53 protein-coding genes (2 of these 53 only partly in view) are annotated in these 56092 nt (G+C 71.6%); 16 read left to right on the top strand and 37 right to left on the bottom strand.

The window, feature by feature from the left end:
* Positions 1–1168, bottom strand: the 5' end (the start) of a protein-coding gene (locus LRP67_RS21485; protein ID WP_269211521.1) for an AAA family ATPase. The gene continues 1853 nt to the left of window position 1, outside the view; only the first 1168 of its 3021 coding nucleotides appear in the window; its start codon is at positions 1166–1168; the stop codon falls past the left edge of the window.
* Positions 1169–1347: 179 nt separating this feature from the next.
* Here LRP67_RS21485 and LRP67_RS12700 point away from each other — a divergent pair, with 179 nt between their 5' ends.
* On the top strand, positions 1348–2109 hold the full coding sequence (locus tag LRP67_RS12700) for a hypothetical protein (protein ID WP_231270535.1): 762 nt from the start codon (positions 1348–1350) through the stop codon (positions 2107–2109).
* A 40-nt stretch (positions 2110–2149) separates the two neighbouring features.
* On the opposite strand, the gene LRP67_RS12695 is transcribed toward LRP67_RS12700, so the two are convergent.
* Together LRP67_RS12695 and LRP67_RS12690 are read right to left on the bottom strand one after the other, a co-directional pair.
* The gene (locus LRP67_RS12695; RefSeq protein WP_231270534.1) at positions 2150–3433 is read right to left on the bottom strand and encodes a nitrate/nitrite transporter; all 1284 of its coding nucleotides are present in this window, start codon (positions 3431–3433) and stop codon (positions 2150–2152) included.
* Between the two features lie 18 nt (positions 3434–3451).
* Positions 3452–3886 carry a VOC family protein gene (locus tag LRP67_RS12690; RefSeq protein WP_231270533.1) on the bottom strand — a complete coding sequence of 145 codons (435 nt, stop codon included), beginning with the start codon at positions 3884–3886 and terminating at the stop codon, positions 3452–3454.
* A gap of 61 nt (positions 3887–3947) precedes the next feature.
* On the opposite strand from LRP67_RS12690, the gene LRP67_RS12685 reads away from it, so the two are divergent.
* Entirely contained in the window at positions 3948–5027 is a 1080-nt protein-coding gene (locus LRP67_RS12685; RefSeq protein WP_231270532.1) for an AbrB family transcriptional regulator, read from the top strand.
* Here the strand turns inward: LRP67_RS12685 and uvrB are convergent.
* The 3 genes from uvrB to LRP67_RS12670 all read right to left on the bottom strand — a co-directional run bounded on the left by uvrB (position 4984) and on the right by LRP67_RS12670 (position 9415).
* The gene (gene uvrB / locus LRP67_RS12680; RefSeq protein WP_231270531.1) at positions 4984–7128 is read right to left on the bottom strand and encodes an excinuclease ABC subunit UvrB; all 2145 of its coding nucleotides are present in this window, start codon (positions 7126–7128) and stop codon (positions 4984–4986) included. The two genes, LRP67_RS12685 and uvrB, sit on opposite strands and share 44 nt — an antisense overlap.
* Before the next feature lie 71 nt (positions 7129–7199).
* Positions 7200–8459: a phospholipase D-like domain-containing protein gene (locus tag LRP67_RS12675; protein ID WP_308189745.1), complete on the bottom strand. Its 1260-nt coding sequence runs from the start codon at positions 8457–8459 to the stop codon at positions 7200–7202.
* Between the two features lie 17 nt (positions 8460–8476).
* Positions 8477–9415, bottom strand: a complete 939-nt coding sequence (locus LRP67_RS12670) for a DNA-3-methyladenine glycosylase (protein WP_231270530.1) — start codon at positions 9413–9415, stop codon at positions 8477–8479.
* A gap of 71 nt (positions 9416–9486) precedes the next feature.
* Here LRP67_RS12670 and LRP67_RS12665 point away from each other — a divergent pair, with 71 nt between their 5' ends.
* Together LRP67_RS12665 and LRP67_RS12660 are read left to right on the top strand one after the other, a co-directional pair.
* The gene (locus tag LRP67_RS12665) at positions 9487–10854 is read left to right on the top strand and encodes an FAD-binding oxidoreductase (protein WP_269211520.1); all 1368 of its coding nucleotides are present in this window, start codon (positions 9487–9489) and stop codon (positions 10852–10854) included.
* Positions 10855–10932: 78 nt separating this feature from the next.
* Positions 10933–11970 (top strand): MerR family transcriptional regulator, encoded by a 1038-nt coding sequence (locus tag LRP67_RS12660; protein ID WP_231270528.1) that lies wholly within the window; start codon positions 10933–10935, stop codon positions 11968–11970.
* A 6-nt stretch (positions 11971–11976) separates the two neighbouring features.
* On the opposite strand, the gene LRP67_RS12655 is transcribed toward LRP67_RS12660, so the two are convergent.
* From LRP67_RS12655 to LRP67_RS12605, 11 genes are read right to left on the bottom strand one after another with little or no spacing between them, the layout of a single operon-like run.
* Entirely contained in the window at positions 11977–13548 is a 1572-nt protein-coding gene (locus LRP67_RS12655; protein ID WP_231270527.1) for an alpha/beta hydrolase domain-containing protein, read from the bottom strand.
* Positions 13545–13928: a carboxymuconolactone decarboxylase family protein gene (locus LRP67_RS12650; RefSeq protein ID WP_231270526.1), complete on the bottom strand. Its 384-nt coding sequence runs from the start codon at positions 13926–13928 to the stop codon at positions 13545–13547. The genes LRP67_RS12655 and LRP67_RS12650 overlap by 4 nt, the downstream gene beginning before the upstream one ends.
* A complete protein-coding gene (locus LRP67_RS12645) occupies positions 13925–14773 on the bottom strand; it encodes an NAD(P)-dependent oxidoreductase (RefSeq protein ID WP_231270525.1) in 849 nt (282 codons plus the stop codon). Before LRP67_RS12645 ends, LRP67_RS12650 begins: the two co-directional genes overlap by 4 nt.
* Positions 14770–15522 carry an SDR family oxidoreductase gene (locus LRP67_RS12640; RefSeq protein WP_231270524.1) on the bottom strand — a complete coding sequence of 251 codons (753 nt, stop codon included), beginning with the start codon at positions 15520–15522 and terminating at the stop codon, positions 14770–14772. The genes LRP67_RS12645 and LRP67_RS12640 overlap by 4 nt, the downstream gene beginning before the upstream one ends.
* Positions 15519–17009 carry an aldehyde dehydrogenase gene (locus LRP67_RS12635; protein WP_231270523.1) on the bottom strand — a complete coding sequence of 497 codons (1491 nt, stop codon included), beginning with the start codon at positions 17007–17009 and terminating at the stop codon, positions 15519–15521. The genes LRP67_RS12640 and LRP67_RS12635 overlap by 4 nt, the downstream gene beginning before the upstream one ends.
* Positions 17006–17614, bottom strand: a complete 609-nt coding sequence (locus LRP67_RS12630; RefSeq protein ID WP_231270522.1) for a hypothetical protein — start codon at positions 17612–17614, stop codon at positions 17006–17008. The genes LRP67_RS12635 and LRP67_RS12630 overlap by 4 nt, the downstream gene beginning before the upstream one ends.
* An 8-nt stretch (positions 17615–17622) precedes the next feature.
* Entirely contained in the window at positions 17623–17820 is a 198-nt protein-coding gene (locus LRP67_RS12625) for a ferredoxin (RefSeq protein ID WP_231270521.1), read from the bottom strand.
* 10 nt (positions 17821–17830) lie between these two features.
* Complete coding sequence (locus LRP67_RS12620; RefSeq protein ID WP_231270520.1) at positions 17831–19195, bottom strand: cytochrome P450; 1365 nt, start codon at positions 19193–19195, stop codon at positions 17831–17833.
* Positions 19192–19971 (bottom strand): SDR family oxidoreductase, encoded by a 780-nt coding sequence (locus LRP67_RS12615; RefSeq protein ID WP_231270519.1) that lies wholly within the window; start codon positions 19969–19971, stop codon positions 19192–19194. Before LRP67_RS12615 ends, LRP67_RS12620 begins: the two co-directional genes overlap by 4 nt.
* Positions 19968–21197: a cytochrome P450 gene (locus tag LRP67_RS12610; protein WP_231270518.1), complete on the bottom strand. Its 1230-nt coding sequence runs from the start codon at positions 21195–21197 to the stop codon at positions 19968–19970. The genes LRP67_RS12615 and LRP67_RS12610 overlap by 4 nt, the downstream gene beginning before the upstream one ends.
* Entirely contained in the window at positions 21194–21772 is a 579-nt protein-coding gene (locus LRP67_RS12605) for a TetR/AcrR family transcriptional regulator (RefSeq protein ID WP_231270517.1), read from the bottom strand. Before LRP67_RS12605 ends, LRP67_RS12610 begins: the two co-directional genes overlap by 4 nt.
* Positions 21773–21847: 75 nt before the next feature.
* Between LRP67_RS12605 and LRP67_RS12600 the strand changes: the two genes are divergently transcribed.
* The 3 genes from LRP67_RS12600 (at position 21848) to LRP67_RS12590 (ending at position 25533) form a co-directional block, all read left to right on the top strand.
* Complete coding sequence (locus LRP67_RS12600; protein ID WP_231270516.1) at positions 21848–23362, top strand: ATP-dependent DNA ligase; 1515 nt, start codon at positions 21848–21850, stop codon at positions 23360–23362.
* A 100-nt stretch (positions 23363–23462) separates the two neighbouring features.
* A complete protein-coding gene (locus LRP67_RS12595) occupies positions 23463–24767 on the top strand; it encodes an HNH endonuclease signature motif containing protein (protein WP_231270515.1) in 1305 nt (434 codons plus the stop codon).
* Positions 24768–24843: 76 nt separating this feature from the next.
* The gene (locus tag LRP67_RS12590) at positions 24844–25533 is read left to right on the top strand and encodes a TetR/AcrR family transcriptional regulator (RefSeq protein ID WP_231270514.1); all 690 of its coding nucleotides are present in this window, start codon (positions 24844–24846) and stop codon (positions 25531–25533) included.
* A gap of 73 nt (positions 25534–25606) precedes the next feature.
* Here LRP67_RS12590 and LRP67_RS12585 read toward each other — a convergent pair whose 3' ends face one another.
* Entirely contained in the window at positions 25607–26890 is a 1284-nt protein-coding gene (locus LRP67_RS12585; RefSeq protein ID WP_231270513.1) for an acetyl-CoA C-acetyltransferase, read from the bottom strand.
* Positions 26891–27020: 130 nt separating this feature from the next.
* On the opposite strand from LRP67_RS12585, the gene LRP67_RS12580 reads away from it, so the two are divergent.
* Both LRP67_RS12580 and LRP67_RS12575 read left to right on the top strand, forming a co-directional pair.
* Complete coding sequence (locus LRP67_RS12580) at positions 27021–28355, top strand: 3-oxoacyl-ACP reductase (RefSeq protein ID WP_231270512.1); 1335 nt, start codon at positions 27021–27023, stop codon at positions 28353–28355.
* A gap of 1 nt (position 28356) precedes the next feature.
* On the top strand, positions 28357–29205 hold the full coding sequence (locus LRP67_RS12575; protein ID WP_231270511.1) for a MaoC family dehydratase: 849 nt from the start codon (positions 28357–28359) through the stop codon (positions 29203–29205).
* Between the two features lie 16 nt (positions 29206–29221).
* Here the strand turns inward: LRP67_RS12575 and LRP67_RS12570 are convergent, their stop codons facing one another.
* From LRP67_RS12570 to LRP67_RS12540, 7 genes are all read right to left on the bottom strand, one after another.
* Entirely contained in the window at positions 29222–30097 is an 876-nt protein-coding gene (locus tag LRP67_RS12570; RefSeq protein WP_231270510.1) for an acyl-CoA thioesterase II, read from the bottom strand.
* Positions 30094–30969 carry an acyl-CoA thioesterase II gene (locus LRP67_RS12565; protein ID WP_231270509.1) on the bottom strand — a complete coding sequence of 292 codons (876 nt, stop codon included), beginning with the start codon at positions 30967–30969 and terminating at the stop codon, positions 30094–30096. The genes LRP67_RS12570 and LRP67_RS12565 overlap by 4 nt, the downstream gene beginning before the upstream one ends.
* Positions 30969–31919, bottom strand: a complete 951-nt coding sequence (locus LRP67_RS12560; RefSeq protein ID WP_231270508.1) for a PAC2 family protein — start codon at positions 31917–31919, stop codon at positions 30969–30971. The genes LRP67_RS12565 and LRP67_RS12560 overlap by 1 nt, the downstream gene beginning before the upstream one ends.
* Before the next feature lie 78 nt (positions 31920–31997).
* Positions 31998–33392: a hypothetical protein gene (locus LRP67_RS12555; protein ID WP_231270507.1), complete on the bottom strand. Its 1395-nt coding sequence runs from the start codon at positions 33390–33392 to the stop codon at positions 31998–32000.
* Positions 33373–35277: a 1-deoxy-D-xylulose-5-phosphate synthase gene (gene dxs / locus LRP67_RS12550; protein ID WP_231270506.1), complete on the bottom strand. Its 1905-nt coding sequence runs from the start codon at positions 35275–35277 to the stop codon at positions 33373–33375. The genes LRP67_RS12555 and dxs overlap by 20 nt, the downstream gene beginning before the upstream one ends.
* Before the next feature lie 30 nt (positions 35278–35307).
* Positions 35308–36249 (bottom strand): SMP-30/gluconolactonase/LRE family protein, encoded by a 942-nt coding sequence (locus tag LRP67_RS12545; RefSeq protein WP_231270505.1) that lies wholly within the window; start codon positions 36247–36249, stop codon positions 35308–35310.
* Positions 36246–36668 carry an NUDIX domain-containing protein gene (locus LRP67_RS12540; protein WP_231243713.1) on the bottom strand — a complete coding sequence of 141 codons (423 nt, stop codon included), beginning with the start codon at positions 36666–36668 and terminating at the stop codon, positions 36246–36248. The genes LRP67_RS12545 and LRP67_RS12540 overlap by 4 nt, the downstream gene beginning before the upstream one ends.
* A 53-nt stretch (positions 36669–36721) precedes the next feature.
* Here LRP67_RS12540 and LRP67_RS12535 point away from each other — a divergent pair, with 53 nt between their 5' ends.
* The gene (locus LRP67_RS12535; RefSeq protein ID WP_231270504.1) at positions 36722–37717 is read left to right on the top strand and encodes a glycosyl hydrolase family 18 protein; all 996 of its coding nucleotides are present in this window, start codon (positions 36722–36724) and stop codon (positions 37715–37717) included.
* Positions 37718–37719: 2 nt separating this feature from the next.
* Here the strand turns inward: LRP67_RS12535 and LRP67_RS12530 are convergent, their stop codons facing one another.
* Positions 37720–38088, bottom strand: a complete 369-nt coding sequence (locus tag LRP67_RS12530) for a hypothetical protein (RefSeq protein WP_231270503.1) — start codon at positions 38086–38088, stop codon at positions 37720–37722.
* 104 nt (positions 38089–38192) lie between these two features.
* Here LRP67_RS12530 and LRP67_RS12525 point away from each other — a divergent pair, with 104 nt between their 5' ends.
* On the top strand, positions 38193–38846 hold the full coding sequence (locus LRP67_RS12525) for an HAD family hydrolase (protein ID WP_231270502.1): 654 nt from the start codon (positions 38193–38195) through the stop codon (positions 38844–38846).
* Between the two features lie 30 nt (positions 38847–38876).
* Here the strand turns inward: LRP67_RS12525 and LRP67_RS12520 are convergent, their stop codons facing one another.
* The 4 genes from LRP67_RS12520 to LRP67_RS21885 all read right to left on the bottom strand — a co-directional run bounded on the left by LRP67_RS12520 (position 38877) and on the right by LRP67_RS21885 (position 40504).
* Positions 38877–39278: a YjbQ family protein gene (locus LRP67_RS12520; RefSeq protein ID WP_231270649.1), complete on the bottom strand. Its 402-nt coding sequence runs from the start codon at positions 39276–39278 to the stop codon at positions 38877–38879.
* Positions 39278–39838, bottom strand: a complete 561-nt coding sequence (locus LRP67_RS12515; RefSeq protein ID WP_231270501.1) for a DUF3105 domain-containing protein — start codon at positions 39836–39838, stop codon at positions 39278–39280. Before LRP67_RS12515 ends, LRP67_RS12520 begins: the two co-directional genes overlap by 1 nt.
* A gap of 200 nt (positions 39839–40038) precedes the next feature.
* On the bottom strand, positions 40039–40338 hold the full coding sequence (locus LRP67_RS12510; protein WP_231243707.1) for a thiamine-binding protein: 300 nt from the start codon (positions 40336–40338) through the stop codon (positions 40039–40041).
* 4 nt (positions 40339–40342) lie between these two features.
* Positions 40343–40504, bottom strand: coding sequence for a hypothetical protein (locus LRP67_RS21885; protein ID WP_231270648.1), 162 nt, complete (start codon positions 40502–40504; stop codon positions 40343–40345).
* Here LRP67_RS21885 and LRP67_RS21880 point away from each other — a divergent pair.
* Positions 40427–40678: a hypothetical protein gene (locus LRP67_RS21880; RefSeq protein WP_231270656.1), complete on the top strand. Its 252-nt coding sequence runs from the start codon at positions 40427–40429 to the stop codon at positions 40676–40678. The genes LRP67_RS21885 and LRP67_RS21880 overlap by 78 nt on opposite strands.
* A 1-nt stretch (position 40679) precedes the next feature.
* Here the strand turns inward: LRP67_RS21880 and LRP67_RS12495 are convergent, their stop codons facing one another.
* From LRP67_RS12495 to LRP67_RS12485, 3 genes are all read right to left on the bottom strand, one after another.
* Positions 40680–41183, bottom strand: a complete 504-nt coding sequence (locus tag LRP67_RS12495) for a SigE family RNA polymerase sigma factor (RefSeq protein ID WP_231270500.1) — start codon at positions 41181–41183, stop codon at positions 40680–40682.
* Complete coding sequence (locus tag LRP67_RS12490) at positions 41170–42492, bottom strand: hypothetical protein (protein ID WP_231270499.1); 1323 nt, start codon at positions 42490–42492, stop codon at positions 41170–41172. The genes LRP67_RS12495 and LRP67_RS12490 overlap by 14 nt, the downstream gene beginning before the upstream one ends.
* Positions 42493–42728: 236 nt before the next feature.
* The gene (locus tag LRP67_RS12485) at positions 42729–45614 is read right to left on the bottom strand and encodes an aconitate hydratase (RefSeq protein ID WP_231270498.1); all 2886 of its coding nucleotides are present in this window, start codon (positions 45612–45614) and stop codon (positions 42729–42731) included.
* A gap of 227 nt (positions 45615–45841) precedes the next feature.
* Between LRP67_RS12485 and LRP67_RS12480 the strand changes: the two genes are divergently transcribed.
* Both LRP67_RS12480 and LRP67_RS12475 read left to right on the top strand, forming a co-directional pair.
* Entirely contained in the window at positions 45842–46165 is a 324-nt protein-coding gene (locus LRP67_RS12480; protein WP_231270497.1) for a PadR family transcriptional regulator, read from the top strand.
* A gap of 5 nt (positions 46166–46170) precedes the next feature.
* A complete protein-coding gene (locus LRP67_RS12475; RefSeq protein WP_231270496.1) occupies positions 46171–47184 on the top strand; it encodes a permease prefix domain 1-containing protein in 1014 nt (337 codons plus the stop codon).
* Positions 47185–47192: 8 nt separating this feature from the next.
* On the opposite strand, the gene LRP67_RS12470 is transcribed toward LRP67_RS12475, so the two are convergent.
* The 3 genes from LRP67_RS12470 to LRP67_RS12460 form a co-directional block, all read right to left on the bottom strand.
* The gene (locus tag LRP67_RS12470) at positions 47193–48422 is read right to left on the bottom strand and encodes an MFS transporter (RefSeq protein WP_231270495.1); all 1230 of its coding nucleotides are present in this window, start codon (positions 48420–48422) and stop codon (positions 47193–47195) included.
* Between the two features lie 142 nt (positions 48423–48564).
* Positions 48565–50040 carry an SRPBCC family protein gene (locus LRP67_RS12465; protein WP_231270494.1) on the bottom strand — a complete coding sequence of 492 codons (1476 nt, stop codon included), beginning with the start codon at positions 50038–50040 and terminating at the stop codon, positions 48565–48567.
* A 1539-nt stretch (positions 50041–51579) separates the two neighbouring features.
* Positions 51580–53208, bottom strand: a complete 1629-nt coding sequence (locus LRP67_RS12460; protein WP_231270493.1) for an ABC transporter substrate-binding protein — start codon at positions 53206–53208, stop codon at positions 51580–51582.
* A gap of 537 nt (positions 53209–53745) precedes the next feature.
* On the opposite strand from LRP67_RS12460, the gene LRP67_RS12455 reads away from it, so the two are divergent.
* Positions 53746–54513 (top strand): hypothetical protein, encoded by a 768-nt coding sequence (locus LRP67_RS12455; protein ID WP_231270492.1) that lies wholly within the window; start codon positions 53746–53748, stop codon positions 54511–54513.
* Positions 54514–54750: 237 nt separating this feature from the next.
* Positions 54751–55143 (top strand): hypothetical protein, encoded by a 393-nt coding sequence (locus LRP67_RS12450; protein WP_231270491.1) that lies wholly within the window; start codon positions 54751–54753, stop codon positions 55141–55143.
* A 637-nt stretch (positions 55144–55780) separates the two neighbouring features.
* Here the strand turns inward: LRP67_RS12450 and LRP67_RS12445 are convergent.
* Positions 55781–56092: the 3' portion of a class I SAM-dependent RNA methyltransferase gene (locus LRP67_RS12445; protein WP_231270490.1), read on the bottom strand. Its footprint extends 804 nt past the window's final position; 312 of the gene's 1116 nt are visible here — the last part of the coding sequence; the start codon falls outside the window, past its right edge — the gene reads right to left on this strand; the stop codon is at positions 55781–55783.

The raw sequence follows: 56092 nt of genomic DNA, 5'->3' as shown, positions 1-56092 counted from the left end.
TCCCGCTGGTCTCGAACGCGTCTGCCGGATCCTCCTCACGCGCCTCGAGGGCGCGGGCCGCCGCCTCGTGCAGGCTCCTGCGCGTCGCGGTCAGGAGCTCGGCCTCCAGGCAGTCTCGGAAGACGGGGTGGACGAAGGCGAACGACGTGGCTCCCACCGGCTCCAGCAGGTGCCGGTCCACCCCAGCACGGACCGCATGTTCTGCGTCCTTCTCGGAGGCCCCCGTCACCTCGGCCAGCAGCTGCAGGTCGAAGGTCCCGAGCACGGCTCCCACGTCGAGGAACCGCCTCGTCCTCGCCGGAAGCGTGGCGAGACGAGCGGCCACGAGGTCACGCAGGCTTCCCGGAAGCGGCCGGCCGGGCGCGTTCGTCCACTCCAGGAGCTCCTCGCTGAACAGGGGGTTCCCGGCTGAGCGCTCGAAGAGCGCGTCGATCCGCGCCTCGTCGACGGTGTGCTCCGCCGAGGAGGCGGCAGCGATGCTGCGCAGCTGGGCACCGGTGGCCGCGCGGTCCAGGCGCGGGAGGTCGAGCCGGGTGACCCCGGGAAGCCGGCCCGTCTCGTGGAGCCAGCCACGGAGGGGATGCTCGCGGTGCAGCTCGTCGGTCCGTACGGTCACCAGCAGCAGGAGCCGCTCGGCCGTGAGGTTGCGCGCCAGGAAGGCGAGCAGGTCGAGGGTCGAACGGTCGGCCCAGTGCACGTCCTCGACCAGCCACGCCACGTCCGTGTCCGCCGCGAGGTCGCCGAGAAGGCTGAGGAAGCACTCGAAGAGCCGCGACTGGGCCGACCGGCCGGTTGCCTTGGACGAGAACCGGCGGGATTCGGGGTCCACCACGCCGACCGGCAACAGGGAGTCCAGCTCGACCGGCCACCAGTGGAGCAACCGCCCGAGGTGCTCGTCGTCCAGAGAGCGGCAGATACCCCTGAGCGTCCCCACGACCGGGGCGAAGGGGATCGACTCGCCCTGAAGCGGCAGGCAGTGACCGATGACGCTGAGCCCGTCCCGCCGGGCGAGGAGGGTCTGGCACAGGGTGCTCTTGCCGACCCCGGCCTCCCCCGCCACCAGGACGACGCGCGGTGAACCGTCCCGGGCCGCGCCCGCCTCGTGCAGCAGCCGGTCCAGCTCGGCGTCCCGGCCGAACATCGGTGGCGCGGTCGACGTGCGGAGCATGCTCCCTCCCGAGGGGGTCAGGTCTCGATGATCCCCCGCCCGCGGCGCGGGGGCAACGAGATTGCCGCACGTTCGGGCCGGATCTGAGGTGACTTCCCTATGGGCACCACGCCTCCGCGGACCCACTGTGGTGGACAGACCGCCTCCAATCGGGACGCGGCACGACACAGGGGAAGCACATGAAGACAGCACGTGCACGGTTCATCGTCGCGACGGTCCTCGCCGGACTCGCCCTGTCCACCGTCGGTGCGACCGCCACCGTGGCCCCGGGCACGGCGGGCAAGGACGTGACACGGGGTCAAGACAGCGATGTCGCCACCAATCCGTTCATCCAGCCGCCGGGTGTGGCGGCGAAGCAGCACATGGAGGCGACCGACGTCCTCATCGGGCGCGGCAACGACGACCTCCTCCAGGGCAACCGCGGTTCCGACACCCTCGTGGGTGGAGGTGGTGACGACATCCTGATCGGCGGTCCCGAGCGGTTCACCTCCCCGAACAGCGACGTACTGCTGGGCGACGCGGGCGACGACATCAACATCTGGTCACCGGGCGACGGCAGCGACGCCTTCATCGGGGACCGCGGCCGCGACACGATGGTCTTCTCGCCGTTCCTCACCCGGCCCAACGGCAGCATCCGGCACGTCAGGGCGGGTGGTCGGCTGGTGCCGCGGGTCGACCTCGGTGGGCAGGCGGGGCTGACGTGCGCGCTGGTCAAGGTGCCGCCCTCGCAGAGGCTCGGCGAGCAGTTCCTGGTCCGCTTCCTCGTCGACGGCGTCATGGCTGTCACCGTGCGTCAGAAGGACGTCGAGCGGGTGCTCTGCCCCAGCCCGAGGGAGGGCCGCGTGAGGGTCGCCGATCTCACCGCGAGGCACCCGGCGTTCCGCACGGTTCGGCTCGCCTCGTTCCAGGGGACGCTGGGGACGATGGTCGCGCGGCCCTGAGGGAGCGGGCGCGCTCGTCCCAGGCCGGGGCTCGTACGGCTTACGCGAGAACTCCGGCCTCCAGCTGCGTACGGTCGATAACCGCACGCGCCTGCCGGCGGTAGCGCCAGATCTGCAGCGCTCCGAGACCCCAGAGGACGTACTGGGCGCTCATCGCCCAGCGGAACGCCTCCGGTGTGTAGGCCGTGCTGTCACCCGGCGTCTGCCAGTCGAGGATCACCCCGATGGCCACCACGAGCACCAGCGAGGCCGTGAACCCGGCCTGGTTGACGATCCCGCTGGCGCTCGCCAGACGCTCGACCGGGTTGGAGGTGCGAGCCAGGTCGAAGCCGATCATCGAGGCGGGGCCGCCGACTCCGGCGACGAGGACGAGCACGACCAGCACCGGGAGCGGCGCCTCGCCCGGCCAGAGCAGCACCACCGTCCAGGCGGCCACGATGGCCGCCACGATGCCGAGGACCATGCTCGAGCGGTGCCACGGGTGGCGGCCGATGAGGAGACCCAGCACCGGGCCGCTCACCATCACGACGACCACCATGAGCGAGAGCAGGAGCCCCGCCTCGTGCGGCGTCCGGCCCTCGCCCCGCACCAGGAACGGGTAGCCCCACAGCAGCGTCAGCGCGGTGGCGCTGAACTGCGTCGTGAAGTGCATCCAGAAGCCCAGCCGGGTGCCGGGGTGCGACCATGACGCGACCAGGCTGGCGCCCGCCGCCGACAGCGACATGCGGGGCCCGCGCAGGTTGCGGCCGTCGGGCGAGTCGTGGACCACGAGCAGGGCCGCGACCGCGAGCGCCAGGCCGAGCCCGGCGGCACCGAGGTAGGCCGGGGTCCAACCCCATCGGCTCAGCGCCCAGGTCATCGGGATCGCCGCCCCGAGGGCGCCGAGCTGGCCGAGCGTGCCGGTGAGCTGGGTGACCAGCGGGACCCGCCGCGAGGGGAACCATCGGCTCACCAGCCGCAGGACGCAGATGAAGGTGAGCGCGTCGCCGATGCCGACCAGGGTGCGCGCCAGCAGGGCCACGGGGTAGCTCTCCGCGAGCGCGAAGCCGGTCTGCGCGACGACCAGCAGCACAGTCCCGGCCAGCAGGACGCTGCGGGAGCCGAACCGGTCGACCAGCAGGCCGACGGGGATCTGCATGCCGGCGTACACGAGCAGCTGCAGCATCGTGAACGTCGCCAGCTGGGAGGCGGAGATGTCGAAGCGCTCGGAGGCGGCGAGCCCCGCCACGGCCAGGGACGAGCGATGGAAGACCGCCACCATGTAGGTGAGCAGCCCGACGCCCCACACCAGCCAGACGGCCCTCGCCGTGGGTGCCTCGCTCACCGGTCCAGCCTAAGGGCCTCAGTCCAGGCAGAGCTCGTTGCCCTCGGGATCCTGCAGCACGAGGAACCCGTGACTCATCGGCAGTGCCGGCTCGTAGCGCGCGAGTCGGGTGGCGCCGAGCGCCATCAGCCGCTCGCACTCGGCCTCCAGGGCCGCCATCCGCTCGTCCCCCTCGAGCCCGGGGGCGACCCGGACGTCGAGGTGCACGCGGTTCTTCACGGACTTGGGCTCGGGCACGCGCTGGAAGAACAGCCGCGGCCCCGCGCCGGTGGGGTCCACCGACGCCGAGGCGCTGTTGCGCTGCTCGGGCGGCAGCGACTCCGAGAACTCGTCCCATGAGCCGAAGCCGGGTGGGGGCGGCGGCAGCTCGTAGCCGAGGGCGGCGTTCCAGAAGAGGGAGAGCGCGCGGGGATCGGCACAGTCGAAGGTCACCTGAATCTGTCGTACGTCCATGTCGGCGACGATAGGCATCGCCACCGACAGCACCCGCCCAGGCGGCTCCTAAGGTGAGTAGATGAACGCAGCGGCGCGCACCCCGCTGGCGGGTGCGGCCCTGGTCCTGGTCGCCACCATCGTGCTGACGCTGACGTTCTCGCTGATGCGGGTCCCCTCAGCCGTGCTGTTCGGGTCCCTGCTCGGCGGCATGACCCATGCACTGACGTCGCCGACCGAGATCCGGGTCCCGCCGATCGCGTTCCGGATCGGGCAGGGCGTGATCGGTGCCACCATCGGCACCCTCGTCAGCGTCGAGGCGCTGCGCCGGATCGCAGGAGAGCTGGGGCCGGTCCTGCTGGTGACCCTGGGCACCATCGGCATCAGCCTGTTCGCCGGCTGGCTGCTGGCCCTGCGTCGCGACGTCTCCCTGGTCACGGGCACGTTCGCGCTGGTGGCCGGCGGCGCGTCCGGAGTGGTGGCCATCTCGCGGGAGCTCGGCGCCGACGAGCGGGTCGTGACGGTCGTGCAGTACCTCCGGGTGCTCGTCGTCCTGGTGACGCTCCCCCTGGTGATCGCGGTCGTCTTCCACCCCGAGACCGGTCAGGGCGTGCTGTCGACGGCGGACGGGCCGCTCGCGATCGACCTCGTGTACGTCGTGGCGGCGGTGGGCGGCGGACTGCTCCTCGCCCGCCTCGTGCGGGTCTCCACCGCCACCCTGCTCGCGCCGCTCGCGATCGCGGCGGTGATCGCCTCCTCGGGCTGGCTGGGCGACGTCGCGGTGCCCGATCCGGTCCAGTGGGCCGGCTACGCACTGATCGGCGTGGAGGTGGGCCTGCGTTTCACCCGGGCGAGCCTGGCCTCCATCGCCCGGATGCTCCCGGTCGTGACCCTGCTGATCGTGGCCATGCTGGCGCTCACCGCCCTGCTAGGGGCGGCGCTGACCCGGTTCACCTCGGTGGACTCCTTGACGGCGTACCTGGCCACCACGCCAGGCGGGCTGTTCGCGGTGCTGGCGATCGCGGCCGACAGCGGCTCCGACGTCACCTACGTGATGGCGGCGCAGCTCTTCCGGCTGGTGATGATCCTGCTGCTGATGCCGCTGCTGGCGCCATGGCTCAGCGCGCGCCGGCCTCCATCATCTGACGCAGCTCCTTCTTGAGGTCCCCGATCTCGTCGCGCAGGCGCGCGGCCAGCTCGAACTGCAGCTCGGCGGCGGCGTTCTTCATCTGGTCGGTCAGCTCCTGGATCAGCGACGCGAGCTCGGAGCTCGGCAGTCCCGCGATGTCCTTGGCGTGCTGGCCGGCCGCCGCCTTGGACAGGCCCGGCACCGGCTGCTTGGCCTTGACTCCCCCGGCCCGGCCGGAGGCGGCCGTGCCGGCCCAGGTCTGGAGCAGCTCCTGGGTGTTCTCGTCCTCGCGGGCGAGCATCTCGGTGATGTCGGCGATCTTCTTGCGCAGCGGCGTGGGGTCGATGCCGTGCTCGGTGTTGTAGGCGACCTGGATGGCGCGACGACGGTTGGTCTCGTCGATCGCCTTCTCCATCGACGGGGTGATCTTGTCGGCGTACATGTGCACCTGGCCCGACACGTTGCGGGCAGCGCGGCCGATGGTCTGGATCAGCGACTTGTCCGAGCGCAGGAAGCCCTCCTTGTCGGCGTCGAGGATCGAGACCAGGGACACCTCGGGCAGGTCGAGGCCCTCGCGGAGCAGGTTGATGCCCACGAGCACGTCGTACTCCCCCAGCCGCAGGTCGCGCAGCAGCTCGATGCGCTTGAGGGTGTCGACCTCGGAGTGCAGGTAGCGGGTGCGGATGCCGGCGTCGAGGAGGTAGTCGGTGAGGTCCTCGGACATCTTCTTGGTCAGCGTGGTGACCAGGACCCGCTCGTGCTTGTCGGCGCGGGTGCGGATCTCGTGGATCAGGTCGTCGATCTGGCCCTTGGTCGGCTTGATGACGACCTCCGGGTCGATCAGCCCGGTCGGGCGGATGATCTGCTGGACGGTGTCCGGCTCGCCGTCGGGGCCGGTGACCTTGTCCAGCTCGTAGTTGCCTGGGGTCGCCGAGAGGTAGATGGTCTGGCCGATCCGCTCCAGGAACTCCTCCCAGCGCAGCGGCCGGTTGTCCATGGCGCTCGGCAACCGGAAGCCGTGGTCGACCAGGTTGCGCTTGCGGGACATGTCGCCCTCGTACATGCCGCCGATCTGCGGCACGGCGACGTGGGACTCGTCGATCACGACGACGTAGTCCTCGGGGAAGTAGTCGAGCAGGCAGTTGGGCGCCGAGCCCCGGGTGCGCCCGTCCATGTGCATCGAGTAGTTCTCGATGCCCGAGCACGAGCCGACCTGGCGCATCATCTCGATGTCGTAGGTCGTGCGCATGCGCAGGCGCTGGGCCTCGAGCAGCTTGCCCTGCTTCTCGAACGCCGCGAGCTGGTCCTCCAGCTCGAGCTCGATGCCGCGGATGGCGCGCTCCATGCGCTCCGGGCCGGCGACGTAGTGGGTGGCCGGGAAGACGTAGAGCTCGTTGTCCTCGGTGAGGACCTCGCCGGTGACCGCGTGCAGGGTCATCAGCCGCTCGATCTCGTCGCCGAAGAACTCGATCCGGACGGCGTGCTCCTCGTAGACCGGGAAGATCTCCAGGGTGTCCCCGCGCACCCGGAACGTGCCGCGGGTGAACGACATGTCGTTGCGGGTGTACTGGATCTCGACGAGCTGGCGCAGGATCGAGTCGCGGTCGCGCTCCTCGCCCACCTTGAGCCGCAGCATTCTGTCGACGTACTCCTGCGGGGTGCCGAGGCCGTAGATGCAGGACACCGTGGACACCACGATCACGTCGCGGCGGGTCAGCAGCGAGTTGGTCGCCGAGTGGCGCAGCCGCTCGACCTCCTCGTTGATCGAGGAGTCCTTCTCGATGTAGGTGTCGGTCTGCGGGACGTAGGCCTCGGGCTGGTAGTAGTCGTAGTAGGAGACGAAGTACTCCACCGCGTTCTTCGGGAAGAGCTGGCGCAGCTCGTTGGCGAACTGGGCGGCGAGCGTCTTGTTGGGCTGCAGCACCAGCATCGGGCGCTGGATCTGCTCGGCCACCCAGGCTACGGTCGCGGTCTTGCCGGTGCCGGTGGCGCCCAGCAGGACGACGTCCTGGACGCCGCCGTTGATCCGCTTGGTGATCTCCGCGATCGCGGTCGGCTGGTCGCCGCTCGGCTCGTAGTCGGCCTCCACCTTGAAGGGGGCCAGACGACGCTCGAGATCGGTGACGGGACGCATGGGTCCAGCGTACGGGCGGCCACCGACAGCGCTCCCGACCGTGCGTGTGGAGCGGGGATCGGAGCAGGGGGTCAGAGCAGGGGGCGCAGGGGCGCGAGGAAGTACTCGGTGAACTTGCGGTGCAGGTCGCGGGCCTCCCACTCGGGGCTCGTGAGCTCCAGCGCGTGGGACTCGTCGGTCGCGAAGACCTTCTCGAGCTGCTGGGCGAGCGCCTCGTCGATGACCTCGACGTTGACCTCGTAGTTGCCGGTGAGGCTGAGCCGGTCGATGTTGGCCGTGCCGACCGTGGTCCAGGTGCCGTCGACGGTGGCCGTCTTGGCGTGCACCATCGCGTCGCGGTAGCGGAAGATGCGGACCCCGTCGGAGAGCATCTGGCTGAAGTAGCCGCGCGAGATCCAGTCGGCCACGATGTGGTTGGACTTCAGGGGCAGCAGCAGCCGCACGTCGACACCGCGCCTGGCCGCGGCCCGGATCGCGTCGACGAAGTCCTGGTCGGGGGTGAAGTACGCGGTGGTCAGCCACACGTTGCGGCTGGCGCGGTTGATGGCCTCGATGTAGACCGAGCGGATCGGGAACATCCACAGGCGGGGGATGTTGCGGTGCACCCGGATCCGCGGCTCCCACGTCGAGGCGGTCTCGAGCAGCAGCGGCCGCTCGGAGGCACGCAGGCGGCGGCGCCGGTTGAGGTTCCAGAAGTCGGCGAAGGCGCGCTTGAGGTCCCAGACGGCCGGCCCGGTGATGCGCAGGTGCGTGTCGCGCCACTCGGTCTCGTACGCCGACCCGATGTTGTAGCCGCCCACGAACCCGACGTGGTCGTCCACGACCAGGATCTTGCGGTGGTCGCGCCCGTAGCGGGCGAGGTCGAAGAAGCGCCATCCGGCGGCGTACACCGGGTAGCGCAGCACCTTGAGGTTGTCGGGGAAGCTCTTGAACACCGGTGACACCACGAGGTTGGCGAAGCCGTCGTAGATGCAGTAGACCTCCACGCCGCGATCGGCCGCGGCGGCCAGCGCGGCCTTGAACCGCTCCCCCGTCTCGTCGCCCTTCCAGATGTAGGTCTCGAAGAGGATCTGCCGCTGTGCGCCGTCGATGGCGGCGAGCATGTCGGCGTACAGGTCCCTGCCGTAGGTGTAGGTCGTGACGGTGCCGTCGCCGACCTCGACCGTGCTCGGCGCGGTGACGGGGAAGGGCCGGGGCTTCTTGCCGCGGCGCCGGTAGGAGTCGACGAGCGACATGCTGACGGCGACTGCGAGCTGGCCTGCCAGGAGCCACATCAGGGTCTTGCGGGCGATCCTCAGCGCCTGGGCGAGAGCGTTGCTGCGCGTGACCACGGGCCCAATCTAGTGGGTCACGTGCGAGTCACCTTGGCCGGGAGATGCGTGCGCGGCGCCATCCGCGGCCCGTGGCGGGGCCGGCGCAGCCCGGCCAGGTAGACGAGGGTGACGACCCGTCCGCGGTGGGGTCGCCACGGCTCCAGGAACTCCTCGAGCGCGGCATCGTCGAACGGCGTGCCGGTGAGGGCCCAGCCGACGTCCTTGGCGACGTGGTAGTCGCCGAACGAGACCGCGTCGGAGTCGCCGAACGCCCGTTGCCGCACCTCGGCGCAGGTCCACACCCCGATGCCGGGCAGCGAGCGCAGGCGGGCCTCCGCCTCTTCGGGGGCGATGCTCGCGGTGCGCTCGATCGCGTCGGCGACTCGCGCCACGGTGACGATCGCGCGGGAGCGGGCGGGGTCGACGTGCAGCCGCAGCCACTCCCACGAGGGGATCTGCCGCAACCGCTCGGGCGTCGGCTGCACCCACAGCCCCAGGTCGTGGCCGGGGCCGGGGGCGCGCTCGCCGAAGCGGCGCACCAGCATCCGGAACCCGGCGAAGGCCTCCTGCCCGGTCACCTTCTGCTCGATGATCGCCGGCACCAGCGCCTCCATGACCAGGCCCGTGCGGCCGACCCGGGAGTGCGGGTGGCGGCGCAGCGCCTCGGCCAGGACCGGCAGCCGCGGCTCGAAGCCGGACCAGTCGTCCTCGGCGCCGAGCATGGCCGGCACCGACTCCAGCGCCCACTCCGCCCCGGGGCCCCAGGCGCGCGCGAGCACGTCGCCGTGGCGGGCACGGGCCTCGACCGACAGGGACGCCGGGCCGTCCGGCGTCCGGATCCCGCGCCAGTGGCGCCCCGCCTCGTCGACGCGGTACGTCGGGTCGCCGGCGCCGCGACGGTGCGGTCGCAGCACCGCGGCGACCGAGCACGGCCACGCGGGCCGCCATGCCCGGGTGCGCCCGTCGTCCACCATGCTCACGAGCCTACGGGCGGCCTCGGACGTGTCGTGGCGTGGCCGGTGACCCGTGCGGTTACATGAGCGCCATGACGCTGTTGAGCGACCTCGAGGCCGTCCTCCCACCGGAGCGGGTCACCTCCGACCCCGACGTCACCGCGTCCTACGCCCACGACGGGGCCGAGTGGGCGGCATACGGCGCGCCGGTCGCGCTAGTGCGGCCACGCGAGACCGCCGAGGTCCGAGCGGTGGTGCTGGCCTGCCTCGAGCACGCGACGCCGTTGGTGACCCGCGGCGCCGGGACCGGCCTGTCCGGCGGTGCCAACGCCGTCGACGGGTGCGTCGTGCTGTCCACCGAGCGGATGACCGAGGTCCGCGAGATCGATCCGGTCGAGCGGCTCGCCGTCGTGCAGCCTGGGGTCGTCAACGACCACCTGCGGGCGGCCGCCGCAGAGCGCGGCCTGTGGTACCCGCCCGACCCCGCAAGCTCGCCCTGGTCGACGATCGGCGGCAACGTGGCGACCAACGCCGGCGGGCTGTGCTGCGTGAAGTACGGCGTCACCGGCGACTATGTGCTCGGGCTGGAGGTCGTCAACGGCCTGGGCGAGGTGGTGCGGCTGGGCCGGCGCACCGCGAAGGGGGTGGCCGGCTACGACCTCACGTCCCTGATGGTCGGCTCGGAGGGGACGCTGGGCGTCGTCACGGAGGTGACGGTCCGCCTGCGGCCCACGCGAGCGCAGGAGCGCACCGTCGCGGGCTACTTCGACTCGGTCGTCGACGCGGGCCGCGCCGTCGAGGCGGTCGGTGCCGCGGGGATCGTGCCGTCGGCCCTGGAGCTCGTCGACCGGCACTGCCTCGAGGCGGTCGACGCGTGGAAGGGCATGGGCCTGGCGGTGGATGCGAACGTCGTCCTGCTGGGCCGCTCCGATGCTCCCGGCGTCGCCGGCGAGGCCGAGGCGGAGGCGATGCTGGCGGCGTTCACCGGCGCCGGGGCGACCTGGGCGGCCGCGTCGACCGACCAGGAGGAGGCCGACGCGCTCTTCGCCGCACGCCGGCTCGCCTACCCGGCGCTGGAGCGGCTCGGACCGGTGCTCACCGAGGACGTGTGCGTGCCGACGGCCGCCGTGCCCGAGATGCTGGCGCGTATCGAGCGGGTCGCCGCCCACCACGACGTGCTCATCGCCAACGTCGCCCACGCCGGCGACGGCAATCTGCATCCCCTGATCGTCACGCCCGCGGGCGACGCCGCCGCGAGGACCCGCGCCGAGGCGGCGTTCGAGCAGATCATCGACGACGCGCTCGCGCTCGGCGGCACGGTCACCGGCGAGCACGGCGTCGGCCTGCTCAAGCGTCAGGGGCTCGCGCGCGAGCTGTCGCCGCAGGTGATGGCGATGCAGCGGGCCGTCAAGGCGGCGCTGGACCCGCACGGGATCCTCAATCCGGGCAAGGTGCTCTGAACGGGTCTGGACCTTGCCCCCGGGGCAGGGCCCAGGGTGGCGGCACCGGTGAACCGCACCGGGGACGAGGATGACGACGTGGACCTCCTGACCATCGGCGACTTCGGTCGCGCGGCAGGCCTGAGCGCCAAGGCACTGCGACTCTACGACGAGCTCGGCCTGCTCCGTCCGGCCGAGGTCGACCGATCGAGCGGCTACCGCCTCTACGCGCCCGCCCAGCTGGACCGGGCCCGCCTGGTGGCGCGGCTCCGGCTGGTCGGCATGCCGCTCGCGCGGATCCGTGAGGTGTGCGAGGCCGACCCGGCCGAGCGCGCCGGTCTGGTCGCGGCCTACTGGTCGCAGGTCGACGCGGATCACGCCTCTCGGCGCGGCGTCGTCGCCACCCTCGTCCTGGAGCTCGAGACGAAGGAGCACGCCATGACCCCCACCCACCATCTCCACGCCCACGCCGCCGTCCGTCACGGACGGGGAGCGCGCGACGCCCAGCTCGACGTGGTCCACGCGGGCAGCCGCGTGTTCGCGGTCGCCGACGGCTTCGGCGCCTCGCCCGCCGCCGCCGAGGCCGCGGTGGCGGCCATGACCGACCTGGACGCGGCGCCCGACGGGTCCCCCGGCACGGTCCTGCGCGAGCGGCTCGCGCGCGCCTTCGCCGCCGTCGCGGACGTTGCCGGCGACCAGGACGGGACGACGCTCACCGCGCTCTGGCTGGTCGGCGGTCAGGTGCACCTGGGGCACGTGGGCGACGCTCGGGGACATCGCGTCCGCGACGGCGCCGTCCGGGCGCTCACCCGCGACCACACATCGGTGCAGGCGCTGGTCGAAGAGGGCCGGCTCACCCCCGACGAGGCCCGGGTCCACGAGCACCGCGCTCTGCTCAACCGGGCGCTGGCCCCCGGCACCCCGGCCGACGCGGACGTGACGCGGACCGACGTACGGGCGGGCGACCGGCTGGTCCTGACCACCGACGGGGTCCACGCGGTGCTCGGCCCCGACCTGGACGCGCTGCTGTCGCGCGACGAGGACGCGGAGACGGTGGCGGCCGCGGTGGCCGCGGCGGTCGAGGACGCCGGTGCGCCCGACAACTACAGCGTCGTCGTGGTCGACCTGGCGAGCTGACCTGCCTCAGTCGTTGCCCGTGGCCTGCTCGGCGAAGCCGTCGGCCCGCGACTCCTCACCGCCGGGGGTCGAGGAGGGCGACGAGGGACCCTCGTGCTCCTCCGGGGTGTCCGCGACGCCGGTGTTCTCCTCGGCCGCGCCGCGCCCGCCGCTCTGCTCGGTCATGGGTGCTCCTCCTCGGTCGTGATCGGGGTGCCCGGGGGCATCGATGTCACCGCTGGTACCCCTCCCGGCCGGTCGCATGCGTGAGCAAGCGGCGCCCCCGAGCCGCCCCGGGCGTGCGTCGGCGAGCAGCTCTGCCCGGTCGTCGGCGAGGACGAACCCGGCGGCGACGGCGCGGTCGGCGGCCTCCGCGTACGCCGCCAGGTAGTGCTCGCGGTCGCGCCAGAGCTCCGCCAGCCGGTCGGCGGGGAGGTCGGCGGTGCTGCCGAACAGCTCGCAGATCACCGACGCACCGGGCAGGGTCAGCCCCGAGAGGACCTCGACCGGGGCGTCCACCGCCGGCGACCGGACGCCCCCGCGGACGTTGCCGACCTCGTCCAGCACGAACGCGTCGCCGTCGACGGCGAGCGGCTCGCCGTGAGGTGGCGCCTGGCCGCCGCGAGCCCAGCGCTCCAAGTGGTGCAGCGCGGCACGCAGGACGAAGGCCTGCTGGCCGCGGTTGACCGGCACCGGGCAGCCGAGGAGCTCCTCGAACTCGCCGATCATGTGCTTGTCGGCGTGCGCCGTGCCCGCGAGCTCCCACGTGCGCAGCCGCTCGTGGTCGGGCTGTCGGGCCGGCAGGAACGCGAGCCGGCCGAACAGGTCGGTCTCGGTCTGGACGACCACCACCGGGACGTCGAGGTCGGTGCGCAGGCGCGTCGGGGTGCCGCCGACGACCTCCGCCATGGGCAGGCCGGCACCGGGCCGACCCAGCGGCAGCGCCGCTCCCCCACGGCTGTGCACCAGGAGCCCGTCGAAGAGCCCCTCGCGCGGCTGGACGCCGTTGGCGTACGTCGTCAGCGCGTAGGCCGACTGCGACTCACCGGTCGCGAGCACCCTGGTCGCGCCCAGGTCGTGGGCCACGGCGCGGGCCACCTGGGTGAAGAGGTCGTAGGCGAACGCGTCGCCGGGGTGGCTGAGCGCGCCGTAGCGGACTGGGTCGCGGCCGCTGAGTCCCGGGCTGCCGATGCCGCCGACCGAGACCGAGGACAGGCCGCCCTCGACGCCCGCGTGCTGCGCGGACACCGCGGCGTAGGCGTGGCCGCGGCGCACGACCTCCTCGGCGTAGAACGTCCACCCCGGCGCGACGTCGCTGCCGCTGCTCACGTTGAGCCACTCGACGACCAGGGTCCCGCTCGCGGTGGCGGGATCCGGGCGGCGTACGACGACGCGGGTGACGTACGCCGCGGACGCGGCCTCGCGCAGCGTCCAGCGGCCGTCGGGCGCGAGCTCGTCGGCGGCGTAGGAGACCGCCGTGCCGGACGCGGCGTGCTCGGTCTCGGTGTAGCCCACCGCCGCGAGGTCGGGGCCCGGCCGGGCGCCGCCGAGGCCCGTGTCGCCGGGCGGCAGCGCGGCCAGGGTGGACCGGTCGCTCACGACCGCTCCCGACGGGCCTTGGCGATCGTCTCCTCGACGATCGAGTTGAGCCGGGCGCCCTGGGGCCAACCGGCGTAGTGGCACAGGAAGATCACGATCTCGCGCAGCTCCGCCTCCGAGAGCTCGCCGTTGGCGTGGGCGGCCGGCACCTGGATGCCGAGGACGTCGGCGCCGCCGGTGCCGGCCAGCAGCCCGATCAGCAGCAGCCGCCGGTCCCGGTCGGTGAGCCCCGGGCGCTCCCAGATGTCGGCGAAGAGGTGGTCGGCGGTGTAGCCGAAGAAGTCCCCCTCGCCGTCGGTCATCTCGAAGCCGTAGACCTCCTCCATCCGCTCCAGCCCGCGTCGGCGCTGCTCGGGGAGGTCGTCGAACTTGCCGCTCATGAGTGCTCCTGCGGTGGGAGGCCGAGTCCGGGGCCGAGCCGGTCGAGGGCGAGGCGGGCGAGCGGGACGTCGACCCCGAGCTGGTCGGCGAGGTCCGTGGCGAAGCGCAGGTCCTTCTCGCCGAGCGCGCGGACGTGGTCGAGGACGCCGAACCAGAAGTCGTCCTCGGGGATCGGCGCGGCCGTGTCGCGGTGCATGATCGCCCCCGGACCGCCGGTGACGGCGTCGGTGTGGCGCACGACCTTCCCGAGCGTTCTGAGGTCGAGCCCGGACGCCTCGGCCAGCCGCTGCGCCTCGGTGGCGGCGGTGAAGGCCACGAAGTGCATCAGGTTGCGGGCGAGCTTCATCCGGGTCCCGGCGCCGATCGGGCCGGCGTGCACGACGAGCGAGCCCATGCGCTCCAGGACCGGGCGCGCGGCGGCGTACGCGGGCCCGGAGCCGCCGACCAGGATGGCCAGGGTCCCATCTGCCGCGCCCATCGCTCCTCCGCTGACCGGGGCGTCGACCACCAGGACGTCGTGGCGGGCGGCGGCGGCCTCGAGCCGGTGCGGGGCGGATGGCGAGACGGTCGAGTGCACCGCCACCACCAGCCCCGGGTGGGCTGCGCCGAGCGCCTCGTCGAGCACCTCGCGGACCTGGTCGTCGTCGCGCACCATCACGCACAGCACGTCGGACTCGGCGGCGGCCTGCGCGACGCTGCCGGCGGCAGTGGCCCCCGCTGCGACCAGCTCCGCGACGGGCTCCGGCGCCACGTCGTGCACGTGCAGGTCGTCGGCACCCGACGCGAGCCGCAGCGCCATCGGCCTGCCGATGTTGCCGAGACCGACGAAGCCGACGCGCGTCATGGCCGGAACGTCTGTCCGCCGTCGACCGCCAGGATCTGGCCGGTCACCCAGGCCGACTCCTGCGAGAGCAGGAACAGACAGGCGCCCACCATGTCCTCGGGCTGACCCATGCGCTTGAGGGCCAGCCCCTTGACCAGGTCCTGGGCCGCGTCGCCCGCCTGGGTGCGGGTGGCCTCGGTGTCGGTGGGGCCGGGGGCGATCGCGTTGACCCGGATGCCCATGCCGCCCAGCTCGTGCGCGAGCTGCTGGGTCAGGCCGTTGACGCCGGTCTTGGCCAGCCCGTAGAAGCCGGAGTAGAGGTAGGCCGCCGTCGAGCTCTGGTTGACGATCGAGCCGCCGCCTCGAGCCTTCAGGTGCCGCCACACCGCACGGGTGACGACCAGGACGCCGTCCATGTTCACCGACATGAACCTGCGGTAGTAGTCCCAGTCGACGGTGAGGAGGAGGTCGAACTGCATGTCGCCGTAGATGGCGGCGTTGTTGACCAGCCCGTCGATCCCGCCGTACTCCGCGACCGTCTGCTCGGCCATCGCGTTCGCCGACTCCGCCGAGGACACGTCGGTCGGCACGAAGAGCGCCCGGCCCCCGGTCTCGTTGATGCCGGCCGCGACCTTCTCCCCCGCCTCGGCGTTGACGTCGGCGACCACCACTGCCGCGCCCTCCGCGGCGAGCGCCCTCGCGTACGCCTCTCCGATGCCCTGCGCCGCGCCGGTGACGATGACGACCTTGTCCTGGAAACGCCTGCTCATTGATGTCTCCTTGATGACGTTGGTCGAGGTGCGGGCTCAGCCATGGTCTTGATCTGCAAGTACTCCTCGAAGCCGGCGACGCCCATCTCACGGCCGAGGCCGGACTGCTTGTAGCCGCCGAACGGGGCGTCCGGGCTGAACCAGACGCCGCCGTTGACCGAGAGCGTGCCGGTGCGGATCCGGGCCGCCACGGCCTTGGCCCGCTCCAGCGAGCCGGAGTCGACCGAGCCGGAGAGCCCGTACGGCGAGTCGTTGGCCAGGCGGACGGCGTCGTCGTCGCCGTCGTGTGGAATCACGACGAGCACCGGGCCGAAGATCTCCTCCTGCGCCGGGGTGGAGTCGTTGCCGAGGCCGGCCACGACCGTGGGCTGCACCCAGAAGCCGTCCCGGTCGATGACGTGGCCCCCGGTGGCGAAGGTGCCGCCCTCCTCGACCGCCAGCCGCAGGTAGGCCTCGACCCGGTCGCGCTGGGCCTGCGAGATCACGGGACCGCAGATCGCGCCGGGATCGGCGGGATCCTTGGCGCCGATGGACTCCATGGTCGCCGCCGCGACCTGGACAGCCTCGTCGTACCTGTCGCGCGGGACGATCAGCCGGGTGGTGATCGCGCACCCCTGGCCGGCGTGGATGCAGGCGGTGAGCGCCGTGGCACCGGCGACCGCCGCGACGTCGGCGTCGTCGAGCGCGATCGCGGCCGACTTGCCGCCCAGCTCGAGGAACACCTTCTTCAGCGTGGGCGCGGCGGCCGCCATGATCGCGCGGCCCGTGGCCGTGGAGCCGGTGAACGACACCATGTCCACGCGCGGATCGGTCGAGAGCACCGCGGCCACCTGGTCGGAGCGCGGTGTGACGACGTTGAGGACACCGGGCGGGATCTCGGTGTGCTCGGCGACCAAGCGTCCCAGCTCGCACGCCAGCCACGGGGTGTCGGGCGCCGGCTTGAGGACGACCGTGCACCCCGCCGCCAGGGCCGGCCCGACCTTGGCCAGGTTGATCTGGGTCGGCACGTTCCACGGAGTGATGGCCGCGACGACGCCGATCGGCTCCCGGCGGACCGTGCGCCGCGAGGGGATGCCCATCGGCTCCGCGACCCCGAGGTCGGTCTCGAACTCGTAGGACTCGAGCAGGTCGGTCACCCACCGCAGCCCTTCGACCGGTACGTCGAAGCCGGCCGCGCCCATCATGAAGCCGGGCATGCCGACCTCGGCCGTGGTCAGCGCGCGGACGTCGTCGGCGTGGTCGAGCAGCGCCTGGTGAAGCTGGCGCAGGCAGCGCACCCGCAGCGCCACGTCGCTCGACCAGTCGGACTCGTCGAACGCCCTCCTCGCCGCGGCGATCGCGGCATCGACGTCGGCGGCGGTCGCGTCGGGCGCCTGGCCGATCTCCAGGCCGGTGGCCGGGTCGAGGACCGGGTACGTCGTGCCGTCGCCGGCGGGCGTGAGCTTGCCGTCGACGAGCAGCTGGGGCGGCGGCGTACGCAGGGTCATGAGGGCCGGTCCTGGACCACGAAGTCGCCGCGCTCGACCGGCGGCGGCCAGACCGGCGAAGGCAGGTCCTGGAGCCGGTAGTGGCCCGGCTGCGAGGGGCCGTGCACCCCCATGCGGTCGAGCAGCCCCGGCGGCGCCTTGCCGGAGGCGGCGATGGCCAGGAACGTCTGGGCGGTCGATCCAAGGTCGAACCAGTCACGCTGCCAGGCGAACTCCAGGCTGCCGTCGACGTTGCGGCCGACGCCGAACCAGGAGCCGCCGATGCCGAGGATCTCGTACTCCTCGCCGGTCTCGTCGTTCGTGATCCCCGAGCGCTGCTTCCAGAACCCGACGATCATGCCGGTCCGCTCGTCGACGACGGTGGCCTGGTAGTCGTAGTGCCAGCCGTCCAGGCCCGCCATCTCCTGGCCGATCGCGAGCTCGCGGATCTCCGCGCGTCCGACCGCCATGAAGTGCTCGTCGGGCGTGTACATCCACCCGTACGTCGCCTCCTCGGCGTAGTGGTCGGCCAGGACCCGCCAGTCGCGGCGGCGCTCGGCCTCGCGGTTGGCCTCCAGCCAGCCCTGCCAGAACTCGTCGATCTCGGCGCGGGTGAACTCGCTCATCTGGTTCCTCACGTGTCGGCCATGGCGAGCGCCATGGCAGGGCAGAACTGCACGGCCGCCCGCACCTGCGGGCGCAGGGACTCGTCGGGGTGCTCCTGGAGCACGACCACCACGTCACCGCCTGCGTCGAAGCCGAAGACGGCGGGCGCCTCGCCCTGGCACATCTGATGGCCCTGGCACAGGTCGAGGTCGGCGATCACCCTCATCTCGCGGCCCTCACGACGAGCGCCTTCGGTAGCGGACCCGGCACGGCTGCTGGAGCTGGATCACCATCTTGGACACGTCGTCGGCGTACGACTCAGGCGGCTGGGTCATCTCGAACTCGTAGTCGCGCAGGAGCACCGAGAAGATCGCCTTGAGCTGCATCATCGCGAACGCCGAGCCCACACAGCGGTGCTTGCCGGCACCGAACGGGATCCAGGTCCAGCGGTTGACCAGGTCCTCCTGGCGCGGGTCGAGGTAGCGGCCCGGGTCGAAGGAGTCCGGCTCCGGGAAGTCCTCGGGGATCCGGTTGGAGACCTTGGGCGAGGCCGCCACCATCGTGCCGGGGGCGATGGTGTGGCCGGCCAGCTCGATCTCCTCCTGCACGACGCGCAGCAGGATGATCAGCGGCGGGTGCAGCCGCAGGGTCTCCTTCAGCGCCGCCTCCAGCCGGGGGATCGACCGCAGCGCCTGGAAGGAGATCTCGACGGCGCCCGTGCCGTCGGGGTCGCCGTACAGCTCGTCGAGCTCGGCGACGACGTCCCTCATCGCCTCGGGGTGGCGCATCAGCTCGATCAGCGCCCAGGCGGCGGTGCCGGAGCTGGTGTGGTGCCCGGCGAACATCATCGAGATGAAGATGCCGGTGATGTAGTCGGCTGTCATCTCCACCGAGATGAGCACGTCCAGCAGGTCGCGCTCCTCCCTCGGCACCTTTCCGCGCGCCACCCGCTTGTCGAGGATGGCCTGCACCAGCGCGACCAGCTCGAGCCGGGCGGCGTCGCGGGTGCGGAAGGACTCGATGTCGAGGTACGGGTCGACGTACGCCAGCGCGTCGGTGCCCTTCTCGAGGTCGTGGTAGAGGCGGGCGAAGGTGGCGTCGAGCTCGTCGCGGAACGGCTTGCCGATCAGGCAGCTGCTGGTCGTGTAGATCGTCAGCTCGGCGAAGAAGTCCAGCAGGTCGATCTCGCCCTCATCGCCCCACTGCCCGACCATCCTGGTGATCTCGGCCTCGATGGTCGCGGCGTGACCGCGCATCATGTCGCCGCGCAATGCCTGGTTCTTCAGCATCTGCTGGCGCTCCTCGGGCGAGGCGTCGAAGACCACGCCCTTGCCGAAGATCGGGGTCATGAACGGGTACGCCGCCGCCTGGTCCAGCGTGGAGTCGGGGGCACGGAAGAACTGCTCGTTGGCCTGTGCGCCGCTGACGAGCACGACGTCGCGATCGGCCAACCGGAACCGCCCGATGTCGCCGCACTCGTCGCGCACCCGCTGGAAGAGCCCAATCGGGTCGACCCGCATCTCGGCGAGGTGGCCGAACCCGTCGTCGTCGGGCACGGCGTAGGAGACCTCGGTGACGCCCTGTTCGCTCGCCGGGCTCATGGGTGGTCCTCCAGGGGGGCCTCGGGCGAGACCTCGATGAGGTTCAGGTGGACGCCGCGGGGCGCTCCGACGACCGTGGCGATCGCCTCCGCGACGGCGGCGGGCTTCAGGAAGTGGCCGTGGCGGGCGAGGCCGAAGCGGACCCACTGGTCGATCACGAACGCCGCCTCGTCGTCGGCCCAGTCGGTGCCCATGCCGCTCCAGGTGGGCCCGGGTCGCACGATGCTGGCGCGCACGCCGGTGCCCTCGAGCTCCATCTGCATCGCCTGCGCCATGCCCTCCAGGCCCCACTTGCCGGCGGCGTACGACGACATGAACGGGCGCGGCCGCACGGCCACGTCGGAGGAGACGAAGACGAGATCCCCGCGGCGGCGCTCGACCATGCCGGGGACGAGTGCGCGGACCAGCCGGTGCGCGCCCACGATGGTGAGGTCGAGCTCGCGGGCGAAGCGATCCGTGTCGACTTCGTGGGTGGTGCCGGGCGCGACGGCGCCGGCGTTGCTGACGACGACCTCGATGTCGCCGAGGTCGGCGGTGACGGCCTTCGCGAAGCCGGTGACCGAGTCGGCGTCGGTGAGGTCGAGGTCATGCACGCTGGCCTCTCCCCCGTCAGCGCGGATCCGGTCGGCCAGGTCCTCGCAGAGGGTGGTGCGCCGGGCCCCGAGGGCGACCGGGTGCCCTGCCGCCGCGAGCACCAGCGCCGTGGCCGCGCCGATGCCCGACGAGGCGCCGGTGACGACGGCGGGGCGGCGTGCGGGCTGGTCGTACCTGCTCATCGGACCTCCATGCGCACCGGGACGGAGGCGAACCCGCGCACGCTGACGGAGTGCACCCGCACGCAGTCGTCGTGGGAGACCTCGAGCCGTCTGACTCGCCGGACCAGGGACCGCAGCGCGACCTGGGCCTCCAGGCGAGCGAGGTTGGCGCCCAGACAGAAATGGCGGCCACCTCCGAAGCTGACGAGCTGGGCGAGCTCGTCCTGGGGCCGGTCGAGGTCGTAGTCGTCCGGGCGGTCGAAGACCCGCTCGTCGCGGTTGGCCGATCCGATCGCCAGCACCAGCTTGGCGCCCTTGGGGGCGACCTTGCCGTGCAGCGCGACGTCCTGGAGCAGGTGGCGCGCGAGCAGCTGGCTGGAGGTGTCGAAGCGCAGCGTCTCCTCGATCCACGCTCCGACGAGCCCGGGGTCGGGGTCGGCGAAGACCCGGTCCAGCTGGTCGGGGCGGCGCGCGAGGTGGAAGAGCGCGTGGCCGAGGAGCTTGGTGGTCGTCTCGTTGCCCGCCACGACCATGAGGAAGAGGAACGCGATGATCTCGTCGTCGCTGAGCCGGTCGCCGTCGCTCCGCTCATTCTCCTGGCGCACCGCCAGCAGCGCGCTGGTCAGGTCCTCGGTCGGCTGCCGCCTGCGCTGCGCGACCATGTCGGCGTAGTAGCCGACGAGCTCGAGGCTGGCCTCCATGCCGGCCTGCGGGACGTCATGGACGCCGTCCTCGCGGTGGACCACGAGGTCGGCGAGGCGGCGTACCTCGTCGCGGTCGACCTCCGGCACCCCCATCATCTCGGAGATGACGTCCATCGGGAGCCTGCCGGCGAAGTCCGTGATCCAGTCGAAGCCCTGCCCGTCCTGGGCGCGCTCCAGGCAGCGGTCGAGGTAGCGGTCGGTCAGCTCCTGGATGCGCGGCTCGAGGGCCATGACGCGGCGCGGGGTGAAGCCCTTGGAGACCAGCGAGCGCAGCCGCTGCTGGCGAGGCGGGTCCATGCCGAGGAAGGACATCACCTTGTGGGCGTGCGGGCCCCAGGCGCTGGGCTCGAGGGAGACGCCCATGGCGTTGGAGTAGACGCCCTCGGTGCGGAAGGCCTGCTGCACGTCGGCGTGGCGGGTGAGGACCCAGAAGTCGTGCTCCTCGTTGTGGTGGAGCGGGTCCTCGGTACGGCAGCGGGCGTAGACCGGGTACGGGTCTTCCTGGAAGCCGTAGTCGAAGGGGTCGAAGCCCAGGCCGCTCACGTGTGGCCCCGCAGGATGGTGGCGACGACGAGGTCGAGCCGCTCGCCCATCTCGGTGTAGGTCATCAGGCCCATGCCGGCCTGCAGGAGCGCGCCGGAGAACGCCAGCGCGAGTGTCTCCACGACCGCCGGGGCGGCGCCCTCGCCGAGCGCCTCGCGGAACCGCTCGACGTACTCGGCACCGATGCGCAGGCGGAGCCTGGCGACGTCGGGGTCGCTGCCGAGCAGGGCCGCGGTGACGCCGGCCGCGAGCTCGGGGGATGCGGCCAGCGAGCGCGCGAGGTGGCGGGTGCACGCCTGGACGCGGGCGACCGGGTCCGGTCCCGCGGGCGCCGGAGGGCGGTCGCTGTGCAGGTGCCGAAGGAAGAGCTCGGCGAAGAGGTGGTTGCGCGAGGCGAGGTAGGTGTAGGCCGTAGCCGACGAGACCCCGGCGCGCAGCGCGACCGAGCGGACGGTGAGCGCGTCGGCCCCGACCTCGCCCAGCTCCTGGTCGGCGGCGGCCAGCAACCGCGAGACCGTCTGGGCCTGCCGCGCGTTGAGACCAGCTCGCGGCGGGCTCGACACCTGACTGGACACCTGTCCAATCTAGAACGTGTTCTCATTCAGGCGCAAGGGTCGTGGGGTGTCGGCGCGATCGGCCAGACTGGCCTGGTGCTGCTCCATGACCTTGTGACGACCTCGGGTGCGGTCGCGGCGACCCGCTCGCGCAAGGCCAAGGTCGCCGCCATCGCCGAGCTGCTGGCGCGCGCGGACGTCGACGAGCTGGAGATCGTGACCGCCTACCTGGGCGGGACGCTGCTCCAGCGCCGCACCGGCCTGGGCTGGCGCGGGCTGACCTCGCTGCCGCCCCCCGCCGACTCGCCCTCGCTGGACGTGCGCGAGGTGGACGCGGCGTTCGCCGCCCTGGCCGGACTGGCGGGCGCGGGGTCCCAGGCGGCGCGCTCCACCGCCGTGGCCGACCTGTTCGGGCGGGCGACAGCCGAGGAGCAGGCGTGGCTGCGGGGCGTCGTGACCGGGGAGGTCCGCCAGGGGGCGCTGGACGCGCTGGTGCAGGAGGCGGTCGCAGCCGCCACGGGCGTGCACCTGAGCGCCGTACGGCGGGCTGCGATGCTGTCCGGCTCGACAGTGGCAGTGGCGCGACTCGCCTTCACCGGCGGCGAAGCGGCACTGGCCCGGGTGGGTCTGAACGTGCTGCGACCGGTGCTGCCGATGCTCGCGTCGTCGGCGCCGACGGTGGCGGCGGCCATGACGAAGGCCGGCCGAGGCGGCCCGGTGTCGATCGACACCAAGCTCGACGGGATCCGGATCCAGGTGCACCGCGCCGGCGATGCGGTGCGCATCGCGACCCGCAGCCTCGAGGACATCACGGCGCGCCTGCCCGAGGTCGTGGAGGTCGCCCGGTCGCTCCCGGCGGAGTCGTTCGTGCTGGACGGCGAGGCGCTGGCGCTGGACGAGGAGGGGCGGCCCCGACCGTTCCAGGAGACCGCGTCGCGCACAGCCCAGGCGAGCGGGGTGCACGTCACGCCGTACTTCTTCGACCTGCTGCACCTCGACGGCGTCGACCTGCTGGAGGCCCCCCTGACCGAGCGGGTGATCGCGCTGGAGCGCCTGGTCCCCCCGAGGCACCTCGCCGAGCGGATCGTGACAGCCGATCCCGAGGAGGCGTCCGCCTTCGTGGCCCGCGTGCTGGACGCCGGCCACGAGGGCGTCGTGGTCAAGGACCCGGCGGCGCCATACGACGCAGGCCGGCGCGGAGCATCGTGGATCAAAGTCAAGCCGGTGCACACGCTAGACCTCGTGGTGCTGGCCGTCGAGTGGGGCTCGGGGCGCCGTCGGGGATGGCTGTCCAACATCCACCTCGGCGCGCGCGACGACACCGCCGAGGGCGGGTTCGTGATGCTGGGCAAGACGTTCAAGGGCATGACCGACGAGGTCCTCGCCTGGCAGACCGAGCGGTTCCTCGCGCTGGAGACGCACCGCGAGGGCCACGTGGTCTTCGTCCGGCCCGAGCAGGTGGTCGAGATCGCGCTCGACGGGGTCCAGCAGTCGCCGCGCTACCCGGCGGGCATGGCGCTGAGGTTCGCGCGCGTGGTCCGCTACCGCGAAGACAAGACAGCCGGGGAAGCCGACACCGTCGCGACCGTACGGGACCTGTTCGGGCGCTGAGCGGCCAGAAAGCGTCCACAGGCGGATCGGAGGTGCTCGCTCTCCACAGGTCCGAGGGTGTGGCTCGCGAGCGGCGGTGCCGGGTGGTTCGCTGGCGGACATGGCGATCTCGGCGCTCCCCCTGCCCACCCCCGACGACCTGGTCTCGGAGGCGGCTGCAGGCCTCCACACGCTGAGCCGCCACGACTGGGCCGGCGAGCCCGACGTCGTTCTCGTGTCGATGATGGAGAGCCTCCAGGGGATACGCGCCACGCAGCGCGCTCTCGAGGCACAGCTCCTGGCCGAGATCGACGCCCGCGGCCTCGCCAAGGAGAGGCTGGGCTGGGGGTCGACGGCCGACTGGTACACCCACCTCGCCGGTGTACGCCGCGGACAGGGGAAGCAGACCGTCGACCACGCCACCGAGCTGGTCAGCAACCGGCCCGCGACCCTGGAATCACTCGTGTCGGGCACGGTGAGCCCGGAGCAGGCCGACGTCGTGCTCAACGCGGTCGACCGGCTGCCCGGCGACGACAGGCTGCGCGACACCGTCGAACGCGAGCTGTTGGACGAGGCGACCCGGATCACGGCCACCGAGCTCGCTCGGCAGGGACGCGACGTCATCGAGGCCGTCGACCCCGACCGGACCGCGCGGACTGTGGAGGCACAGCTGGCGCGCGAGGACCGGGTGGCGCATCAGCGCCGGTTCCTCACCGTCACCGACGACGGGGCCGGTGGCATCACCGTCAAGGGCCGCGGGTCGGTCGAGGACGGCACCATCCTGCGCGCGGCCCTGCTGCCGCTCACGGCACCCGTGCCGCAGGTCGATCCCGAGACCTGCCAGGAGCTCCCCGACCCCCGGGACTTCGGCGTCCGCATGTGGGACGCACTCGTCAGGCTCGCGCAGCACGCGCTCGACACCGACTTACCCCCGGAGTCGCACGGCGCGCGACCACGGGTCACGGTGACGATGAGCCTCGAAGCGCTGCGGGGGGAACTGTTCGAGCGCGGTCGCACCGACGACGGTTTCGACGTCTCCCCCGAGGTCGCCCGGAGGATGGCCTGCGATGCCGAGGTCGTCCCGATGGTGCTGGGCACCCACGGCGAGGTCCTCGACGTCGGGCGCACTCGCCGGCTTGTGACCGCCGCACTGGGGCGGGCACTCGTCGAGCGCGACCGACACTGCGCGTTCCCGGGGTGCACCCGGCCGCCGGTCATGGGCCACGCCCACCACATCCTGCCGTGGGCCGACGGCGGCACCACGTGCCTGTCCAACCTGGTACTGCTTTGCGGCCACCACCACCGCACGATCCACCAGACGCCGTGGGAGGTCCGGATCGCCGATGACGGACGGCCGGAGTTCCGACCACCGACGCGCCTCGGCCTTGAGCGCGGCTGGCTGCGACACCGACCCCGGCGCGAATGACCTTCGGTCCGGTGCCGCTCTCCTAGAACTTGTCACAGGTGTGCAACTCTCAGTTGCACCTGTCTACGCTGGTCCCATGAGCACCAGGGCCCCCGAGAGCGACGGTCGCCGCCGCGCAGGTGCGGCACGCCGGCGCGCCCGCGAGGCGGAGATCATCGCCGCCACCCGGGCGCTCTTCGACGAGCGAGGCATCGGGGACGCCCAGATCGAGGACATCGCGCGCGCCGTCGGCATCAATCGCGCGATCGTCTACCGGCACTTCACCGGCAAGGAGGAGCTCTTCGCCCTCACGCTGGTCGGCTACCTCGACGAGTTGCGCGAGGCGTTGGCCGACTCGGCCGAGCAAGGCGACGACGCGGCGGACTCCCTGCAACGGCTGGTGACGGCGTTCGTCGACTACGGGATCGCCCACCCGGCGTTCATCGACTGCGCCCAGGCGCTGATGCGCCGACCGGGCGACGAACTGCTCGAGGAGATCTCCGAGGGGGCGCTGTTCCGGCTCGGCCGTGGGATCTCGTCGTGCCTGGCCGTGCTCTCGACCGCGATCCAGGACGGCGTCGACTCAGGGGAGTTCTCGAGCAGCACCGAGGATCCCACCCTGCTCGCGAACATGCTCTACGCCAGCGGTCTCGGCGCCCTGCAGCTCGCGCGGGTCGGGATCCTCGTGGCCGAGGCCTCTCCCGGCGTGCCCACGGTGGGCGCGATCTCCCCCGAGCAGGTGCGCCACCATCTGGTGGCCACCGCGCTCGCGCTCGTCCGGCGCTGAGGAGGGCCTCCGGACGCACCGACGCCCCTGCCCCCGAAGAGGGCCAGGCGTCGTGGTGCTGGTCAGGTGAACGTCAGGGACGCTCGAGGATCGCGGTCACGCCCTGCCCGCCGGCCGCGCACACCGAGATCACCCCGCGGCCCGAGCCCTTCTCGGCAAGCAGCTTTGCGAGGACGTTGACGATCCGTCCGCCGGTCGCGGCGAACGGGTGTCCGGCGGCCAGCGAGGAGCCGTGCACGTTGAGCTTGGCGCGGTCGATGGCCCCGAGGGGTGCGTCCAGGCCGAGGCGCTCCTTGCAGAACACCGGGTCCTCCCACGCCTTGAGGGTCGAGAGCACCTGCGAGGCGAAGGCCTCGTGAATCTCGTAGTAGTCGAAGTCCTGCAGGGCGAGCCCTTCGCGCTGCAGCATCCGCGCCATCGCGTACGCCGGCGCCATGAGCAGGCCCTCGCCGCCATGCACGTAGTCGACCGCAGCCGTCTCATACGCCGTGAGATACGCCAGCACCGGCAGGCCGTGTTCCTCGGCCCACTCCTCGGAGGCCAGCAGCACCACGGAGGCGCCGTCGGTCAGCGGCGTGGAGTTGCCCGCCGTCATCGTGGCCGCCTCGCCCTTGCCGAACACGGGCCTCAGCTTGCCGAGCTTCTCGGCAGTGGAGTCGGGGCGCAGGTTGTTGTCGCGCTCCACGCCGCGAAAAGGCGTGACCTGGTCGGCGAGGAAGCCGGCCTCGTACGCCGCGGCGAGGTTCTGGTGCGAGGCCGCCGCGAGCTCGTCCTGCTCCTCGCGCCCGATCTGCCACTCCAGCGCGGTCAGCGCGGCGTGCTCGCCCATCGACAACCCGGTGCGCGGCTCGCCGTTCTGTGGGATCTCGAGACCGATGTCGCCAGGGCGGATCGCCGCCAGCGCGGCGAGACGCGACTTGGTGTCACGCGCCGCGTTGACCCTCATCAACTTCTTGCGCAGCCGGTCGCTGATCGCCACGGGCGCATCCGAGGTGGTGTCGGTGCCGCCGGCGATGCCGACCTCGATCTGGCCGAGAGCGATCTTGTTGGCGACCTGGATCGCCGCCTGCAGGCCGGTCCCGCACGCCTGCTGGATGTCGGTCGCAGGGGTCGCGGGAGACAGCTTGGAGCCCAGCACCGACTCGCGCGTCAGGTTAAAGTCGCGGGCGTGCTTGAGCACGGCACCGGCCACGACCTCACCCAGGCGCTCACCCTCGAGGCCGTAGCGCGCCACCAGCCCGTCGATCGCGGCGGTGAGCATGTCCTGGTTCGACACCCCCGCGTAGACGGTGTTGGAGCGGGCGAAGGGGATCCGGTTGCCGCCGAGCACGGCGACGCGACGGGTACGTTCGATCATGGACCCATCCTCGCGTGCGCGGCGCCCACGGAGAAGGCAATGAGGGGGAGGTCACGAAAGATGGACTCCGAGTTACACCTGGAGTTACATGATCCTGCACACCCACGACGCACGGAGGACCTCGCACACCATGAGCGACCGTTACCAGGGCTTCACCCAGTCCCCGCTCGGCAAGCTGCTGGTCAAGAACCTCGGCCTGCCCTCGCCCACCCCTCTGGAGCGCTACACCGAGGGCGCGCCCCTCGTGGACGGCACGGTGCTCCTCGGCGGTCGCGGTCGCCTCGCCGAGTCGCTGCCCGGACTGCTGGACTCGCTCGAGATCGCCTCCACCGAGACCGCCGAGGACGGCGCCCGGTTCAAGGGGCTGGTCTTCGACGCCACCGGACTGAGCTCCAGCGCCGACCTGCACGCGCTGCGTGAGTTCTTCTCCCCCGTTCTGCGCAGTCTCGACACCTGCCCGCGCGTCGTCGTGATCGGTACGCCGCCGGAGTCGGTCGCCGGCGCCGAGCGCGTCGCCCAGCGCGCGCTCGAGGGCTTCACCCGCAGCCTCGGCAAGGAGATCGGCCGCGGCGGCACGGTGCAGCTCGTCTACGTCGCCGACGGCGCCGAGAGTGCGATGACCAGCACCTTGGCCTTCCTGCTCTCCCCCAAGTCCGCCTACGTCTCCGGCCAGGTCGTCCGCATCGGCGCCCACGGGACGACCGTGGCGCCCACGGTGGAGGACTGGACCAAGCCCCTGGTCGGCAAGGTCGCGCTGGTCACAGGCGCCAGCCGGGGCATCGGCGAGCAGATCGCCCGGGTGCTGCACCGTGACGGCGCCACCGTGGTCGGCGTCGACGTCCCGCAGGCCGCCAGCGAGCTGCAGTCGCTCATGAAGGAGCTGGACGGCGACTGGCTGACCCTCGATATCACCGGCAAGGACGCCCCGCAGCGGATCGCCCACCACCTCAAGGAGAAGCACGGCGGAGTCGACGTCGTCGTGCACAACGCCGGCATCACCCGCGACAAGAAGCTGGCCAACATGGACGACGCCCGCTGGGACTCGGTGATCGCGGTCAACCTGACCGCACCGGAGCTGATCACCCGCGAGCTCCTCGACCAGGGGATCGTGAACGAGGGCGGCTCCATCATCGGCGTCGCGAGCATCGCCGGCATCGCCGGCAACGTCGGTCAGACCAACTATGCCGCCTCCAAGGCCGGCGTCATCGGGCTCGTCGACTCCCTGGCCGACGAGCTCACCGACGGGATCACGATCAACGCGGTCGCACCCGGCTTCATCATCACCCAGATGACCGCCGCAGTGCCGTTCGCGACCCGGGAGGTCGGCCAGCGACTTAACGCGATGTCGCAGGGCGGTCTGCCCGTCGACGTCGCCGAGACCGTCGCCTGGTACGCCAACCCGGCCTCCACCGCGGTCAGCGGCAACGTCGTTCGCGTGTGCGGCCAGATGATGCTGGGGGCCTGACGTGCCCGGCCTGCCCGTGCTGGTCAAGGCGGCGCTGCCCGCCCTGCCCGGGGTCAACCTGCTCCCCGGAATTCGCAAGAGCGGCGGGGACCTGCCCGACCTGACGCTGACCCGGCACGACGTCCCGGTCGACGCCGACCACGCCGCGGCCTACGCGGCGCTGTGCGGATTCCCCCGCAAGGACGTCGTCCCCCTGCCCTACCCGCACCTGCTGGCCTTCGGCCTGCACATGCAGATCATGACCGACGCCTCGTTCCCGTTCCCCGCGATCGGGACGGTGCACTTGGAGAACTCGATCACCCAGCACCGGCCGATCGGCGTCACCGAGGAGCTGCAGGTGACCGCCCACGCCGAGCACCTACGCGCCCACGCCAAGGGCCGCGTGTTCGACATGGTCACCAAGGTCCACTCCCGCGGGGAGCTGGTGTGGGAGGAGACGTCGACGTTTCTGCGCCGTGGGCGGGGCGACGCCGAGGCACCCGGCGGCACGACGTTCCCCGAGGTCGCACCGACGGGCACCGTCTGGCGGCTCGAGGGCGACCTCGGCCGCCGGTACGCCGGCGTCTCCGGCGACCACAACCCGATCCACCTCTACGCGTTGACCGCCAAGGCGCTCGGCTTCCCCCGGCAGATCGCACACGGCATGTGGAGCATGGCCCGATGCGTCGGCGCGCTGGAGAACCGGCTGCCCGATGCGGTCCGCGTCGACGTCGCCTTCAAGAAGCCGATCCTGCTGCCGGGCTCCGTCGCGTTCGGCTCCCGCCCGACCGACGCCGGCTACGCGTTCGCGCTCAGCGACCCCCGCTCCGGCGCCCCGCACCTCGCCGGGACGACGACCGCCGCCCTGTGATCCGCGGGGGTTGTGATCAGCGGGGGCGTCGCGGCCGGATCAGTCCCTCTTGCGCCGCGGTGGCCGCCAGGATGCCGTCCTGGGTGAACACCCGGCCGAACGACAGGCCGCGTCCACCGCTGGCCGAGGGCGACCACTGGTCGTAGAGCCACCACCCGTCGGCGCGAAACGGCCGGTGGAACCACAGCGTGTGGTCCAGCGAGGCCATCATCGTCTTGGCGGGATCGACCTCGTGTGCGGCCAGGGCGGCCCCCAGCAGGCTGACGTCGCTGGCGTAGGTGAACACGGCCAGGTGCTCCAGCGGGTCGTCCCCCAGAGTGCCCCTGACCCGGACCCACATGCGCGCCTGCGCCGGGTGGCGCGGGTCCTCCGGCAGCCCCATGCCGGTGTGGCCGAGGTAGCGCACCTCGAGCGCGGACCACTCCTTGCCCAGTGCGTCGGCATCCTTCCCACCGCGGTCGCGCATCAGCTCGACCAGGTCGAGCCCGTCTTCCGGGGCGGCCACCGACGGCATCGCGTCCTGGTGCTCGAAGCCGTCCTCGCTGCGCTGGAAGTTGAGCGTCTGGTAGTAGATCGGGCGCCCGTGCTGGCGCGCCACGACGCGCCGGGTGGCGAAGGCCCGGCCGTCGCGGATCCGCTCCACGTCGTAGATGATCGGCACCTGGTAGTCGCCCGGGAGCAGGAAGTACGAGTGCAGCGAGTGCGGCTGGTAAGCCGCGTCCACGGTCCGCGTGCCCGCGATCATCGCCTGCGCCGCGACCTGGCCGCCGTAGACGCGGGCGCGCTCGGAGTCCGGCTGGGCACCGCGAAACAGGTCCACGTCGAGCGGCTCCAGGTCGAGCAGGCCGACGAGCTCGTCGGAGGCGGCCTGGCCGGCGGCGTCCGTCGTCATGAGCCCGCTCCGGCGCGGGTACGGCGGCGCAGCAGCGCCTCCTGGGCCACGCTCGCCGCGAGGGTGCCGTCGTGCGCGTAGACCTTCGCGAGCACCAGCCCACGACCACCGGCCGCCGAGGGCGAGGCCTGGTCGTAGAGCCACCACTGGTCGGCGCGGAACGGGCGATGGAACCACACCGAGTGGTCCAACGAAGCGATGAGGACGTCCGGGTCCCCCATCCGCACGCCGTGCGGCGCCAGCGCAGCGCCCATCAGGGTCATGTCGGAGAGGTAGGTGAACGCAGCCACGTGCCAGAACGGGTCCTCGGGGAGCGCCGAGGAGACGCGCAGCCAGAGCTGCTGGCGTCCTGGGCGCTCGTCGTCCGACGGCAGCCCGTTGGCCGAGCTGCCGACGTAGCGGAAGTCCGCGACGTCCCACTCGCTGTCGTGAGTCGTGTCCCGGCCCGGGTCCCGCTCGCGTTGCGCGGCCCGCACGTCGATGGCCTCCTCGGGCGGCACGACTGCGGGCATCGGCTCGGCGTGGTCGTAGCCGTCCTCGGGGATCTGGAAGTTCGCCGTCAGCGCGTAGATGGGCCGCCCGTGCTGGCGGGCCAGCACCCGCCGCGTGGCGAAGGACCGGCCGTCGCGCAGGTTCTCGACATCGAAGATCGTGGGCGCCTGTGTGTCGCCCGGCTGCAGGAAGTAGGAGTGTAGCGAGTGCACGGCGTACGCCGGGTCGACCGTGCGGGTGGCCGCGACCACTGCCTGCGCGGCGGCCTGCCCCCCGAAGACCCGCGGCAGCGAGGAGGGCATCTGCCGGCCACGGAACAGGTTGTCGTCGAGGCGCTCGAGGTCGAGGAGCTGCACGAGCTCCTCGGCGTTGCGCGGCATTAGCTGCCCTGCTCTTCGTCCGGCCCCTCGAGGCCCGCCAGGAACTGCTCGAACTGCTGTCCGATCTCGTCACCCGTCGGCAGCGGCTGGTTCTCGGCCAGCAGGCTGCTCCCGGACTCCTCGGCCCGCTCGAACGCGTCGTACTGACGCTCCAGTGCCTCCACTACGTCCGCGACCTCCTCGTTCGCGGCAAGGTAATGGGCGATCTCCTCCTCGCGCGCCTCCGCCTCGGTGCGTACGTCGGTCAGGTCAAGCGTGAGCCGCCCGCCGAGCTCGAGGTGCTCGAGCAGGGCCAGGGACGCGCGCGGGTAGTCCAGCTGCGCCAGGTAGTGCGGGATGTGCGCGACGTAGCCGAGCGCGTCGTGGCCCCACTCGCCCAGGCGCACCTCGAGCAGCGACTGAGCACTGCTGGGGATCCGCAGCTCGCCGCGCCACGGGCTCTCCCCGGTCAGCAGGTCGGGGTTGTTGCCGTGGTGGGTGATCGCCACCGGCCGGGTGTGCGGCACCGCCATGGGCACCGAGCCGAGGCTCACGACCCGGGTCACGCCGAAGCGCTCCACGACCTCGCGCACGGCGCGCGAGAACGCCTCCCAGCGGTTGTCCGGCTCGGGACCCTGCAACAGGAGATAGGGGGTGTCCCCGGAGTCGTGCAGGAGCCGCACGACCAGCCGCGGCGCGTCGTAGGCCTCGTAGTGGTCGCGGATGAACGACATCGCCGGGCGCCGGGCGCGGTAGTCGTGGAACTGGTCCACGTCGAAGGTGGCGACCACGGGACCGGCGTCGCGCCCGTCGCGGCCCTCGGTGAGCTGCACGAGGAACCGGCTGGCGATCGCCGCCGAGCTGCCCGCGTCGAGGAAGCCGTCCAGCACCACGACCATGGTCAGCGCGGAGGCGTCCTCGAGCTCGGGGACGTCGTCGACGATGTGCACGAGCCGGGGTTCGGAGGTCACGGGGGAACGATATGCCCACCCGCCTCACGTCGTACGTCGGTCCGGCGTCGGGGTGATCCGCAGCACACCGTGGCCCGGTCAGCCGCCCGGGGCGCTCGGCTCGGTCGTGGGGACCGCGGAGGGTGTGCCGCTCGGCGACGCGGTCGCGCTCGGCTCCGGCTGCAGGAACCCGGGGTCGAACGTGCGGATCATCAGCAGCGCGCTGCGCCGGGCGAGCTGTCGGGGCCGCAGCCCGAGGACCATCTCGAGCCGCTCCTGCTGCTCGCCACCCGTCGGGATCTGGTCGAGCAGCGACCACAGCATCGGCTCCCCGTAGGTGCGGGCGACGTACTCGCACGCCCACCACGACAGCCCGTAGTGGGCCGCGGAGCCGTCGTCGTTGAAGGTGCCGTCCGCGGGCAGGGCGTCGACACCGGCCTCGGCCGCCTCTAGCGCCGCGCGCTCGAGGCGCCGGTCCTCGGGCGCGAGCGACTGCACCGAGACGTACTCGGCGATCCCCTCGCTGAGCCAGAGCGGCGCGTCGTCGTCGCGTTTCCCGAGCGCCACGTGGGTGAGCTCGTGGCGCACCAGCCGGTCGCGCTGCGGGCCCGCGCGCGCCACCATCTCCGGGCTGAGCACGAACCGGGTCGAGGCCACCGTCGCGTCGTCGCGACCCGCGGCGACCGGGAAGGTCAGCGCGTCCAGCACCTCCGGGTCCCCACCGGGCACGTCGTCGAGGGTCGCCAGGAAGGTCCGATCCGAGAGCGCGTAGACGACCACGGCCCCGTCCCAGGCCTCGGGCACCCGCGCGCCCACGTCGGCGACCCCGCGCTCCACCGAGCGGATCAGGGGGTCGGCTGCCTCCACGCTGCCCTCGTCGAACACGCCCAGCACCCCTCTCCCCTGCCGGACCACGACCGGGCCGAGGTCCCACGGCTGCGGCCGGACCTCCTGACGCTCCTCCCACGCGGCGTCGCTGACGGAGCTGAGGACGAAGCGGGAGGGATGCCGCGGCGACGGCGAGAAGCGGTAGCGGTCGACGGAGGCCACCGGCACGGCGTCGTACCCGGCCAGCTGGAGCGACACGTCCACCGCGACCCAGTAGTGGTCGCCGCGCCGCAGCAGGCTGCCGGGGTCGATCTCGTAGGACACAGTCGCCAGCGGGAGCTGCGCCAGGTTCGCGAAGTAGGTCTCCTGCTCGCCGCGGAAGGCCCCGCGCGCGGCCACCCCGGACCGGAACGCGTCGAGGTCGTGGGCCAGCAGCGCCGAGGCCCGTCGGTCCAGCACCCGGCGGAACGCCGCGAGCAGGTCCGGCGGCACGGGTGCCGTGGGGGGAAGCGCCGAGTCGGCGGCCTCGCTCGGCGACGGCCGCGGAGGCGGGTCGTCGGCCCTCGGCGACGTACAGCCGGCGAGTGCCAGGCAGCAGGCCGCCACGAGGACGGCCCGGCTCAGGGAGCGGGACTCCCCCGGTGGCTCAGCCGACGTGGTCGGCATCGACGACCACTCGACCCTCGGCGAGGGCCGTCATGTCCTCGACGACGCCGAGGGCGATCGCCTGCGGGGTGAGGCCGATCCGCTCCAGGATCGCGGCGCGCTTGGCGTGGCCCAGGAACTCCTGAGGGATCCCGTGCAGCCGGAACGGCGTGGTCACCCCGGCGTCGTTGAGCGTCTGCAGCAGCGCCGCCCCGCAGCCGCCGACGCGGCCGTTGTCCTCGACGCTGACCACGAGCCGGTGCTGGCGGGCGAGCTCGACGATCGCGGGGTCGACGGGCTTGACCCAGCGCGGGTCGACCACGGTCACGCCGATTCCCTGGGCGTCCAGGCGCTCGGCGACCTCGACGGCGACCGACGCCATCGAGCCCACGCCCACCACCAGGACGTCGAGCGGACCGGTGCGCACCAGCACGTCGGCGCCGCCCGCCTTGCTGTGCGTGGGGATGTCGAGCGGCGGCGGGCCCTTCGGGAAGCGCACCACGGTCGGGGCATCGTCGACCTCGACGGCCTCGTTGAGCAGCTCGCGCAGCCGGGTCGCGTCGCGCGGCGCGGCCAGGCGCAGGCCGGGCACGACCTGGAGGAACGACATGTCCCACATGCCGTTGTGGCTGGCTCCGTCGTCGCCGGTGACCCCCGCCCGGTCGAGCACGAAGGTCACCCCGCAGCGGTGCAGCGCGATGTCCATGAGCACCTGGTCGAAGGCGCGGTTGAGGAACGTGGCGTAGATCGCGACGACGGGGTGCAGCCCCCCGATGGCGAGCCCGGCGGCCGAGGTCGCGGCGTGCTGCTCGGCGATGCCGACGTCGATGGTGCGCTCGGGGAAGCGCCGCTGGAAGTCGTCGAGACCCACCGGGTGCATCATCGCGGCGGTCATGGCCACGACGTCGGGGCGACGCTCGCCGATCCGCACGATCTCGTCGGCGAAGACGTCGGTCCAGATCCGGCCGCGCACCTTCTCCTCGCCGGTCTCGATGTCGAAGGGCTGCGGCGAGTGGAACTGGTCGGCCTCGTGGCGCTCCGCGGCGTCGTAGCCGAAGCCCTTGCGGGTGATCGCGTGCACGATGACGGGGCCGTTGAACCGCTTGGCCTGCGCCAGCGCCTGCTCCATCGCGGCCAGGTCGTGTCCGTCGACGGGCCCGACGTACTTCAGGCCCAGGTCCTCGAACAGGCCCTGCGGGGCGAGCGCGTCCTTCAGGCCCTTCTTGACCGCGTGCAGCGCGTCGTACGTCGCCGGGCCGACGCCCTTGACGGCGTTGAGCCGGCGCTTGACCACATCGAGCACGTGCTCGTAGCGGGGGTTCGTGCGCAGCGCGGTGAGCGCTGTGGCGAGACCACCGATGGTGGGCGTGTAGGACCGGCCGTTGTCGTTGACCACGATCACCAGGCGCGAGTCCTTGGCGATCGCGATGTTGTTGAGCGCCTCCCAGGCCATGCCGCCGGTCAGTGCGCCGTCGCCGATCACGGCCACCGTGTGCCGGTCCTCGCCGCGGATCGCGTAGGCCTTGGCGATGCCGTCTGCATAGCTGAGCGCGGTCGAGGCGTGGGAGTTCTCGACAAGGTCGTGCTCGGACTCGGCCTGGCTGGGATAGCCGCTGAGCCCGCCCTCCGTGCGCAGCCCGGTGAACGCGTCGGCGCGCCCGGTGAGCATCTTGTGCACGTAGGACTGATGGCCGGTGTCGAAGACCACCCGGTCGCGCGGGGAGTCGAATACTCGGTGGATCGCCAGCGTCAGCTCGACGACACCGAGGTTGGGGCCGAGGTGCCCACCCACCCGCGAGCAGGCCTGGACGAGCCGGTCCCGGATCTCCGCGGCCAGCGCCGTCAGCTCGTCGTCGGAGAGACCCCGCAGGTCGCGCGGTCCGGCGATCGAATCCAGGACACCCATGGCCGCGAGTTTACGGGTCACGGTCCGCGATCAACGATCCAGCACGGCGATGGCCGGCTCGTGCAGACTGCCCATCCAGACCCGGCCGTCGTGCTCTCGCACGCCCGTGACCATGTGGTACGACGCCCCGTGCTCGCCCGGTGTCACGTCGAGGTCGTGCACCAGCTTGCCTGCGTCGTCGTAGGCCTGCACGCGCACGGTCTGCTTCGGCTTGGGCTGCAGCCGCTCCGGGATCCTGGTCACCACCTTGCGCAAGGCCATGGGTCCGGTCTGGAGCCGCTCGACGAGCGGGTCGACCGGGCTGCCGATCGTGACCCAGATCAGCCCGTCGCTGCCCCGGGCGATGTTGTCGGGGTAGCCCGGCAGCCCCGAGCAGAGCAGGTCGCGCATGCCGGCGCGGTTGCCGGTGAGCCAGCGGCGTACGACGGTGCGCGCCCCGGACTCGGCGACGCAGACGAAGTCCTCCGCGGCCGACAGCGCCACGCCGTTGGCGAAGGCCAGCCCGTCGAGCACCACCTCGACGGTGCCGTCGGTGTTCAGCCTCAGCAGCCGCCCCGTGCGGGTGTTCTGGAGGAAGTCGTCCTTCCAGCGCTCGATGCCGTAGCGCGTCGAGGAGTCGCTGAACCACACCGTGCCGTCCGAGGCCACCGCGGCGTTGTTGCAGAACCTCATCGGGGTGCCACCCACGCTGTCGGTGACCGTCTCGACCGCCCCGCTGGCCGGATCGACCCGCAGCAGGCCACGGCGGGCGTCGCAGACCACGAGCCGGCCGTCGAGGTCGAGCTCAATGCCGAGCGGGCGGCCGCCGGTGTGGGCGACGCGTTCGACCTTCTGCCCGTCGGGGCTGACCCGGAGGATCGCGCCGTCCTCGGTGCCGGTGAACACCGCCCCCTCGTCGGGTCCGCTCGTGGCGACCACGACGTCCTCCGCTCCGTGGCCGGGGACGGGGATGACGGTGAAGGTCGAGGTCATGGCGCCACCCTCTCGTACATGGCGGAGGCGAGGAAGTCACTCAGCGTGTGGCGCGCCGACGCCGTCAGGTCCAGGTCGAGCGCGACCGCCGGGTCGACGAAGACCATCTGCCGGCCCTCGTGGCACGCCACCTCGGTGAGGTCGGTCCCGGCGGCGTAGAGGCAGAACTCGTCGGTCTCCCCGCAGGGCTCGCTCCAGAAATGGAACTCCCCCACCAGCTCCAGCGTGCCCGGTGCCAGGCGCACGCCGGTCTCCTCCTCCAGCTCGCGGTACGCCGCCTGCTCGTAGTCCTCCCCCGGCTCCACCGCGCCGCCGGGATAGCCCCAGCGGTCGGGGTCGTATCGGGGACGGGAGTCGCGCTCCTGCAGCAGGACTCGACCGCGACGATCTACCAGGACGATGCTCGAGAAGCGGTGCACGGCGCCCACCGTAGTGCCGGATCACCCTGCCACCGGGATGACAAGGTGGACCCATGACTCGGCATCGCTCGCTTCCGTTGGCCGCAGCGCTCACAGCCGCACTGCTCACCACCGCGCTGCCCACGGCCTCCGCAGCCGACGAGCCCGCCGTCACCGGCTTCGCGCTGGGCAGCGCCAGCGACCGGCTCGTCGGCCGCGAGGCGCACGCGCTCACCACCCTGACGGTGGCCGGGGTCAGCATCACCGCCGACGGACGGCGCGTGCTGCGCCCGGACGCCGGCACCCGCCGTCTCGCGGGCACCGCCGAGCGCCGCGGGCTGCGCGGCGAGCTGATCATCAGCAACTACAGCAACCGGCTCGGCGACTTCGACCGCCGCGCGGTGAGCCGGCTGCTCGGCAGCCGCGCCAACATCGAGCGGGTGGCGCGGCGCCTCGCCGGCTTCGTGGCCGCGCAGGGCTGGGACGGCGTCAACGTCGACCTGGAGCTGGTGCCGCGCCACCGCGGCGGCGGGCTGGTCCGGCTGGTGCAGCGACTCCAGGCGCTGATGCCCGAGGAGAAGAGCGTCTCGATCGACGTGAGCGCCTCGACCAGCCTGGCGGCGTACCGGGCGCACGGTTACCGGCTCTCCGCCCTCGCCGACGCGGCCGACGTGATCGTGCTGATGGCCTACGACTTCCACGGCCCCACCTGGTCCGGCCCCGGACCGGTCGGCCCGCTGCGCTGGCAGCGCCAGGCGGTCCGCGCCGCGCGTCAGGCCGTGCCCGCGGCTCAGCTCGACCTCGGCGTCGCCGGCTACGGCTACACCTGGCCGCGCCGCGGCACCGGCCGCACGGTCACCGTCGCCGGCGCCCGCACCCTGGTTCGCCGCGACGGCACCCGCGCCGTGTGGCACCCGGCGTACGGCGAGTGGTCGGCGCGGCTGTCCAACGGCACCGTCCTGTGGTGGTCCGACCGCCGCTCCTGGCGCGTGCGCGCCCGGCTGGCCGACGACCTCGGCCTGCACGGCCTCGCCCTGTGGCGCCTCGGCTCGGCCGACCCGCTGCCGTAGGGCTACAGCCGCGCGACGTAGCGCCGCCCGCGCAGGGCCTCCTCGACCAGCCCGATCTCCCGGCGCAGCCGGAGCAGCCGGGCCTCCTCGAGCTGGAAGGTCTGGACCGCGGCCTCGACGACCGCATCGGTGGCCACCTCGCGCAGATCGGCCCGTGCCTCGCTCATCCCGCGCCGGCAGGCGGCCTGGCTGGCCTCGACGTGCAGCACCGCGAAGCGCGCCAGCACCACGACGTGTCGGCGCAGCCCGGCGTAGCGGCGGTAGTCGGGCGGGCACTGGTCGAGCAGCCAGTCGGCGGCCGTGCGCTCCCAGTCAGGGGCGTCCGGCGGGCGGACCCCGCGCGGCCATCCGGGTGGTGCGACGAGTGCCATGCCCTCAGGATAGTCGAACACATGTTCGACCCTGCTGGCGGTCCGACGCCAGATCGAGCGGACAAGTGCGGACAAGGGCGTCGCGCCTGGTCCAGGATCTCCTCATGCCAACCAGCGCTCCCTCGGTCCGCGTCCAGGCGGTCCGGCACGTGCTCTTCGACGCCGACGGCGTCATCCAGGTGCTGCCCGGCGGCTGGTACGCCGCCATGGAGCCGTTCCTCGGCGACCGGGCCCGGGAGTTCCTGCACGCGGCGTGGCGCGACGAGCGGCCCACGCTGTCCGGCCACGGCGACTTCCTGCCCCTGCTGGCGGCCGCCCTGGCCGACCACGGAGTCTCCGAGCCGGTCGAGGTCGTCCACCGCGCCGTCTGGCAGCGCATCGACCGGATCGAGGAGACCTTCGCGATCATCCGGGCGCTGCGTCGCCACGGCTACGGCGTCCACCTCGGGACCAACCAGGAGCGACGCCGCGCAGAGCACATGCGCACCGTGCTGGGCTACGACGACCTCTTCGACGTCAGCTGCTACTCCTACGACCTGGGGCTCACCAAGCCCGACCCGGCCTTCTTCATCGAGGCCGCCCGCCGGATCGGAGCACACCCCTCCGCCATCCTCGTCGTCGACGACGGCCTCGCCAACGTCGAGGGCGCCCGAGCCGCCGGTCTCGAGGCGGTGCACTGGGAGCACACGCAGGGACCCGGGGTCCTCGTGGACCTGCTCGCCGAGCACGGCGTCGAGGCGCGCCCGACAGCCCCCTGACGACGGCGAGCGGACCGGGGCGGCACGGTCTCAGCCGAGGAAGCTGAACCGCACCTCGCGGTCGGGGTTGTCGACGTTGAGGTCGACCAGGCACACGCTCTGCCAGGTGCCCAGGGCCAGGCGGCCGCCGAGGACCGGCACCGTCGCCGACGGCGGCACGATCGCAGGCATCACGTGCGAGCGGCCGTGCCCCCGCGTCCCGTGGCGGTGTCGCCAGCGGTCATCGGCCGGCAGCAGGTCGCCGAGGGCCGCGAGCAGGTCGTCGTCGCTGCCGGCGCCGGTCTCGATGATGGCGATCCCCGCGGTCGCGTGCGGCACGAAGACGAACAGCTGCCCGTCGCCACGTCCGCTCACGAACTCCGCGCAGTCGTCGGTGAGGTCCAGGACGACCTCCTCGCTCCCCGTGCGGTAGCTCCTGGTCTCGCTGTCCATCACACCGGCGATCCGCTCGGGTCCATGACCCCGCCGGCGCACGAGGCGAACGGCTCGGGAGCGGTCTCCCCCGCCCCGAACTCGTCGATGAACAGCTCCAGCCGGGGGTCGTCGGCGCCGGTCAGCTCGAGCTGGCGCTCCCACACCGTCACCACCACCGGCGCCTGGAGACCCTCGTACGGCGAGAGGATGCCGTTGTCCGGCAGGACGTCGGCCAGCGCCGCGACCGACTCCTCGTCGAGGCCGGGCTCGTAGGTGATCCACACCGTGCCGTGCTCGAGGTCGTGCACGACGTACTCCTCGCTCACCGGCTCGTCGTAGACCCCGCAGTCCAGCCACACCGGGGCATGCGGGCCGCCGACCGGCGGCGACTGCTCGTAGTCGACCGGGTCCTCGGTGTGCGAGGTCTCCAGGTCCGGATACTCCTTCACCGCGTCCAGTGTGGTGTCGCCGCCGCCGTCCGTACCCCGCGGGGGCGTGCTGTCGTCGTCCTCCGAGAGCAGGACCGGCACGAGCACCGCGAGGCCGATGACCAGCACCGCCCCGATGCCTGCCAGCACGAGCGGCAGCGTCCGGGACCGGCCCCCCGACGGCGGCGGGGGCGCGGCCGCGTAGGGCGACCACGGCGGCGGAGGGGGCGTCCCGACCGGGGCGCCCGCGGTCGGGACGTACGGCGGCGGCCCGGCCGGCGGCGGCGCATACGGCGGTGGCGCGGACGGCGGCTCGTGCGGAGGCGGGCCCGGAGGCGTCGCGGACGACATCAGCCCTCGAGCGCCTTCTCGATGCGCTCCACCTTCGCGGTGAGCTGCCCGGTCCAGCCGGGCCGGATGTCGGCCTTGAGCACCAGCCCCACGCGCGGCGAGACCTCGGCGACGACGTCGACGGCGCGCTTGACCACCGCCATCACCTCGTCCCACTCGCCCTCGATGTTGGTGAACATCGCGTTGGTCTCGTGCGGAAGGCCGGACTCGCGGACGACGCGGACGGCGGCCGCCACCGCCTCGGAGACGCCGCCGGTCTCGTCACCGGCGGAGGGACTGATGCTGAACGCCACGATCATGTGCTCACCGTACCGGCGGACCCCCGCCCCGCCCGCGCATGCGGGTCACCAGGGGACCTCCCCCCGCGTTGTTGACCAGCGCCTCCAGGTGCCCGAGCCGCTCCCCGAGCTCGGCGATGGCCTCCGCGACGCTGTCGTCCGAGCTCACGTCGAGGCGGACACCCACCACGTCGGCCGCGCCGCGCACAGCCCGTACGACGTGATCGGCGGGTTCGAGACCCGCGACCTCGTCACCAAGGGGGGTCGCGATCGTGCCCCAGGCCTCGACGGCCTGCTCGCCGCGGCCGGCGAGGTCGCCGACCGGCTGACCGGCCCCCCGACCGCGGCCCGGACGGCCTAGCTCAGCTCCCGGCGCCGACCTCGGTCTCGTCGAGCGGGACGACCGCGCGCAGCCGCGCGAGCGCATCTCGGGCCTGCGACTTCACGGTGCCGACCGTGACCCCCAGCGCCTCGGCGGTCTGGGCCTCGGTCAGGTCCTCGTAGTACCGCAGCACCACGACCGCACGCTGCCGCGGTGCCAGCTCCAGCAGCGCGCGCCGCAGGTCCTCGCGCTGCTCGGCGTCGCCGTCCGCGCGACCGGTCTCGGGCGGCGAATCGGTCGCCACCTCGCGCCACCGGCGCCGGCGCCACCGCGACACGCTCTCGCGCGCGAGGACCCGCCGCACGTACGGGTCCGGCCGGTCGCGGATCCGGCGCCAGTGCGGCACCGCCTTGACCAGCGCGACCTGCACCAGGTCCTCAGCGTCCTCGTGGCTCCCGGTCATCAGGTAGGCCGTGCGCAGCAGGGCCGGGCGCCGCGCGAGGACGAACTCCTCGAAGCCGGCCCGGTCCTCAGACTCGCTCACGGCGCCACCAGATCACGAGTCGGCCCCCGCCCAGCAGCACGACGAGGACGATCAGGCCAAGACGCAGCCGCGGGTCCATCGGGTGCGGCGGCTCCGGCGCGTCGAACCTCGGTGCCGCGAGCGCGTCCTCGGCCAGAACGGTCCCGGGAGATTCCGTTGCGTCGGGCAGGGTGAGCATCGGCTCGCGCGCCCCCGTGTTGACGTCGACGGAGAACAGCGCATGGGCGCCGAGGTCGCGCACGAGCACGTGCCAGTCGTCGCGCCAGCCCCAGAGCTCGTCGGCCGTCCGGTCGCCCACGCGAGCGGTGGCCACCCGCACGTTCTCACCCTCCGGCACCACCCCGGCACGCAGCAGGTAGGGCCGACCGTCGCTGAGGGTGGGGTCGCCGTCGGGGTCCTCCAGCACGGCGACGCGGGTGCCCGACGGGTTCAGCGCCGGCGGGGCGTCCGAGGCAAGGTCGAGCCGCAGGTCCCTCAGGACGCTGGCGCCCTCGCGGTCGAACACCCACAGGCGCCTGCCTTGCCAGGTCACCAGCCCGGAGGACGCGCTGACGTCCGGCATGCGGTTCGCGAGCCGCCCGGAGGCCCTGCGGATCCCGTCGTCCAGGTCCCAGCTGTAGACGTGATACTCCGACCCCCATGAGGAGGACGGCTCCTCGTCCGCCGCCTGCTCCAGCTGCCCGTACTGCATCCACAGCCTGGCCCCCGCCCAAGCGAAGCCGCCGAAGCTGATCCCGTGCTCGGTGGGTATCCGCTGGCTCGTGACCTCACCCGTGACCGTGTCGTAGACGGCGACGCCGACGAACGTGGGCTCTCCCTCGGGTCGGCCGGTCAACGGGTAGGCCACCAGGCGACCATCGTCGGAGAGTGCGATCGAGGCGCCCTGGTCCCGCCCCAGAGCACCCCCCAGGCCGGGCAGGTCCAGGAACGCGTAGTCGCCCTCGGCCGAGACCCCTGCCACCCCGGCCCCGGAGCCGGACCAGGTCTTGCGCTCCGCACCCACGAGCGCCACCAGCGGTCCGATCTCCCCCACGTCGTCGGTGCCTGGCAGCCACGGGCTCGGGGTGTACAGCCGGTCCGGGAGCCGCAGCGCGGCCTCCGCGTCGGCCGGCCCGACGTCGTACGACAACGCGGGCAGCAGGGCACCGAGAAGCGACCCGACGGCGGTGAGCAGCACGAGGCTCAGCGCGGCCGCCTGGAGGCGACGCCGCCGTCCGTAGCGGCGACCCCGCTCCCACGCGTCGCGAGGCTGCGGGCGGTCGGGCCCGTCCTCGGCCAGGTCGGCCAGTCGGTCGTGCAGCGAGCTCATGCGGCCCTCCGGATCCGTGGCGCTCGGTCACAAGACCACACGCCGCCGGGCATCCCAAAGGAGGGGCGCGCAGGCCGACCGATTCAGGCCGACCGATTCACGCCGACGAACCGCACGCCGGTCTCATGACCCGCGGCCCAGCCGAGGCCGGCACCCCCGGCGCCGGCTCCGAGCCCGCGAACGGGCGCCGACCGTCGTGCTGGTCGGCGCCCGTTGCGGTCATGGCCGCCGCACGCTCAGGCGGTCTGAGCTCGCAAGTTGCGCAGGACGTACTGCATGATCCCGCCGTTGCGGTAGTAGTTGGCCTCGCCGGGGGTGTCGATGCGGACCACCGCGTCGAACTCCACGTCGCCTGCCTTCACCTTGACCGTCTTGGGCGTGCGGCCCTCGTTGAGCTCGGTGATCCCGGAGATGGAGAACTCCTCCTCGCCGGTGAGGCCGAGCGACTCGGCGCTCTGACCCTCGGGGTACTGCAGCGGGATGACGCCCATGCCGATCAGGTTGGAGCGGTGGATCCGCTCGTAGGACTCGGCGATGACGGCCTTGACGCCCAGCAGCGAGGTGCCCTTGGCCGCCCAGTCGCGCGAGGAGCCGGAGCCGTACTCCTTGCCCGACAGCACGACGAGCGGGACGCCGGCCTCGAGGTAGTTCTCCGAGGCCTCGAAGACCGAGGTGACCTCACCGCCGTTGGTGAAGTCGCGCGTGACGCCGCCCTCGGTGCCCGGCGCGAGCTGGTTGCGCAGGCGGATGTTGGCGAAGGTGCCGCGGATCATGACCTCGTGGTTGCCACGGCGCGAGCCGTAGGAGTTGAAGTCACGCTGCTCGACGCCGTGCTCGGCGAGGTAGCGGCCCGCGGGCGAGTCCTTCTTGATCGCGCCGGCCGGGCTGATGTGGTCGGTCGTGACCGAGTCACCCAGCTTGAGCAGCACCCGCGCACCCTCGATGTCCTCGACGGGGGCCGGCTTCTCCGGCATCCCGTCGAAGTACGGAGGCCGCCGGACGTAGGTCGACTCGGGGTCCCACTCGAAGGTCTTGCCCTCGGGGGTGGGCAGCGACTGCCAGGTCTCGTCGCCGGCGAAGACGTCGGAGTAGCCGTCGTCGAACATCTCGGAGGTGATCGCCTGGGCGATGACGTCCTCGACCTCCTTCGAGGTCGGCCAGATGTCCTTCATGAAGACGTCGTTGCCGTCCTGGTCCTGCCCCAGCGGGTCGTTGAACAGGTCCACGTCCATGGAGCCGGCGAGCGCGTAGGCGACGACCAGCGGCGGGGACGCCAGGTAGTTCATCTTGATGTCCGGGTTGATCCGGCCCTCGAAGTTGCGGTTGCCCGACAGCACCGAGACGACCGCGAGGTCGTTGTCGTTGACCGCCTGGCTGACCTCGGGGATGAGCGGGCCGGAGTTGCCGATGCAGGTCGTGCAGCCGTAGCCCACGAGGTTGAAGCCGAGCTTGTCGAGGTACGGCGTCAGGCCGGACTTCTCGTAGTAGTCGGAGACCACCTTGGAGCCGGGCGCCAGCGTGGTCTTGACCCAGGGCTTGCGCTCCAGGCCCTTCTCGACCGCCTTCTTGGCCAGCAGCGCCGCGCCGATCATCACCGACGGGTTGGAGGTGTTGGTGCACGACGTGATCGCCGCGATCGTCACCGCCCCGTGGTCGAGCTCGAACTCGGTGCCGTCCTCGAGGGTGACCCTCGCCTTGTTCGACGGGCGTCCCTCGCCGCTGGCGGCGTGGTCGTGCCAGTCGTCCGGCGCGCCACTGCCGTTGCCGTGGCTGGTGCCGCCGCTGCCGTTGGAGGCGGGGGCGTCGCTGGAGGGGAAGGACTCGGCAGAGGCCTCGTCGACGACCGAGGTGACACCCTTCGGCTGCTCCTGCTGGGGTACGCCGGGCTTGCGGTCCTCGCCGCCGGTGTCCCCCTCGGTGACGTAGTCGGCCAGGGCCGTGCGGAACGCCTGCTTGGCCTCCGAGAGCGACACCCGGTCCTGGGGGCGCTTGGGCCCGGCCAGCGACGGGACCACGGTGGCGAGGTCGAGCTCGAGCTTCTCGGAGAAGCGCGGCTCGGCGTCCGGGTCGTGCCAGAGGCCCTGCTCCTTGGCGTAGGCCTCGACCAGGGCGAGCTGCTCGTCGGAGCGGCCGGTGAGCTTGAGGTACTTGGTCGTCTCCTCGTCGATCGGGAAGACCGCGATCGTGGAGCCGAACTCCGGGCTCATGTTGCCGATGGTGGCGCGGTTGGCCAGCGGGAGCGCCGAGACGCCGGGGCCGTAGAACTCGACGAACTTGCCGACGACGCCGTGCTTGCGCAGCATCTCGGTGATCGTCAGCACCAGGTCGGTCGCGGTCGCGCCCTCGGGCAGGTCGCCGTTGAGCTTGAAGCCCACGACGCGCGGGATCAGCATGGAGACCGGCTGGCCGAGCATGGCCGCCTCGGCCTCGATGCCGCCGACGCCCCAGCCGACCACGCCGATGCCGTTGACCATCGTGGTGTGGGAGTCGGTGCCGACGCAGGTGTCGGGGTAGGCCTGCAGTTCACCGTCGACCTCGCGGGTGAACACCGTGCGCGCGAGGTGCTCGATGTTGACCTGGTGCACGATGCCGGTGCCCGGGGGCACGACCTTGAAGTCGTCGAAGGCACCCTGGCCCCACCGCAGGAACTGGTAGCGCTCGCGGTTGCGCTCGTACTCGATCTCGACGTTGCGCTCGAACGCCTCGGGCGTGCCGAAGACGTCGGCGATGACGGAGTGGTCGATGACCATCTCGGCGGGCGCGAGCGGGTTGATCTTGGTCGGGTCGCCGCCCAGGTCGGCCATGGCCTCGCGCATGGTGGCGAGGTCGACCACGCAGGGCACGCCGGTGAAGTCCTGCATGATCACGCGCGCCGGCGTGAACTGGATCTCCTTGCTCGGGTCCGCGTCCGCGTCCCACCCGGCGATCGCCTTGATGTCGTCGGCGGTGATGTCCGCGCCGTCCTCCGTGCGCAGAAGGTTCTCGAGCAGGACCTTGAGGGAGAACGGAAGGCTCTTGACGTCCAGCCCCTCCCCGGTCACCGCGTCGAGGCGGAAGATCTCGTAGGCCTTCCCGTCCACGTCCAGCGTGCTCTTGGCTCCGAAGCTGTCCTGGCTGGCCATCAAGCCGTCTCCTCGTCGAGTCGCGTGTGTGCTCCACCCATCTTGCCGCCGTCGTGGCGGGCCGGGGTAGTAAGGCGAGCCTTACCGTGAGCCTCGTATGTCTTGACATCAAGATACATGACGTCGAGCCAGTTCCGAAGAGCCGGGGGGTCACGCCACCCGGAGCAAAGCGACACACATTGCTATTCCCTAGACAATGCTGTGCGCCGCACACTATTGTCTCGCTTATGAACGACGACGTCCTCACCGGACACCTCCAGGAGCTGCGGCGCGGCACCGTGGTGATGGCCGCGCTGGCGACGCTGTCCCGGCCGACCTACGGCTACGCCCTCCTCGAGACGCTGGCCGAGGCCGGCTTCGCGGTCGACGCCAACACGCTCTACCCGCTGCTGCGGCGGCTGGAGAAGCAGGGCCTGCTGACCTCGGAGTGGAACACCGAGGAGTCGCGACCCCGCAAGTTCTACCGGGTCAGCCCCGACGGCGAGACCCTCCTCCGTGCGCTGCTGGACGAGTGGCGCACCCTGCACGCCTCCATCGAAGGACTCAGGTGATCACCATGGCGACCCATCAGACTCCCACCACCGGCCGGAGCGCGGCGTCGCTGACCGACCGCTACGTCCACGCCGCAACGCGCGGGCTCCCCGACAGCCAACGCGACGACGTGGCCGACGAGCTGCGCGCCAGCATCGGAGACCGGGCCGAGGCCTTACGGCACACCGAGGGCCTCGACGCCGAGCGCGCCGAGTACGTCGCCCTGGAGGAGCTCGGCGACCCCGCGCGCCTGGCGGCCGGCTACTCCGGCCGGGCACTGCAGCTGATCGGGCCCGAGCTCTACCCGGCCTACGTCCGGGTGCTGAGGAGCGTGCTCCTGGCCGCGGTCCCCACGGTCGCCGTGGTCATCGCGATCATCGCGGCCCTCGACGGGGGATCCGTCGGCAGCATCGTCGGCGAGACCGTGTGGATCGCCGCGACCGTCGCCCTTCACGTGTGCTTCTGGGTCACCCTCGCCTTCGCCCTGACCGAGCGAGGCGTCTCCACCGGGGACCGCGGGTCCCTGGGCGTCGAGTGGACGCCGGACCGGCTGCCCGAGCTGCCGCGAGAGCGGTCCGGCTCGCTGGTGGAGCTGGTGTCGACGCTGGTCTGGCTCGGTCTCGTGGGCGGCGCCGTGGTCTGGCAGCAGTTCCGCTCCCCCGTCGGCGACCACGAGCCCGTGCTCGACCCCGACCTGTGGAGCTTCTGGCTGCCGCTGATCCTCGCCCTGATCGTGGTCGAGGCGGCGTTCGAGGTGGTCAAGTACCGCGCTGCGGCCTGGTCGCCCACGCTGGCCACGGTGAACGTCGGGCTCGGTGCCCTTTTCGCCGCCCCCTTCGTCTACCTGGCGGCCGAGGGCCGGCTGCTCAACCCGGCCGCCGTGGCCGAGATCCAGGCGCAATGGCCCGGCTTCGACCCCGACACCATGCACAGCGCCGTGATCGTCGTGGCCGTGGCCATCTGGCTCTGGGACGGGATCGAGGGCTGGGTTAGGACCCGCGCGGCGGTGTCCGCAGCGCGGATCATCTCACTCCCCTGAGCGCGTGCTCAGACCAACCGGGACGGACGAGAGATCACCGCCACCGCCGCCAGAAGCACGGCCATCAGCGCGACGGCAACCCGTACGGACGCAGCGTCGGCGACCCCGCCCAGGACTGCGGCGGCGGCGGGCCTTCCCCCCAGGAAGCCCACCATCCACAGTGCCATGATGCGGCCCCGGAGGACGGGGGGCGACTGGAGCTGCACCAGCGTCCCCAGGCTGGCCATGGACCAGGTGAAGCCCACGCCACACAGGGCGAAGCCCAGCAGCCCCACCGGCGCCCACACGGCCAACGAGACCGCCACCATCCCGAGAGACATCAGGACCAAGCCGGAGGTGGCGACAGCGGCCTGCGATCCCACCCGTTGCGCGGGGCCGACGCCCAGCAGCCCCACGCCGGCGCCCACCCCGAACGCCGACGCCAACGCGCCCACCAGAGTCGCCCCGCCGCCGAGGTCGTGAGCGATGGAGGGGGCGAGGGTCATCGTGGGCTCGGAGCCAACCCCGACTGCTGTGACCCCCAGTAGGATCAGGCGCAGCGACCGGTGTCGGCGCACGTATCGCAGGGCCGCGCGCACGGAGTAGTCGGTGTCGGAGCCCCGCGCCTCCCCCTCGGGGATCCGGACGAAGATGAAGACGACGGCGAGAGGAAGGTGCGCGAGCGAGGCCACCCCGAACGCCGCCGCGGCCCCGAAGTGCGAGGCGACCATCGCACCTACGACCGGACCCAGGACGCGGGCGAACGTCGTCGGCACCGTGTTCAACGTCATCGCCGCGGGCAACTCGGCGGTCGTGACGAGGCGAGGAATGATGGACTGCTGGGCCGGGCCGCCGAGCACGAACCCGACGCCGACGATCAGCGAGGCGCCGAGCACCGGCCAGGCGCCCGCCCAACCGTCGACCTCCCCGACCACGAGGATCCAGGCGGCCAGCAGGCCGGACCCCGCCATGCAGACGACTCGGCCCGCGATGATCTGTCCCCACGCGTGCCCGCGGTCTGCCCAGGCTCCGCTCAACGGCGAGAGGAGGAGTTGTGGCACGAACTGGGCGATGCTCACCATCCCCACCGCAAAGGCCGACCCGGTGGCGGAGAACACCACGATGGCGGCCACCACCCCGTGGATCCACACCCCCGCGGCCGTGATCAGCTTCCCCCAGAAGATGCCACCGAAGGCCGGGTCGATCAGCAGCCGGGTCGCCCCCCGTGGCCTGGTGGCCACCTCGCCCACCTCAGACATCGGGTGTCTCCATTCCTTGAGCGTCCCTCGAGAGCCGGGAAGGCCAACGATCTGGGATGCCTGAGCAGCGGCGTCGTCCGCCACTGTCGCCGACTCGGACACGGCAAGCGCCCGGCCGCGTGGCCGGGCGCCTGCCACACGCTCAGTCCGTCCAGAGATAGCGATCTGCGACGCGGTGCATGTTGTAGATGGTCATCTCCTGGTGCTCGCTGAGCCGGTGACCGTCGTAGCTCGGAGAGTGCATCCCCACCGTCACCTCCTTGGCGTTCATCAGATCCTGGCTGAACACCACCCCCAGGTCGGCCTCGCGGTAGTCCTCGTAGAACTCCGGGTTGACCTCGTGCTTCTTGTCGTAGTCGGCGATCGGAATCTGGTCTAGCGCGAAGACCTCGAAGGTGCACTTGTTGGGGTCGTTCAGGTAGGGCCGTGCCCGGTAGACCAACGCGGAGCCCTGGTTGGGCAGCACGATCGTGTTCGGGAAGACGTTCCAGGCCGTGCCCGCCTCGCCCCACTGCTCGGGCGTGATGTCGTTCCACTCGTAGCCCTCGGAGATGCACAGCTGCTTGTACAGCTCGAGGAAGTACCTGCCGGCGGGGACGCCGTCGGGCACGTCAGCGGTCTTCAGCTGCTCCGCGGCGCGCCAGCTGCGGTCGTTCTCGAGCCCGCGCATGTCGTCGAAGATGTACTGGACCGACAGGCCGACGCTCAGCCGCTCGTCCTGGAGACCCTCCGTGAGGCGGTCCGTCGGGTCCTTGACCCCGTCGGGGTTCTTCTCCCCGATACTGGAGTAGTGCGCGTGCCGCTCGTAGGTCGTCGTCGGCGCCCAGCGGCGGTTCTCCATCTCCTTCAATGACAGGATGTTGGTGTTTCCCTTATCCAACCGGTGCAGCTGTGGGTGGGTCCCGGCGACGTGGTAGGCCTCGAGGAATCCGTCCAGTGCGGTCTTCCAGTTGCACTCGAGCACCACCTCCTTGGTCCAGCGGATGCGCATGTTCTCGAGCTGGAACGGCTCGAAGATCCGCACGATGGGGTCGAGGTAGTCCAGCAGCGGCATCGCGTGGGGGTCCATATTGATGAACACGAAGCCGCCCCAGACACCCACCTGGACGCTCACGAGCCCCAGGTCGTCGTCGGAGCGCTCGACGAACTCCTCGCGATCCAGGACGAGGCGGATCGACCCGTCGAGGTTCCAGCGCCAGCCGTGGAACGGGCAGATGATCGAGCCGACCCGGCCGCGCCCCCGAGTGAGCCGCGTGCCGCGGTGGCGGCAGGCGTTGAAGTAGGCCCGGATCGAGTTCTTGGCCTCACGTACGACAAGGATCGAGTGCGAGCCGATCTCGTACTCGACGAAGGAGCCCACCCCGTGAAGCTCCTCGACCCGACAGGCCATGAGCCACGAGCGCTTGAACAGCTTCTCCAGTTCCAGGTCGAGGAACTCCTGGCTGAGGTAGCGGGCCTTCGGCACGAAGGCCCGCGCCAACCGGTACTCCTCCGGTACCCTCTCGGGGTCGACATCTCCGTCGAAGCGCGGCGTCTGTCCCTTCAGCGGAGTCTGCCCGGTCCGGCTCTGCTCCTCCTGGGGGCTCTGGCCTGTGGGCGGTGCCTGCGTCGTGGTCATGCATTCACTTCCTCAACTCGTTGTGGTTTACGTCCCTGTCGGATCAGCGAGAGGCCCCTCGCGGCTGGTCGACGACCTCCACGCCATCGACCGCCGAGAGGATGTGATCCGCTGACGTCGGTCGGCGGCGTCCACGACGTCGGCGTTGAGGTCTGGGGCACACCCGCCGCCACGCCCGAGAACGCTTCGTCGCTCATGACTTGGCCCCCTGTGTCCTCGCACGCTCGGCTCGGGCTCAAGCGGCTCAGCTGGATCCGGTGAAATTGGGAGCCGCGCAGTTCGACCGGGTGTCGGGTTCTTGGGGAGATGTTGGCGCCGGCGAGGTACGACGTCCACAACTCATTCCGTCTGATGAGACCCGACCGCGCGGGAGCTCCTCGGCTCCGCGGGCAGCGGGTGCGCTACCGGGCGGCGCCATCCACTCAGTGGACCCGCGGCAGGGTTTCTGACATTAACTCAGATGATTTACCTATTAGTTATCCATTAACTGATACGGCAGCTTTTCGGCTGGTACCGGCGGCCTGACGTCGGCTGCTCAAGCCCTGATCCACCGACGCTGACCGGGTTCGTGAGCCTGAGGTAGAACGAGGCGCCTCTCTGAATGACCCGAATCTGGTGTCGGTAGCGGGCTCGGTCCCGATGCTGCGGCTCGCGGAGTCGGCCGGCCTACGACCTGTTTGAAGGGCTCAGTGTCGGCTCGCCGAACCCGATCGCGAAGGCAACCTCGGTGGCCGGTCGAATGCTCGCCGGTGCCGACTCCATCGATGACCTCGACTTGCTGCGCACGGCGGGATGGGCCGCTTGTTCGGCGGCGTCCGTGCGCCCTCGACGCTCGGGACGTTCTTGCGCGCGTTCGCCCACGGGCACTTGCAGCAGGTCGACGCGGTAGGTGGGGCGGCTGCTGGCCGGCCTCGCAGTTCGGGTGACGCGGTTGCTCGACGGCGGCGACGCCGACGGGATCGCGTTCCTCGATGTCGACGACACCGCCGGTGAGGTGCACGGCTACGCCAAGCAAGGCGCAGCGTTCGGTTACTCCGGAGTCTGCGGCCTGAAACCTGCAGTTGGCCACGATCAGCACACCGCTTGCCGCGCCGGTGATCGCCCGCGCCCGGCTCCGAAAGGGCAACACCGCCTCGGCCACTGGTTGCGGCCGGCTGCTGGCACAAGGCCCTCATCACCGCCCGCGCAGCGGAGGTCACCGCGCAGGTCCTGTGTGCCGTGCGGACTCGGCCTACTACGGGGGGCGTTCGTCGCCGCCCCGATCCGGAACATCGGCCGGGCTTGGCGCCGTCTCCGTGTCGGGCCCGAAGCCAGGGATGCGGGTGGGATGTCGTCACGAAGAGGCGCCGGACCTCCTCGGCCATCTGGAGCGCCATGCACAAGACCGCTGCGCCCGGGACGCGGGCAGGCAAGAGGACCTGACGAGCCCGGCGCAGCCTCCACGCGGTCCGGGCGTGTCCGTCGCGGATGGAATCGGAGCGCGCGCCAGAGGCCGCGGCCGGCGGCCCCGATCGGGGCCGCCGGCCGCGGCCTCAACGCTCAGTCGGCACCGAGTCCGACATAGCGCCAGTCCTGAAGCGACTGGTACTGGAAGGGGACCGCCGGGTCGATGTTGACCACCTCGGTGGAGGCCAGATGGGTGGCGTACAGCTGGGCGAACGGCAGCATCCAGTGCTCCTTGGCGGCGTCGGTCAGAATGCCCTGGTAAATGCCCTGGCGCTCTGCCTCGTCCAGCGCCGGGTCATCAGCCCGGTCGAGTTCCGCCTCGATACCGGGGAGGGCCGAGTCGGGGGCACCCCAGTTCACGCCACCACGCAGAAGCGCGGCGTAGATGCCCGTCGAAGCGTGGTTGGGACCGGCAGTCCCCATCAAGGCCATGTCGAACTGGCTCTGGAACCAGGCGGGGTACACCGACGTGTGGGTCATCGCCTTCAGCTCCACCTCGATCCCGACCGCCGCCAGCTGCTCCTGCACGAGCTGGGTCAGACGGGTGGCGAGGCCCCCTTCGACGTAGCCCATGGTGACCGACTTCTTCTCCTTGGGCACGTCCTTCAAGAGCTCCATCGCGCGCTCGGGGTCGGTCACGGTGAACTCGTCGATGGCGCTCGTGTGAGCCGGGTGGCCTTCACCGAACAGCTGGTTGACGGGCGCGGCGCCGCCCCTGAACTGCCCCAGCAGCGCATCCCGATCGAGCGCCAGCGAGATCGCCTCCCGCACGACCGGATCAACCAGGTCGCGCATCCACAGTGCCTGGATCGAGAGCGTGGGGATGAGCTCCCCCGTCTGCAGCTTGTCCTTGGCGGCGTCGGCCCGCTCGGCCGCATCGACTGCGGACTCGCTCGAGAACGGGGCGAAGTGGTACTGGCCCGTCGCCACCGCGTTGAGCGCCTGGGCCGGGTCGCTGACGACCTGCACCTCAATGCGAGCGGCCTGGCCGGCCTGGGAGTCCCAGTGACCTTCAACCCGCTCGAAGACCACGCTGTCCTCACCCGGGGTCCACGAGACGATCTTGTACGGACCCGAGCCGACGCCGTCGGGAGCCGAGGTCCGCAGCACCTCAGGATCGTCCAGGAAGGCGGGGTTCATGATCATGCCGGCCCAGCCGGCCAGCACGTAGGGAAGCGTCGCGCCGCTCTTCTTCCGGGTCTTGATCAAGACGGTCTGGGCGTTGACCACCTCGATCTCGGTGACCGCCTTGAGTGCCTGCTGGTAGGCGCTGAACTCAGCAGTGCGCGCACGGTCGAGATTCGCCTTGATCGCCTCGGCGTCGATTGGAGATCCATCGTGGAACTTCGCGTCGTCACGGAGCGTCAGCTCGAGACCGTCGGGCACGAACTCCCATTCCTTGACGAGATAGCCGCGCAGCTCACCGTTGACGGTGGCCCAGAAGAGGCGGTCGTACAGCAGGTTGAAGTACTGAGTGCTGACCGTGGTTCCGGCGGCGTGCACGTCGGAGCTGCTCATGAGGAGATTCCCGGCGATCCGAAGAGTCCCATCCCGATCCGTGGCGGTCTCCCACTCGGTGCCGGCCAGCTCCAGGCCGGCGCCGGCGTCCGCGTTGACCTCGACATCCGGGTCTGCTTCACCCCCGCCACCGCAGCCACTGAGGACGAGCCCCATGACCACGGTCGCGCACCAAATTCGATTCTTCATGCTGGTTCCCTTCACACGGCTCCGGAGTCGGAGCGCTGTCCAATTGGCGCGGCGCGCAAAGGTGACCGGGGCCTGCGGTCCGCTCTCGCTCGCTGCGCATCACCTGCGGCGTGCTCGCGCCGTCTCCCGAGATCGCATCGGCAATGGCTCTCGGCACGGGGTCGAGGAGAGCCCGGCCCGCACAGGAGAAGGCGGCCACCGACTCTCATCACGTTGCCTCTCGTCTCCATCGCGCGACTTGTGCGTGCCATTGCGTTGGGGACGGTATGAGCACGCCAGGAAGCTAGTCGCCGACGTGTTCCGTCAGGCGGGATCATTGACGGGACTAGTCGGGCTTTCTGCGTCACCCACGGCCTTTATCGCTATTGGAGGTCATCGATCTCAACGCTTGCCGTCACATCCGAGGGAATGGCTGAGGCGTTCACCTGCAGTTGTAGTCATATGAGCGTCGGAGACGTCACCGACGAGCAGAGAACGACCGCGCGCCCATCCACCTCTAGGCCACCTCCCCTCCGCCTCGGACTCCCAGGCCGGGGCCAGGTCCGGACGACCGTGGCCGAGGTCATCGCCGTGTGGGACCAGGTCCACGCCGAGCGGGTCCTCGGAGTGTGGCGCGACTGGGCAGCCGCCGCACCGGAGACCGTCACCACCTCCTTCCGTCTGATGAACTTCCCGCCGCTCCCTGACCTCCCCGACTTCCTCCGAGGGCGTCGCGTCGTGTTCCTGGACGGCGCCGCACAGACCGACGAGGCTCTCGGCTCCGAGCTGCTCGCACCGCTGCGTGACCTTCAGCCCGGGATCGACACGTTCGCCATCACCGGCACGGACGCCCTCGTCCGCCTCCACATGGGCCCGGAGGACCCACTTCCGGTGGTGTCCGACTCAGTCGTCCTGGCATCGCTCGGCGACGACGCGGCCAGCGACCTGCTCGCCATCGCCGGACCCGCCGCGCCACCTGCCCTGCTGATCGTCGAGCTCCGTCAGCTGGGTGGTGCTCTTGCTGACACCTACGAGGGCGGCGGTGCGCTGAACCACCTGCCTGGTGAGTTCCTACTGTGGGCCGGGGCGGTCGCCCCGACAGACGAGGCGGCAGCCGCCGGACGCAGAGACGCTCAAGTGGTCGTCGCCGCGATGTCGCGCCACGGTGTGCGACCGGCGTACCTGAACTTTGTCGAGAACCCCACCGACGTCCGACAAGCCTTCGACCCACTCACCTGGCGCCAGATCGTGGGGATCAAGTCCGCCATCGACCCCACCTCCGTCTTTGTCGCCAACCACCCCATCCCGACGCTCTACGAGAATGAAGCGCCGACGACATGATGCGGTCCTGGACCCGCGGCCTGTGCTCGTCAAGCGGCACCGGAGCGCTCGCCGACACCGGTACGCGAGCCGCCGCCCATCGCGATCTGAGCCGCCGTCGATCATGGGCATGTACGTGAGCCCGACGGCAACTACCGCGGTGTCACCGATCTTCTCGAGCGTCCGCCGGAGTCGATCAACTGGAGTCTCCTCGGTTCCGAGGATGCTGACCGTGGGTGGCATGACCTGGACGCTTGGGTGATCTGGCTGAACGTGACCTACGGGCTGCCGCCGTCGATCGTTCCGCCGTACTGGCATCGCCACGACGAGCTCGTGTGGGAACTCTCGGCGCTGCACACCCACTGGCTCAGCTGCTTTCACGAGTCCGCGAGCCCCTCGGCCCCGATCGCGTGGATGCGCGCCTTCGCCGACGCCGGGCATCGGCTGCGGGACTGGGTCTCGACCTGCGGCACCCGCCTCGATCGCGACCGCCCGACTCGTCAGACGGTCTGGCCCGGCGAGAACGGCGTGGAGCTCGGCGGTGAGATCTCCATCGCCGACCGGAAACAGGACTTTGAGGAGGTCGTTCGAGCGGTCGTGTTCAGACGCAGGGCTGCCGAGGCCATGGCCAACCAAGCCCTGCTCGGCTGAGCCAGATCAGCCCCGTGGGCGCCGCTGCGCACCTGGATTCCACAGGGCGTCGCAATCAGCGGCGACGCAGCTCTACGAAGTGACGACGGTGGCACTCCACCCAGAAAGGAGTCGATCGTGCTTCTCCCCCACGCGCTCACCCTGGCGCAAGCGCGCTCCTACCTCGCTGCGCTCGCCGATCAGGCATCCACCATCGACGCCTCATCGGCATACGAGCGCGTCCTCATCGAACTCGCCGAACGGTGGCAACTGAGATCGGCGAGGTCTACGACGCCGAGGCGGCCATGAGCCAATTGGGCCACACTTCCAAGGCGGTCACGGAGAGGCACTACGTCAACCGACGGCTCGGAGTACCCGACTACCGAGCAGCGACCGACCGCCTTGCTCCCAGCCCCGAGTCGAGCGATGGGTCTGCTCCCGGGCACTGAGAGGCCTTCGGCGGCCACGGGTGGGCTCTCCTGGGCCTATAGACGCGCTCTGAGCCGTCTACGGGCCGTTCTGAGCGCCCTCGGGCCGTCACACGACGGCCTTTCCGACAGTGCGAGCGAGGCGTCACAAGCCGAGCCCGAGAACTCAAAGTGAGCCCGAATGAGCCTTAATGCCTCTTCGGGACTCAAGCCCGAGAGCCCAGATCGCATCACCGCAGGTCAGAGCCGGTTTTCGTAAGCAACGCGACGCATTCGACGTGGTGCGTCATCGGGAACAGGTCGAAGGCACGCAGGCGGATGAGCTCGTAGCCGTGCTCGGCGAAGATCGCCACGTCGCGGGCCAGCGCGGCCGGGTCGCAGGCGACATAGGCGACGGCCCGGGGCGAGCGGGCCACCACGGCCTCGACGACGGCCCGCTTGGCGCCCTCGCGCGGCGGGTCCAGCACGACCACGTCGAAGTGCTCGGGATAGGCCTCGGACAGGACGTGGTCGACGCGGCCGGACGTCGCCTCGATGCCTGG

This window comes from Nocardioides sp. cx-169 (assembly GCF_021083605.1).
In the GTDB taxonomy this organism is placed as follows: domain Bacteria; phylum Actinomycetota; class Actinomycetes; order Propionibacteriales; family Nocardioidaceae; genus Nocardioides.
The sequence above is the reverse complement of the archived record's forward strand: the minus strand, read 5'-3'. Positions and strand labels throughout refer to the sequence as shown.

What these genes read in the sequence shown, in the direction of transcription:
- LRP67_RS12510 (WP_231243707.1), bottom strand. Translation starts at nt 40,338, where the DNA reads ATGATCGTGGCGTTCAGCATCAGTCCCTCCGCCGGTGACGAGACCGGC.
- LRP67_RS12525 (WP_231270502.1), top strand. Translation starts at nt 38,193, where the DNA reads ATGCCAACCAGCGCTCCCTCGGTCCGCGTCCAGGCGGTCCGGCACGTG.
- LRP67_RS12645 (WP_231270525.1), bottom strand. Translation starts at nt 14,773, where the DNA reads ATGACGCGCGTCGGCTTCGTCGGTCTCGGCAACATCGGCAGGCCGATG.
- LRP67_RS12690 (WP_231270533.1), bottom strand. Translation starts at nt 3,886, where the DNA reads ATGGACGTACGACAGATTCAGGTGACCTTCGACTGTGCCGATCCCCGC.
- LRP67_RS12665 (WP_269211520.1), top strand. Translation starts at nt 9,487, where the DNA reads ATGACGCTGTTGAGCGACCTCGAGGCCGTCCTCCCACCGGAGCGGGTC.
- LRP67_RS12535 (WP_231270504.1), top strand. Translation starts at nt 36,722, where the DNA reads ATGACTCGGCATCGCTCGCTTCCGTTGGCCGCAGCGCTCACAGCCGCA.
- LRP67_RS12565 (WP_231270509.1), bottom strand. Translation starts at nt 30,969, where the DNA reads ATGCCGCGCAACGCCGAGGAGCTCGTGCAGCTCCTCGACCTCGAGCGC.
- LRP67_RS12635 (WP_231270523.1), bottom strand. Translation starts at nt 17,009, where the DNA reads ATGACCCTGCGTACGCCGCCGCCCCAGCTGCTCGTCGACGGCAAGCTC.
- LRP67_RS12650 (WP_231270526.1), bottom strand. Translation starts at nt 13,928, where the DNA reads ATGAGCGGCAAGTTCGACGACCTCCCCGAGCAGCGCCGACGCGGGCTG.
- LRP67_RS12580 (WP_231270512.1), top strand. Translation starts at nt 27,021, where the DNA reads ATGAGCGACCGTTACCAGGGCTTCACCCAGTCCCCGCTCGGCAAGCTG.
- LRP67_RS12685 (WP_231270532.1), top strand. Translation starts at nt 3,948, where the DNA reads ATGAACGCAGCGGCGCGCACCCCGCTGGCGGGTGCGGCCCTGGTCCTG.
- uvrB (WP_231270531.1), bottom strand. Translation starts at nt 7,128, where the DNA reads ATGCGTCCCGTCACCGATCTCGAGCGTCGTCTGGCCCCCTTCAAGGTG.
- LRP67_RS12475 (WP_231270496.1), top strand. Translation starts at nt 46,171, where the DNA reads ATGGCGACCCATCAGACTCCCACCACCGGCCGGAGCGCGGCGTCGCTG.
- LRP67_RS12625 (WP_231270521.1), bottom strand. Translation starts at nt 17,820, where the DNA reads ATGAGGGTGATCGCCGACCTCGACCTGTGCCAGGGCCATCAGATGTGC.
- LRP67_RS12465 (WP_231270494.1), bottom strand. Translation starts at nt 50,040, where the DNA reads ATGACCACGACGCAGGCACCGCCCACAGGCCAGAGCCCCCAGGAGGAG.
- LRP67_RS12555 (WP_231270507.1), bottom strand. Translation starts at nt 33,392, where the DNA reads ATGCCGACCACGTCGGCTGAGCCACCGGGGGAGTCCCGCTCCCTGAGC.
- LRP67_RS12570 (WP_231270510.1), bottom strand. Translation starts at nt 30,097, where the DNA reads ATGACGACGGACGCCGCCGGCCAGGCCGCCTCCGACGAGCTCGTCGGC.
- LRP67_RS12640 (WP_231270524.1), bottom strand. Translation starts at nt 15,522, where the DNA reads ATGAGCAGGCGTTTCCAGGACAAGGTCGTCATCGTCACCGGCGCGGCG.
- LRP67_RS12700 (WP_231270535.1), top strand. Translation starts at nt 1,348, where the DNA reads ATGAAGACAGCACGTGCACGGTTCATCGTCGCGACGGTCCTCGCCGGA.
- LRP67_RS12615 (WP_231270519.1), bottom strand. Translation starts at nt 19,971, where the DNA reads ATGAGCAGGTACGACCAGCCCGCACGCCGCCCCGCCGTCGTCACCGGC.
- LRP67_RS12620 (WP_231270520.1), bottom strand. Translation starts at nt 19,195, where the DNA reads ATGAGCCCGGCGAGCGAACAGGGCGTCACCGAGGTCTCCTACGCCGTG.
- LRP67_RS12545 (WP_231270505.1), bottom strand. Translation starts at nt 36,249, where the DNA reads ATGACCTCGACCTTCACCGTCATCCCCGTCCCCGGCCACGGAGCGGAG.
- LRP67_RS12585 (WP_231270513.1), bottom strand. Translation starts at nt 26,890, where the DNA reads ATGATCGAACGTACCCGTCGCGTCGCCGTGCTCGGCGGCAACCGGATC.
- dxs (WP_231270506.1), bottom strand. Translation starts at nt 35,277, where the DNA reads ATGGGTGTCCTGGATTCGATCGCCGGACCGCGCGACCTGCGGGGTCTC.
- LRP67_RS12490 (WP_231270499.1), bottom strand. Translation starts at nt 42,492, where the DNA reads ATGAGCTCGCTGCACGACCGACTGGCCGACCTGGCCGAGGACGGGCCC.
- LRP67_RS12485 (WP_231270498.1), bottom strand. Translation starts at nt 45,614, where the DNA reads ATGGCCAGCCAGGACAGCTTCGGAGCCAAGAGCACGCTGGACGTGGAC.
- LRP67_RS12595 (WP_231270515.1), top strand. Translation starts at nt 23,463, where the DNA reads ATGGCGATCTCGGCGCTCCCCCTGCCCACCCCCGACGACCTGGTCTCG.
- LRP67_RS12530 (WP_231270503.1), bottom strand. Translation starts at nt 38,088, where the DNA reads ATGGCACTCGTCGCACCACCCGGATGGCCGCGCGGGGTCCGCCCGCCG.
- LRP67_RS12520 (WP_231270649.1), bottom strand. Translation starts at nt 39,278, where the DNA reads ATGGACAGCGAGACCAGGAGCTACCGCACGGGGAGCGAGGAGGTCGTC.
- LRP67_RS12670 (WP_231270530.1), bottom strand. Translation starts at nt 9,415, where the DNA reads ATGGTGGACGACGGGCGCACCCGGGCATGGCGGCCCGCGTGGCCGTGC.
- LRP67_RS12630 (WP_231270522.1), bottom strand. Translation starts at nt 17,614, where the DNA reads ATGAGCGAGTTCACCCGCGCCGAGATCGACGAGTTCTGGCAGGGCTGG.
- LRP67_RS12480 (WP_231270497.1), top strand. Translation starts at nt 45,842, where the DNA reads ATGAACGACGACGTCCTCACCGGACACCTCCAGGAGCTGCGGCGCGGC.
- LRP67_RS12470 (WP_231270495.1), bottom strand. Translation starts at nt 48,422, where the DNA reads ATGTCTGAGGTGGGCGAGGTGGCCACCAGGCCACGGGGGGCGACCCGG.
- LRP67_RS12590 (WP_231270514.1), top strand. Translation starts at nt 24,844, where the DNA reads ATGAGCACCAGGGCCCCCGAGAGCGACGGTCGCCGCCGCGCAGGTGCG.